The 42,480-nt window shown below is 39.0% G+C and carries 37 protein-coding genes; 15 read left to right on the plus strand and 22 right to left on the minus strand.

Annotated elements, in window-relative coordinates; translation table 11 throughout:
- The first annotated feature begins 297 nt into the window (after positions 1–297).
- Positions 298–870 carry an HD domain-containing protein gene (locus FJR04_RS21030; RefSeq protein WP_168498421.1) on the plus strand — a complete coding sequence of 191 codons (573 nt, stop codon included), beginning with the start codon at positions 298–300 and terminating at the stop codon, positions 868–870.
- A gap of 64 nt (positions 871–934) precedes the next feature.
- Here FJR04_RS21030 and FJR04_RS21035 read toward each other — a convergent pair whose 3' ends face one another.
- Positions 935–1,951: a ribose-phosphate pyrophosphokinase gene (locus FJR04_RS21035; RefSeq protein ID WP_168498423.1), complete on the minus strand. Its 1,017-nt coding sequence runs from the start codon at positions 1,949–1,951 to the stop codon at positions 935–937.
- 699 nt (positions 1,952–2,650) lie between these two features.
- On the opposite strand from FJR04_RS21035, the gene FJR04_RS21040 reads away from it, so the two are divergent.
- The 3 genes from FJR04_RS21040 to FJR04_RS21050 all read left to right on the plus strand — a co-directional run bounded on the left by FJR04_RS21040 (position 2,651) and on the right by FJR04_RS21050 (position 6,454).
- On the plus strand, positions 2,651–4,327 hold the full coding sequence (locus tag FJR04_RS21040; protein ID WP_168498425.1) for a serine/threonine-protein kinase: 1,677 nt from the start codon (positions 2,651–2,653) through the stop codon (positions 4,325–4,327).
- Between the two features lie 177 nt (positions 4,328–4,504).
- Positions 4,505–5,182, plus strand: a complete 678-nt coding sequence (bioD, locus tag FJR04_RS21045; RefSeq protein WP_174763565.1) for a dethiobiotin synthase — start codon at positions 4,505–4,507, stop codon at positions 5,180–5,182.
- A gap of 54 nt (positions 5,183–5,236) precedes the next feature.
- A complete protein-coding gene (locus FJR04_RS21050; protein WP_168498429.1) occupies positions 5,237–6,454 on the plus strand; it encodes a M20 family metallopeptidase in 1,218 nt (405 codons plus the stop codon).
- A 156-nt stretch (positions 6,455–6,610) separates the two neighbouring features.
- Here FJR04_RS21050 and FJR04_RS21055 read toward each other — a convergent pair whose 3' ends face one another.
- The 6 genes from FJR04_RS21055 to petC form a co-directional block, all read right to left on the minus strand.
- Entirely contained in the window at positions 6,611–7,411 is an 801-nt protein-coding gene (locus FJR04_RS21055) for a type 1 glutamine amidotransferase (protein WP_168498432.1), read from the minus strand.
- Between the two features lie 207 nt (positions 7,412–7,618).
- Positions 7,619–8,107, minus strand: a complete 489-nt coding sequence (locus FJR04_RS21060; protein WP_168498433.1) for a rhodanese-like domain-containing protein — start codon at positions 8,105–8,107, stop codon at positions 7,619–7,621.
- 196 nt (positions 8,108–8,303) lie between these two features.
- Positions 8,304–8,672: a DsrE family protein gene (locus FJR04_RS21065; RefSeq protein ID WP_168498435.1), complete on the minus strand. Its 369-nt coding sequence runs from the start codon at positions 8,670–8,672 to the stop codon at positions 8,304–8,306.
- Positions 8,673–8,705: 33 nt separating this feature from the next.
- On the minus strand, positions 8,706–9,404 hold the full coding sequence (locus FJR04_RS21070; RefSeq protein WP_168498437.1) for a class I SAM-dependent methyltransferase: 699 nt from the start codon (positions 9,402–9,404) through the stop codon (positions 8,706–8,708).
- A gap of 28 nt (positions 9,405–9,432) precedes the next feature.
- Positions 9,433–9,810 carry a rhodanese-like domain-containing protein gene (locus FJR04_RS21075; RefSeq protein WP_168498439.1) on the minus strand — a complete coding sequence of 126 codons (378 nt, stop codon included), beginning with the start codon at positions 9,808–9,810 and terminating at the stop codon, positions 9,433–9,435.
- 31 nt (positions 9,811–9,841) lie between these two features.
- The gene (gene petC, locus FJR04_RS21080) at positions 9,842–10,375 is read right to left on the minus strand and encodes a cytochrome b6-f complex iron-sulfur subunit (RefSeq protein WP_168498441.1); all 534 of its coding nucleotides are present in this window, start codon (positions 10,373–10,375) and stop codon (positions 9,842–9,844) included.
- Between the two features lie 321 nt (positions 10,376–10,696).
- On the opposite strand from petC, the gene FJR04_RS21085 reads away from it, so the two are divergent.
- The 6 genes from FJR04_RS21085 to FJR04_RS21110 all read left to right on the plus strand — a co-directional run bounded on the left by FJR04_RS21085 (position 10,697) and on the right by FJR04_RS21110 (position 21,078).
- On the plus strand, positions 10,697–11,998 hold the full coding sequence (locus FJR04_RS21085) for an NAD(P)/FAD-dependent oxidoreductase (protein ID WP_168498442.1): 1,302 nt from the start codon (positions 10,697–10,699) through the stop codon (positions 11,996–11,998).
- A 243-nt stretch (positions 11,999–12,241) separates the two neighbouring features.
- Positions 12,242–13,324, plus strand: coding sequence for a photosystem II q(b) protein (psbA, locus tag FJR04_RS21090; RefSeq protein ID WP_168498445.1), 1,083 nt, complete (start codon positions 12,242–12,244; stop codon positions 13,322–13,324).
- 833 nt (positions 13,325–14,157) lie between these two features.
- Positions 14,158–14,919 (plus strand): COP23 domain-containing protein, encoded by a 762-nt coding sequence (locus FJR04_RS21095; RefSeq protein WP_168498446.1) that lies wholly within the window; start codon positions 14,158–14,160, stop codon positions 14,917–14,919.
- A gap of 696 nt (positions 14,920–15,615) precedes the next feature.
- On the plus strand, positions 15,616–16,326 hold the full coding sequence (locus tag FJR04_RS21100; RefSeq protein ID WP_168498448.1) for a peptidylprolyl isomerase: 711 nt from the start codon (positions 15,616–15,618) through the stop codon (positions 16,324–16,326).
- Positions 16,327–16,381: 55 nt separating this feature from the next.
- Entirely contained in the window at positions 16,382–19,375 is a 2,994-nt protein-coding gene (locus FJR04_RS21105; RefSeq protein WP_168498450.1) for a peptidase domain-containing ABC transporter, read from the plus strand.
- Between the two features lie 113 nt (positions 19,376–19,488).
- Positions 19,489–21,078, plus strand: coding sequence for an HlyD family efflux transporter periplasmic adaptor subunit (locus FJR04_RS21110; RefSeq protein WP_168498452.1), 1,590 nt, complete (start codon positions 19,489–19,491; stop codon positions 21,076–21,078).
- Positions 21,079–21,315: 237 nt separating this feature from the next.
- Here FJR04_RS21110 and dnaN read toward each other — a convergent pair whose 3' ends face one another.
- Both dnaN and FJR04_RS21120 read right to left on the minus strand, forming a co-directional pair.
- On the minus strand, positions 21,316–22,464 hold the full coding sequence (gene dnaN, locus FJR04_RS21115) for a DNA polymerase III subunit beta (protein WP_168498454.1): 1,149 nt from the start codon (positions 22,462–22,464) through the stop codon (positions 21,316–21,318).
- A gap of 86 nt (positions 22,465–22,550) precedes the next feature.
- Positions 22,551–23,285, minus strand: coding sequence for a DUF1995 family protein (locus FJR04_RS21120; protein ID WP_168498456.1), 735 nt, complete (start codon positions 23,283–23,285; stop codon positions 22,551–22,553).
- 405 nt (positions 23,286–23,690) lie between these two features.
- On the opposite strand from FJR04_RS21120, the gene ruvB reads away from it, so the two are divergent.
- Positions 23,691–24,791 carry a Holliday junction branch migration DNA helicase RuvB gene (gene ruvB / locus FJR04_RS21125; RefSeq protein ID WP_168498458.1) on the plus strand — a complete coding sequence of 367 codons (1,101 nt, stop codon included), beginning with the start codon at positions 23,691–23,693 and terminating at the stop codon, positions 24,789–24,791.
- Between the two features lie 192 nt (positions 24,792–24,983).
- Here ruvB and FJR04_RS21130 read toward each other — a convergent pair whose 3' ends face one another.
- From FJR04_RS21130 to FJR04_RS21145, 4 genes are read right to left on the minus strand one after another with little or no spacing between them, the layout of a single operon-like run.
- Positions 24,984–25,349 (minus strand): clan AA aspartic protease, encoded by a 366-nt coding sequence (locus tag FJR04_RS21130; protein ID WP_168498460.1) that lies wholly within the window; start codon positions 25,347–25,349, stop codon positions 24,984–24,986.
- Positions 25,346–25,618, minus strand: a complete 273-nt coding sequence (locus FJR04_RS21135) for a hypothetical protein (RefSeq protein WP_168498462.1) — start codon at positions 25,616–25,618, stop codon at positions 25,346–25,348. The genes FJR04_RS21130 and FJR04_RS21135 overlap by 4 nt, the downstream gene beginning before the upstream one ends.
- Before the next feature lie 55 nt (positions 25,619–25,673).
- Positions 25,674–25,967, minus strand: a complete 294-nt coding sequence (locus tag FJR04_RS21140; RefSeq protein ID WP_168498464.1) for a DUF3349 domain-containing protein — start codon at positions 25,965–25,967, stop codon at positions 25,674–25,676.
- A 2-nt stretch (positions 25,968–25,969) separates the two neighbouring features.
- Entirely contained in the window at positions 25,970–26,374 is a 405-nt protein-coding gene (locus tag FJR04_RS21145; RefSeq protein WP_168498466.1) for a DUF1308 domain-containing protein, read from the minus strand.
- Between the two features lie 519 nt (positions 26,375–26,893).
- Between FJR04_RS21145 and FJR04_RS21150 the strand changes: the two genes are divergently transcribed.
- Complete coding sequence (locus FJR04_RS21150; protein WP_168498469.1) at positions 26,894–28,270, plus strand: helix-turn-helix domain-containing protein; 1,377 nt, start codon at positions 26,894–26,896, stop codon at positions 28,268–28,270.
- Positions 28,271–28,454: 184 nt separating this feature from the next.
- On the opposite strand, the gene FJR04_RS21155 is transcribed toward FJR04_RS21150, so the two are convergent.
- From FJR04_RS21155 to FJR04_RS21195, 9 genes are all read right to left on the minus strand, one after another.
- Complete coding sequence (locus tag FJR04_RS21155) at positions 28,455–28,709, minus strand: hypothetical protein (RefSeq protein ID WP_168498471.1); 255 nt, start codon at positions 28,707–28,709, stop codon at positions 28,455–28,457.
- Positions 28,710–28,722: 13 nt separating this feature from the next.
- Positions 28,723–29,115, minus strand: a complete 393-nt coding sequence (locus tag FJR04_RS21160) for a hypothetical protein (RefSeq protein WP_168498473.1) — start codon at positions 29,113–29,115, stop codon at positions 28,723–28,725.
- A complete protein-coding gene (locus FJR04_RS21165; RefSeq protein WP_168498475.1) occupies positions 29,108–29,665 on the minus strand; it encodes a Panacea domain-containing protein in 558 nt (185 codons plus the stop codon). The genes FJR04_RS21160 and FJR04_RS21165 overlap by 8 nt, the downstream gene beginning before the upstream one ends.
- 218 nt (positions 29,666–29,883) lie before the next feature.
- On the minus strand, positions 29,884–32,355 hold the full coding sequence (locus FJR04_RS21170; RefSeq protein ID WP_168498491.1) for an ATP-dependent Clp protease ATP-binding subunit: 2,472 nt from the start codon (positions 32,353–32,355) through the stop codon (positions 29,884–29,886).
- A 540-nt stretch (positions 32,356–32,895) separates the two neighbouring features.
- A complete protein-coding gene (locus tag FJR04_RS21175) occupies positions 32,896–33,798 on the minus strand; it encodes a peptidoglycan-binding protein (RefSeq protein ID WP_168498477.1) in 903 nt (300 codons plus the stop codon).
- Positions 33,799–33,959: 161 nt separating this feature from the next.
- On the minus strand, positions 33,960–34,667 hold the full coding sequence (locus tag FJR04_RS21180; RefSeq protein ID WP_174763566.1) for a hypothetical protein: 708 nt from the start codon (positions 34,665–34,667) through the stop codon (positions 33,960–33,962).
- A complete protein-coding gene (locus FJR04_RS21185; protein ID WP_168498479.1) occupies positions 34,655–35,965 on the minus strand; it encodes an AAA family ATPase in 1,311 nt (436 codons plus the stop codon). The genes FJR04_RS21180 and FJR04_RS21185 overlap by 13 nt, the downstream gene beginning before the upstream one ends.
- A gap of 111 nt (positions 35,966–36,076) precedes the next feature.
- Positions 36,077–37,027, minus strand: coding sequence for a heme o synthase (locus FJR04_RS21190; RefSeq protein WP_168498481.1), 951 nt, complete (start codon positions 37,025–37,027; stop codon positions 36,077–36,079).
- 190 nt (positions 37,028–37,217) lie between these two features.
- Positions 37,218–38,162, minus strand: coding sequence for a heme A synthase (locus FJR04_RS21195; protein ID WP_168498483.1), 945 nt, complete (start codon positions 38,160–38,162; stop codon positions 37,218–37,220).
- Positions 38,163–38,679: 517 nt separating this feature from the next.
- Here FJR04_RS21195 and FJR04_RS21200 point away from each other — a divergent pair.
- From FJR04_RS21200 to FJR04_RS21210, 3 genes are all read left to right on the plus strand, one after another.
- A complete protein-coding gene (locus FJR04_RS21200; protein ID WP_168498485.1) occupies positions 38,680–39,657 on the plus strand; it encodes a cytochrome c oxidase subunit II in 978 nt (325 codons plus the stop codon).
- 176 nt (positions 39,658–39,833) lie between these two features.
- A complete protein-coding gene (gene ctaD, locus FJR04_RS21205) occupies positions 39,834–41,507 on the plus strand; it encodes a cytochrome c oxidase subunit I (RefSeq protein ID WP_168498487.1) in 1,674 nt (557 codons plus the stop codon).
- A gap of 106 nt (positions 41,508–41,613) precedes the next feature.
- Entirely contained in the window at positions 41,614–42,231 is a 618-nt protein-coding gene (locus FJR04_RS21210; protein ID WP_168498489.1) for a heme-copper oxidase subunit III, read from the plus strand.
- Positions 42,232–42,480: the final 249 nt, after the last annotated feature.

Genomic DNA, 42,480 nt, shown 5'->3' on the forward strand with positions numbered 1-42,480 from the left:
TTTACTCAAAGAATTAATAGAGTTAAAAATTATGCCAGATCCTCGTGCTAAAGAAATGGCAGATGTAGCTTTAGCAGTGATTAAATTAATTCTACTCCTGAAGATATAGTGAAAATTACAGGAGAAAATAATTATTAAGAATTGGATTTTGGAAGGAGAAAGAGAAATCTAAAACTAAAAAAGATACTCAGAATGATCAACAAACTAGAAATAAAAATCAAAATTCAGTAGGTGATAATAAAGACTATTGAAGCTCCCTTTTTTATCTAAAACTAATTTTTCATCCTCAAACTAAAAATGCTATCAGAACGCTTTACCCAAGCCCTTACCTACGCCCACGAACTCCACGCCACCCAAAAACGCAAAGCTAGTGAGATTCCCTATGTCACCCATTTACTAGGAGTAGCCAGCATTGCCTTAGAATATGGTGCAAATGAAGATGAAGCGATCGCTGCCCTCTTACATGATGCCATAGAAGACCAAGGCGGAGCAGCCACTAGAGAAGAAATTCGCCGTCGCTTTGGGAATGCCGTTACAGCCATTGTTGATGGTTGTACAGACTCAGACGCTACACCCAAACCCCCTTGGCAACAACGAAAAGAAGCCTATATTGCCCATATTCTTACCGCTTCCCCGGAAGTATTGCTAGTTTCGGCTGCTGATAAACTCCATAATGTTCGGTCAATTATTAAAGATTATCGCATTATCGGTGACGTAGTTTGGGAACGATTTCAAGGCGGTAAAGAAGGCACACTTTGGTATTATCGTTCCCTAGCAAATGCTTTTCAGAAAAATCAAATTACTCCCTTAGTAGCAGAATTAGAAAGAGTAGTTTCAGAACTAGAAATGTTAGCTGCATACAAAAAATGAAGAACGAAAATTTTCATCCTTCACAATTTATATCTCATCCTTTTGGATGATAGTTATTCGTTACTTAACGGAATAAACTACTAAGTGAGCTATCTTCGTGAATTCGCCAAATCGCTTCTCCGAGTAAATTAGCAACTGAAAGCGTCACTAATTGAGGAAACTGGCTGCTCTGTGGGATAGGAATAGTATTAGTGACTATAACTTCCTCAAACACTCCACTGGATAATCTCTCAATTGCCGGTGGAGAAAATACAGCATGAGTAGCACAGGCATATACCTGACTTGCTCCTTCTTGACGCAGTAGCCTCGCGCCTTCAGCAATAGTACCGCCTGTATCAATCATATCATCTACCAATACAGCGGTTTTGCCTTTCACATCACCAATCACATTTAAAACTTCAGCGACATTATGAGCCTGACGACGTTTATCAATAATTGCTAGAGGTGCATCATTCAACTTCTTCGCAAATGCCCTTGCTCTTGCTACCCCACCCACATCAGGGGAAACAACAACAATATCCTGTAATCCTTTAGTAATGAGATAATCCAGAATAACTGGTGAACCATATACATGATCAAAGGGGATATCGAAATAGCCTTGAATTTGCGCTGCGTGCAAATCCATTGCCAGAATTCGGTTAGCACCTGCTTGAGTGATCAAATTCGCAACTAACTTAGCAGTGATTGACTCTCTTCCTGCTGTTTTTCGGTCAGCACGAGCATAACCATAATAAGGAATTACTGCTGTGATCTGTCGTGCAGAAGCCCGACGACAGGCATCAATCATAATTAGCAATTCCATTAAATGATCGTTGACGGGTTGGCAACAAGGCTGAACTAAATAGACATCACAACCCCGAATTGATTCTTGGATTTGAACATAAAGTTCTCCATCCGCAAATCTTTTCCGAATCATCGGACCTAGATCCATTCCCAGGTAACGAGCGACTTCTTGGGACAGTGTTATATTGGCAGAACCAGAAAACAGCCGCAGGCGATTATTATCAGATAGTCCCGTTGCCACTGACTGGAGTGGTAAAGTTGCAGAACCCAGCACAGCAGATTCTCGAAGTGCATTCATAGCCATATCATCAGAAATTGAGCAGATTTAACCGAAATGGAGGAAACAAAACATCTGTAAGTTTTGTTGAATTTTAAATTAACAGTTCCTAATTTTTAGTCTTTCTGGGAAATAGATCACTATCTAGTTGAACTGACATCTAGGTTGTCAAATAGTTTCAGAGTTCCAAATTTTTGGTTTAGGGTAATATGCCCAACTCTACTTATGCTATCTGGTTTTTTCGACCTAGAGTAAATAACTCACAGATAATAGTAATCTTCAAGTTAGCTCTGGTGTGGTAAAACACCTATGATTAAAGCACTGAATGTGCAAACAATTATTCTAGGATACTAGTGACCAATTTATAAACGATTAAATATTTACGTAATAAATCAAAAACCTGAACCAAATCAACAATACACCAAACTCCCGCATATATTAAGTCTGTAAGCATTAAAAAGTAACATTGACATTGCCAGTGATGCCGCTTTATTTACCTATTCTGGATTATAGCTGCTACCATGTTGGACATATCCTGACTAAAGGCAGAATGTGAGAATAGAATAATGTAAAACTTAATTCTAGTATACACTTCCTTTTAGGCAGGGTGACTGAGAAAAATTACGGAAGTCACAATTAAAACATTTGAATTCATGTTGTGGATGAATGATGCTTTTGCTAAGTTCTAGCTCAGTCGCTATTATATTTAATCAATAGACCATGCAATCACCGATTACAGTTGGTACTATCCTGCAAAATCGCTACCATATAATCCACATTATTGGACAAGGGGGTTTTGGTAGAACTTATCTTGCAGAAGACCAAAGACGCTTTAATGAGCTTTGTGTTCTCAAGGAATTAATTGCTTTAGTCACGGGAACATCTAGTGGGGGGAAGGAACAAGAATTATTTGAGCGAGAGGCGGCTACCTTATATCAGATTGAACATCCACAAGTTCCTAAGTTCCGCGAAAAATTTACCCAAAACGAAAGATTATTTTTGGTACAAGATTTTGTGGCAGGTAAGACTTACCGCAATTTGCTGAAAGAACGCCAAGAAGTGGGAACGACTTTCACTGAAGCAGAAGTATTATATTTTTTACGGGCTTTATTACCTGTTTTAACGTATATTCACGGTTTAGGAATTGTTCACCGAGATATATCCCCAGAAAATATAATTTTACGAGAAAGGGATGCTCTACCTGTATTGATTGATTTTGGGGTGGTGAAGGAATTAGCTACAAAATTACAATCCTCAAGTCCCACACCAGTCACTACTGTTGGTAAATTGGGTTATGCGCCTAGTGAACAAATGCAAACAGGCAGAGTTTATCCTAGTAGTGATTTGTATGCTCTGGCTGTGACGGCGATCGTTTTGTTGACAGGAAAAGAACCAGCAGATTTATTTGATGAACAGCAACTAACTTGGAATTGGCAAAACTGGGCTAAAGTTAATCCACAATTTGCTGGAGTTTTGCAGCGAATGTTGAGTTATATACCGGGGGAAAGATATCAAACGGCTGTTGATGTTACTCAAGCATTATTAAATATTAATCAACTGAATCAACCCAATGTATCTACGTCTCATGTATCTTATCTGCAAACTGTTGCTGTCGGTCATCGTCCTGAATCCATATTAAAGGAATCGGAAAAGTCTCAACCTTCAGCTTCTCCTCACCAAAGTAATTCTATTTTAGATAATCCTTTAGCGTTAGGGGCAATTGGTGGGGCTGTGGTAATTTTAGCAGGATTTGGGTCTTGGACATTGGTGAGTTCACTGAAAAGTCAGTCCCGTCAACCAGCAGAAGAAATAATTACAACTCCACAATCATTTCCTTCTCCAGTTATTCCCAGTGTGACAACAACTCCGACACCAACTCCGACTCCTACAGTTAGTGAACCTGTTGTTAATCGTAAACGTCTCAGATTGGATGCGACTAATACAGGGAATGTGTCAGGAACACTCAGGGAAAACGAATTAGTTCAATATAGTTTGCGAGCTAATGAAGGGCAAAAATTAACTGTATCTGTAAATGAAGGTAGTGGGGTTGTACTGACGATTTTAAATGATGATGGTGAAATCATTAATACTCAAGATCAACAATCTCTATCTTACGAGGGAATATTACAGAATAATGGCAGATATATTATTCAGTTAGGTCTGTCTGGGGGTATATTGGCTGCTGATTATAGTTTGAATGTGGTTTTAGAAGCGCCCACACCAACGGAAACTCCCACACCAACGGAAACTCCCACACCGACGGAAACTCCTACACCAACGGAAACTCCCACACCGACGGAAACTCCCACACCAACGGAAACTCCAATTCCAAATCTAGAAGATAATATTCCTACACCTGAAGTTACACCAACATCAGGGTTCACTGGCACTAATTAAGGCTAAATTAGTTAATAATACTTTGTCCAAATCAAAAAAAGTCTTGATTTGTAGGTTGGGTTGACGTATGTTACCCAACAAATGCGTCGGGTTTCACTTCGTTCTACCCAACCTACAAAAAATGGATAAGGTGCTGAGTTAAAGAACTCAATTAGTTGTCATTTTTAGCAAAAAACGTTGTTGAACACTTTACTGATTACGGGAACTGATACGGAAGCTGGTAAAACGGTTGTCACGACAGCATTAGCAGCTTATTGGCAAAAATATTATCCCCAGCGCAGTTTGGGGATTATGAAGCCAATTCAATCGGGAGTAGGGGATAGGGAACTGTATCAAACTCTGTTTAATCTGGAACAGTCCCCAGAGGAAATTACACCTGTGTATTTTCAAGCACCTTTAGCCCCTCCCATAGCCGCTGCTAAGGAAAATCGTCAGGTTGATTTAGCGATAGTTTGGAAAACTCTGTTAGCGTTGCAAAAACAACGTGATTTTGTGTTGGTGGAATCTTTGGGGGGTTTAGGTTCACCTGTTACTGATGAGTTGACGGTGGCTGATTTGGCTGGTGAATGGCGATTACCGACAGTTTTGGTTGTACCGGTGAGATTGGGAGCGATCGCTCATGCTGTGGCTAATGTAGCATTAGCTAGGCAAACTAAAATCAATCTCCGGGGAATTATTCTTAATTGTACTCAACCCCGTACAGAAGCAGAAATCGCTGATTTAACTCCAGCGGATTTAATTCAATCACTAACAAATATACCCGTTTTAGGTTGTCTACCCTATCTAGAAAATCCCCATGATTTAGAACAACTGGCTAAAGTTGCTGCGGCTTTAGATTTAATTGATGATTGGTAATGGGTGATTGGGAAGAGTTTTTTAATTTTCAATTTTTAATTTTTAATTGATAATATGGTTTCTACTTTTCCTCATGCTTCAACAGTAAGTCTCAAAAATGTGCGGTTAGAAATTCGGGCGCTACAGCCGCAATTAGTAGAATGGAGACGACAAATTCACCAAAAACCAGAATTAGGTTTTCAGGAAAAAATTACCGCTGAGTTTATTTCCCAAAAGTTACAAAATTGGGGAATTGAACATCAAACAGGTATAGCTAAAACCGGAATTGTGGCTATTATCAAAGGAACAAAACCTGGTAATGGCAAAGTATTAGCAATTCGGGCTGATATGGATGCTTTACCAATTCAAGAAGAGAATGAAGTTACTTATTGTTCTCAATATGATGGGGTGATGCACGCTTGTGGACATGATGGACATACAGCGATCGCTCTCGGTACAGCATATTATCTCCATCAACATCGTCAAGACTTTAGGGGTACTGTAAAAATTATTTTCCAACCCGCGGAAGAAGGTCCCGGTGGTGCAGAACCCATGATAGCCGCAGGTGTCCTTAATAACCCTGATGTTGATGCTATTATCGGTTTACACTTATGGAATAATCTGCCTTTGGGGACAGTGGGAGTCCGCGCAGGGGCATTAATGGCCGCTGTAGAATTGTTCCGTTGTACCATTTTTGGTAAAGGTGGACATGGGGCAATTCCCCATCAAACAGTAGATTCTGTGGTTGTAGCTGCCCAAATAGTCACTGCTTTACAAACCATTGTCTCCCGCAACGTTAACCCCATTGATTCGGCTGTGGTGACAGTAGGAGAACTCCATGCAGGAACAACGGTTAATGTAATTGCTGATACAGCCAGAATGGGCGGAACTGTCAGATATTTTAATCCTGATTTAGCCAACTTTTTTAAAGAACGCATTCAACAAATTATTGCGGGAATTTGTCAAAGTCATGGTGCAAAATATGACTTAGATTATATCCATCTTTATCCACCAGTGATTAATGATGCCGAAATAGCCGCATTAGTCCGTTCCGTAGCTGAAGATGTCATAGAAACTCCCATTGGTATAGTTCCCGAATGTCAAACAATGGGTGGGGAAGATATGTCATTTTTCCTAGAAAAAGTTCCCGGTTGTTACTTTTTTCTCGGTTCTGCAAATCCAGAAAAAAAATTAGATTATCCTCATCATCATCCCCGATTTGATTTTGATGAAACTGCTTTACCAATGGGTGTGGAAATATTTGTGCGTTGTACAGAAAAGTTTTTTGAATGAAGGAGTATTAGGGGCGAAGCATTCGGAAAATGGCCTTGGACAAAAATGGATAATTTATCACCCGAATGCTTCGCCCGTACAGGAGAAAGAAGGAGATCAGAATAGTCTTGAATCTGGGTTATTAAACATTGTCAATTATCAATTGTCAATTGTCAATTATTTAACCCTAGCAGCATTTGGTAAATTCACTTTCAGCCGTTTAAACATAGCTTCTCTTCCTTCCATTGCTAAAGTATCATCTAAAGGCGAAAGTTCAATTTCCTGTTGATATTTCAACCTTAACGCCGTTTGAATTAACCAATCAGCAACGAAAGGATTTTTGGGTAATAATGGACCGTGGGAATAGGTAGCGATCGCATTTTGATAAAACGCTCCTTCTGTCCCATCTTCTCCATTATTCCCCAATCCATACACCACACGCCCCAAAGCTTCCACCTTCCCCAATGTCGTCCGGCCACCGTGATTTTCAAACCCAACTAAATAAGGCTTTGTCCCTGTCAATGCTTCTAGTTCTTGCGCTAACCGGGAAGCGGTAACTTCTATAACCAAATTACCAATACACCTTTTAGTATTTTCACCAGGATGAATAGAAACTAAATCTAATATTCCTAAACCTTCAATTCTTTGTCCAAAGGCTGGTTCATAATAATTTCCTAACAGTTGGGGAGAACCACAAGTAAAAACTCCAGGTGTGCCATGTTCGATTTTATCCCGCATTGCCTCAGCTTTTGCCCCCTGTAAATCGCGCATGACAATTTCTTGCTGACGGTCTTGTGCGCCCCCACCAACGATTACATCAACTGATTTGATATCCTCCGCGGTGGAGTCTTGGTCTAAGGGTAATACTATGACATTATATCCCCGCCATTGGGCGCGACGTTGGATAGTGATCACATTGCCGCGATCGCCGTATGTACTCATCAACTTAGGATATAACCAACCGATAATAATTTCCATTGCTGTAAAACTCGTATATATAGGAAATGTGTAACAGCTAATACCAATTTTATATGAGGCTACATAGAATAATTATCATCTGTATTGATCTGCGTTTATCTGCGGTCAATTTTCATTGATATCTTACTTCTATGCAACTACATATTAATTTGGTTTCAACCAATATCACTTAACAACTGTACAAATTTACCATCATTACCAATTATTTTAACTAGCTGCTTTCCAACCATTCATACTGGGAGGAAAACCTCGCACATTATCATAACCCAACAAGTGTAAAGACATAACCGCCATTGCAGAACGATAACCAGAAGAACAATAAACTACTACAGGCTGTTCTTTCGGAATCTGGTCGAGGTTTTGAACCAATGTCCGTAGAGGAATATTGATAGCATCACCAATATGACCGGAAGCATACTCAGAAGGCTCTCTGACATCCACCAGAAAAATATTATCTTGTTTTAACAACTGTTTCAACTCTTCCACTTTCCCTACAGTGTAATAGTTTCCAGGTATGGATTTAAGATAATTATCCACTGTTGTTTGCAGGTCAGTATTAGTAGATGCTACTAAGATATTCTGCTGTGGTGATAAGGGGGATGCTATAGCTGATGAGTTATAGCTAACACCAAAAAAGGCATAAATAAATATGCACAAACTCGATAGAATTACAGTTAAACAAAGTCGAATTTTCATGAGTTATTATTTCTTGAAAGTAATCTACAAAAATACTGAGCGAATAGTTAAAATGAATTGACGCACTTATATCAACAGACAAGGCAGTTAGGACAATTCAAAGGCTGTCATTCCCGCGACGGCGGGAATCCATGTCCTAAGCGTTGTCACTGTTGCTGTATATCATTAATTACAAATTAGCAATTATTCGTTTGTGTTAATAGTTCAAAGACAAAATGCGTCCTTGAGTAAAATTAAAGAAAGCTTCTTTTTGAGCTAACTTTGCCCCTTCAATCAAATCTTCTGGTTGATGATTAGCTGCTTTTAAACACATCGGACAGACGTAGATTGAAATCCCTTTTTTAATCAGCTTGTTTAACAAAACTTGTGCTGATTCAAACTCCCTAAATTCAATTATCTTCTCATTTTTAAGAGCAACTTCTACACCTTGAATATCAAAAAACACTAGCACATCTTTATCTTCAGACATTTTTTCAGCTAGGGTCAATGCCATCAATACCCGGTGAGGGTCTTCTGTTCCTCGACTAATGTGAATAAAGACTCCATCCTTAACTGTAGTTTCCATTTTTTCTCTCCTGCAAGTCTGAACTTTTCAGTATTAATTAAACTGTTTGATTGCAACAGTTGTCTTCCTAGCTGCTCCGGCAATATGAGGACTGACAATAGGAAAAGAAAGATCAAACTGTTGATAATCAATGCTCTCAAAACCGACATTTTCTAAAATTTCCCCAGTTTCACGGTTGGGGTGACAATTATCAAAGATTGTCTTCCAGACTGGTTCAATTCCATCTTGAATTCTGCGTGTCCAAGTACCGCATTCAGCCGCAACGTGTTCAATAAATAGGAAACGACCATCAGGTTTGAGTACCCGCACGATTTCTTGTAAAGTAGTGGCAACGTCCGTTACAGAACAAAGGACATGGGTACTGACAACAACATCAATACTGTTATCTTCAACATCTAACTTTTCCGCTGAACCTAACCGTAATTCAATATTATCCAAACCGAGGCGTTCAGCTTCTTCCCGGAGATAAGAATGCATGAAAGGATTTGGTTCAATACCAATCCAGTGGATATCAGGGGGATAATAACAGAGATTTGCCCCTGCCCCCGGTCCAATTTCTAAAACTCGTCCGTCTAAATCTGTAAAGAAAGCCTGTTTGAGTTGTGCCATAGTTTCATAGCTGCTGTCACCATGCAACTTGATGGCACTGTTATCTGTGGTATTTGCTTTAGCCATTCCCCAAGCAAACAGACTTTTTAACCAGTCTGGAGTTGTTTGTCTGTCTGATGTCATGAAAAAACTCCTGGGAAAATCTAAATTATTATTTACCCTCGCAAGTTGCTAGTCCTAATTGTCGCCACTCCATCATTCCACCACTAATATTGAAGACTTTGGTAAAACCTGCTTTGACCAAATATTCAGCAGCAATGGGGCTGCGGTGGGAAGTTAAACAAATCACAACAACAGCTTCATCCTTGGGTAAATCCCGAAACCATTGAGGATAAAGCCAGCGACGAAAACCTGGTATCATCCCTATCAGCAGCCGTGGCAAACTCAGGTTTATTGCCCCTGGGGCGTGAAACATCCCATACTCAAAGTTGCTACGGACATCTATCAGTAAGGGAGGTTCAGGTAAGTTAGCAAATTCAGAAGGAGAAATATTAATCACCAATGGTTGAATAGAAGATGTAGATGCCATATTAATTGCAACCTGTTATAAAATTAAGTTACTAAACCCACCAAGGTTTTTCACCAGTCCGGGGGTCTATTTCTGTCCAGGGAGAAATGCGGATATACTCACCTTCCAAGTTAACGCCAACAAGCTTGAGAGGAAGAGGTGCAGGACCACGTATTACTTTGCCATCAGGATCATAGCGAGAACCATGACAGGGACATTGAAATTGGCTGTCATTGGGATTCCAAGGAAATGTACAACCCAAATGGGTACAGATATCAACAATTCCCCAAGGGTGCAGAGTCCCATCTGATTGGATTGTGAGGTAAGTAGGTTCTGCTGCTAAACCTGCAACTAAGGCACGAGTGCCAACGGGTTCAGCTAAAATCTGGCTAGAAGGAATGAGATTTCCATGAATATCCTTGGCGAGGACAGAACCATCTTCACCCACTTCTGTGGGGGCAACAAAGAATTTAGCCGCAGGATAAAGTAAGCTGCTGGCTGTAGTGGCGACAACTGCACCTGTAAGAAAGTTGAGTAATTGTCGTCTCGACATTGAGGGGCTTTCTAAAGGAAGACTCTCTGACATAAATTTACACTAAGTATTGAGTGCGTTGGTTAATATTTTGATTGAGTAACCATTGTTTACATTTTCATTATACTACTATTTCGTTATATAATCATTAATCCAAATAAATATTTTTTCTTTAACCGTGATGGGTATAAATACACTCACGCTATCTGGGGCGATCGCTTTTGGAAATTCCTTGAACTAAAAACATGATTGTCTTACTATCTAGTTAAGTAGTGTCATGGCGAATTTCTAAAAAAGCGTAGGAATAGAAAGCAGTTTTGTCTTGGCACTTTTCCATCGTTTCTGCGCCAATTTGTAGCAATCGGAGCATTTAACATGGTTCACGTTGTCATACTGGGTGCAGGAATAGGAGGTTTACCAACAGCTTACGAACTGCGGCATTTGTTGCCAAAATGTCATCGCATCACACTTATTTCTGACCACCCAAAATTTACTTTTATTCCGTCCCTACCCTGGGTAGCCTTCGATTTAACCCCACTCGAAAATATTCAATTAGATATAGAAAATTTGCTTTTAGGACGAGGTATTGATTGGATAGAAGGAAAAGTTACAGCCCTTGATCCTCAAGCACAAACCCTAAATATTGCCGGAAAAACCATTAATTACGACTACGCGGTAATTGCGACGGGGGCATCCTTAGCACTGGATGCCGTACCGGGATTAGGTCCAGAGCAAGGTTATACCCAATCTGTATGTAATCCCCATCACGCTTTATTGGCGCGGGAAGCTTGGCAAAAGTTTCTGGATCATCCAGGACCCCTAGTAGTGGGAGCAGTTCCCGGAGTCAGTTGTTTTGGTCCGCTGTATGAGTTTGCTTTACTGGCAGATTATGTTTTGCGACAACGGGGTTTGCGTGATCAAGTACCCATTACTCTAGTTACACCAGAACCTTATGCAGGTCATTTAGGGATTGGCGGAATGGCAAACTCTTCCGAGTTGGTGACTCAACTGCTACAGCAACGAGATATTGAATTAATTGAAAATACGGAAATTACTGGGATTAATCCGGAAAAGATGACCTTAGCAGATGGTCGTATTTTACCTTTTCAATACTCAATGGTATTGCCACCTTTTCAAGGAGCAGAATTTTTGCAGTTAGCAAAGGGATTAACTGATGAGAAGGGGTTTGTGCCAATTTTACCGACATATCAACATCCAGACTTTCCCTCAATTTATAGTTTGGGTGTGGTGGTACAGTTAACTCTTCCAGAACAGACATCTATCCCAATTGGTGTACCGAAAACTGGACAAATGACAGAAGCTATGGGAATGGCTGTTGCTCATAATATTGCTAGGGAATTGGGAGTGATCAAAACAGCAGCAGTAACACCAACCCTAGAAGCAATTTGTATGGCAGATTTTGGCGATACGGGGATTATTTTTATTGCTGCTCCGGTATTACCTGATTGCGTAACGGGAAAACGCCGGAGTTCTGTCGCTAAAAGAGGTTTTTGGGTGAGTTGGATGAAGGTAGCTTTTGAGAAATTTTTCTTAATGAAGATGCGGTTGGGGATGTCTGTTCCCTGGTTTGAGCGTTGGGGTTTACGGATTTTGGGTTTATCTTTAGTCGCACCAATTCCAGATTCACAATTACCGACAACTGCCAGTAAGAATTAGCACAAAAATTAACTTATATACCCAAGAACTCACTTTAGCATTTTGGCGATCGCTAAAATTAAATCCTTTTTTTTCAGGAGTCATGAAACTGGAAATCCAGTCACACCAAGGTTGTCCTCACTGTCAGAAAAATAATTACAAAATAATATGAGAATTTACTTGACAGAATATATAACTATATAGTTAAATAAAGGAATAAGGTTAACTTGCCTTGAACAACGATTAACCTCGGAATTAAAAATTATGGCTATTTCTCTGCAACAACGCCAAAGTAACAATCTTTGGGATAACTTCTGCAATTGGATTACCAGCACTAACAACCGGATGTACATTGGTTGGTTTGGTGTACTAATGATTCCTACACTTTTAACAGCAATTATTTGTTTCACCATCGCTTTTATTGCCGCACCACCTGTAGATATAGATGGTATTCGTGAACCTGTGAGTGGTTCTTTACTCTATGGCAATAACATCATTTCTGCTGCGGTTGTGCCTAGTTCCAATGCTATTGGTTTACACTTTTATCCCATTTGGGAAGCCGCTACTTTAGATGAGTGGCTATATAATGGTGGTCCTTACCAATTAATTATTTTCCACTTCCTGATAGGTATTTTCTGCTATATGGGTCGTCAGTGGGAATTATCCTACCGCTTAGGGATGCGTCCTTGGATTGCGATCGCCTACAGCGCACCTGTTTCTGCTGCCACTGCGGTACTATTAGTCTACTCTGTCGGTCAAGGTTCTTTCTCCGACGGGCTACCTTTAGGGATTAGTGGTACTTTCAACTTCATGATTGTACTGCAAGCAGAACACAACGTTCTCATGCACCCATTCCATATGTTGGGAGTAGCTGGTGTCTTTGGTGGTGCTTTATTTTCTGCTATGCACGGTTCTCTCGTCACTTCGTCTTTAATTCGAGAAACCACTGAAATTGAATCCCAAAACCACGGTTACAAATTCGGTCAAGAAGAAGAAACCTATAATATTGTTGCGGCTCACGGTTATTTCGGTAGATTAATCTTTCAATACGCATCTTTTAACAATAGTCGCGCTTTACACTTCCTTTTAGGTGCTTGGCCAGTAATTGGTATCTGGTTTGCAGCTTTGGGTGTATCCTCTTTTGCTTTTAACCTCAACGGTTTGAATTTTAATAATTCTGTTCTTGATGCTCAAGGTCATGTAATTAATACTTGGGCTGATGTAATAAATCGCGCTAACTTGGGAATTGAAACAATGCACGAACGCAACGTTCACAACTTCCCCTTAGATTTAGCTTCTGGGGATATTCAACCCATAGCTTTAGCTGCTCCTGCTATTAACGGTTAATTAACAGGACTTACGCACAAGTCACGAAGAAACGAACCACGAAGGAACGAAGAACACGAAGAAAAGAGGGTTTCAGAGATATTTTGCGTAAGTCCTAATTAATTCTGAATTCATTTCTCCTACCCTCAAAAACAGTCTCAGCAACCCAAGTTAAAAATGCTTCGGGTTGCTTCTTTTTGATAATTGACAATTGACAACGCTTAATCAAGTGAAAACCTCGATAAATCAAGGACACTTCCTCGGTGACTGGGCGCAAGCCCTGCGCCCCTACCTTCTCCTAGCCCTGACAAAAAGACTTTTCCACAAACCCTAATTATTGCAATATATTAATGAATTTCAAGTTTAGTAAATATACAACACAGATGAAAAAACTCATGCTAGATTAAGGGCATGGTACAAAAAGGTTAAAAGTTCAACCTTAAATCAAAACTTTCTCATTAGAGTTTGTACCTCCGGCTCTAGTGTATTGGCAATCAATGTTAGGTTTTTGCTTCCTGTTAAAGTGTTTTCGCCTGAATCTCACCAAGTTGTTATTGGAGGTGTTGAAATTAACAGCCAGAAGTGCCTGCCGTTTGGAAATTGGGAAGCGCAATTTAGATCGGATTTATATTGATTGCCTGTCAAGTTCACCTTAGTTTGGATTTTCTAGTTTTTGCTGAATTACAATCTAATCAAGAAACCGCTGTAAGCTGCTGATGTATCCTTCGTAGCTTGTGGCGGTTTCTGCTATGGATACGAAAACCCAAAAAATATGTTTTTTCATGAATCAAAAACATATATTCTCCGTCAATAGATATATCAGTTATCTACCTGTCTCCAGCGGGGATTATATTATGTCATTACAATCGCTTCGGTTTTTATTGTTGAGTAGTCTTGGTTGTTCTTTATTTTTTGGTAATGCTGTAGCTGTTGCTCAAGTTGTTGTTCCTACAGTCCCATCTGGTTCATCAACTCCAGTTCCAACTGGTTCATCAACCAATATACCAACTTCTACTCCAGTAGACAGTAGTACAAGATTTAGTTGTCAATTCTACAATGGGCTACATACAGTCATGTATCAGCCCCAAAGTCAACCAGGACAGTATTTTGCTTGGGCTGCACCTCAAAATTTAGGAGGGGGTTGGGATGCTCAAAAACGTTGTCAAGCGATCGCCAGCCGCTTAGAATTATATCGCCCCGATGGTTTACAAGAACTACAAATAGCTGTAGAAAACAACGAAAATATTATTTGTGTCACTACTGAAGCCCAACCCAGTTGTCGAATTGTCTTAACAGTACCTCGCGGCAAAGATCCCTATGCTATTCGTAATAGTGTATTTCAAAACCTAGCTACCGCTGATAGTGGACAACAAACTATTGCCGTTAATACTTACGCTAATCGTAACAGAAGTAATGGAGATAGCTTATACAATTTAGGAAGAACGCTTCTAGGTGGTAATAATCAAGTTAATTCTTCTAAAAACGGTATTAATTTGAAACCATATCTTGATCCCAGAGATGGTGGAACTGGCAGCAATTTGACAAATGGAGTAGGAATTGGACGCAATACCCAACCCAAATCTCCTGTTCGTCTAAATCCTGGTAGATTTCGTTGATTAAGCTGATTTTAGGAGTTAGGGGATTAAGAGAATAAGTCCAGAAATTGTCTTTTTTCCTTTTTCTGATCGCGTAGCGTCATAGAAGCTATGCTGCTAACTCCTCAACTCGGCTGTATTTTTGTGACTATATTTACTTTTTTAGGGAAATTAAATTTACCCTTGATATAATTTTTGTCCTGTATTTAGCTATTAGGTGTTGTAAATATTTCTCAGGTTAGATTGACTTTTCCAGATCAGTTATTACATCAATAATATGCAATAACCTCAGTTTTTGGTTATCTATTTCCTGGTGGTAATTCGTAATTCCGCCCGATTTCCTGTGATCTATTCCCTCACAAGTAACTTAGCTGATGGATAAATATGCAATAGTTAAGCTTGATAAAGCTTTTCAGATTAATAGTAAGTTTGATATTACAAAATTAGCAATTCATGGTATTTTGGTACGATAATATCCAAAATACCGACACACTCACTACTTACAGCTATTTTCAGGGAAATGAACCACATCTTGATTTCTGCATTAAATATGAGAAACCGTGTAATTCCCAGGATATTTACAAAATCAGGGTTTTGGACAAACCGTGAACTCACCTCAGATAAGTAACCTTAACCAAAAGATAACTTGGCTAAAATCTGAGTCTACTATTTTATAGAAAGAAGTTAACAATGGTGACAAATCAGATCACAAGCAAAATGAATCAATTTTTACAATTGGGCGATCGCATCCTAGAGTCTGGAGAGGTTTTATCATTATTGTCGGAATACCAGATATTACCGCTACTGATCAAAGAAATTATCATTGATCAAGCGATCGCCGCAGCCGAAATTGTCTGTACCCCAGAAGAAGAAAAACTAGTCTGTGAACAATTAGCCCAACAATATCAAGGACTAGAACCACAACAAGAAAGTTTCCAGAAATTAAAACTCATGGGTATACGCTCTTGGAAATTAGAAAAGTTCAAAGATGCAACCTGGGGAGGGGATTTAAACTCTTACTTCTTTCAACGTAAAACCAACTTGGATAGGGTGATCTATTCCCTCATTACTACCCCAGAAATTGGTATCGCTCAAGAAATTTACTTTCGTATCCAAGAGGGTGAACAGTCTTTTGCTGAATTAGCACGAGAATACGCTCAAGGACCAGAAGCCCAAACGGATGGTTTAGTAGGACCCATAGACTTACAATCCCTCCATCCCACATTGGCGAATATCCTATCTAAAAGCCAACCACAGCAACTATCACCACCAATTCAAATTGGGAATTTAATTTTAATTGTCAGATTAGAAAAATTACTACCAGCCCAACTAGATCGCCCTATGCGACAACGGTTATTAAATGAAAAATTTAATCAGTGGTTACAAGCACAAATGACAGAACAGAAATGGCAAATTCAGACATCATAAATCATCAAATTGAGACATTAGCAAAAATCAATTGAAATAACTCACCTCAATAAATATGACTTATATTAAGAATACCTTTGAAGACTTCATCACCACTATTGAAGGGTTTGAGCAACTATCAACTGAAGAAATTACCAAACTTTCATCACCACAACTATTACAGCCTTTACGCTATCGTATTGGTCAAAAAATTATCAGCAAAGAACAATTACCAGAAAGGATAGCAATTCTTTATCAAGGTAATGTCAGACTATTGGGATATCATCCCCAAACCCAATTACCCATAACTTTAAAACTACTCAAACCAGGGGCGATAATTGGCGAAATTTCCTGGTTACGTCAGATTCCTTGCGAAACTGCGATCGCTTCTACAGAAGTAGTCTGTTTAACCTGGAATGCAGCCGATTATTTACAATTATTGTCTCAAAATTCAGCCTTTACTAACACTCGTCAAAACCAAAGTCAACTAATTGAAGTATTTGATGTTTTGAGTTTCCAGATAGCACAACGAGCCTTAATTAATCACAACCTCAAAGACATAGCTCAACAAGCTATATCAGATGCAAAAATTCATTATTTATCACCAGGAAAAACTCCCTTACAGACATTAGAAAGTAATCGGATCTGGTTTGTAAGTGGTGGTAATTCTCACCCTGATTTAACCCCTGGAACTCGCTTAGAAAAAGAAGTAATTGAAGTTTCCGGAAACCTTCCTCTCCGGTTGTTGGGAATTAATCCTACAGATTTATCATTACTTGATCAATTTCCCACAGAATCAGAAATATTAGAAAATATATCAGATAGCACAGTAGCTGGAGAAATTCCCTATGCAGAAGAACCGGAATTTATTCCTCCAGATACATCAAAAAATCCACCCAAAAATCAAAAATATCCATTTTTCCGGGGACAAGGAGAACTAGATTCCAGTCTTGCTTGTTTTCAAATGCTATGCAAGCATTTAGAAATTCCCTTTCGTAAAGAAGTAGTCCGACGCATTTTAAATGATCAAATTAAGCGTCAAGGAAATGTATCTTTTCAACTTTGCGCTTATTTATCAGAATTAATTGGTCTGAAATCCCAACTAGTTGATATTCCCGTTGTTTCCATTAACCGTATTCCTACCCCAGCATTAATTCGTTATCGTGACAGTTTTGCAGTCCTCTATGCAGTAGATGGGAAAAAAGTAGTTTTAGGTTTGCCATCTCAAGGTATTATCAACTGTCAAATTAATCAATTTGTAGAAGAATTAGAAACCGATGAAACTAACTTACAACCACAAGTTAGATTATTATTACTAAGTCCCACAAAAGAAACCCCTAAAGAACGCTTTGGTTTAGCTTGGTTTGTTCCTTATTTATCGCGTTATCGCCGCGTTTTAATAGAAGTCTTTATAGCTTCCTTTTTTGTGCAATTAGCGGCTCTAGCTAATCCCCTAGTAATTCAGCTAATTATTGATAAAGTCATAGTTCAAAATAGTATTAGCACCTTAAATATTTTAGGGGTATTACTATTAGCAGTTGGCATATTTGAAGCAGTATTAACCACATTGCGGACATACTTATTTGTAGATACCACCAACCGCATTGATATGAGTTTAGGGTCACAAATTATTGACCACTTACTCCGCTTACCACTCCGCTATTTTGATAAAAGACCAGTCGGGGAACTATCAACAAGAATTAACGAATTAGAAAATATTCGCCAGTTCCTCACCGGGACGGCTTTAACAGTAGTCTTAGATGCCCTATTTTCAGTAGTTTATATAGTTGTGATGCTGTTCTACAGTTGGCAACTAACTCTAGTCGGTTTAGGGACAATTCCTCTGTTTGTGTTGGTGACATTAATTGCTGCCCCCACGGTGAGCAGACAATTACGAAGCAAAGCTGAACGTAACGCCGAAACTCAATCTTATTTAGTTGAGGTGATGTCAGGTATTCAAACAGTAAAAGCCCAAAACATTGAATTAAGATCCCGTTTTTCTTGGCAAAAGAAATATTCTAAGTTTGTAGCCGCAGGGTTTAAAACCGTTCTTACTTCCACATTAGCTAATTCTACTAGTCAGTTTCTGAGCAAACTTAGCAGCTTATTAGTTTTGTGGGTGGGAGCTTATTTAGTATTACAAGGAGACTTAACATTAGGGGAATTAATCGCCTTTCGGATTATTTCTAGTTACGTGACTACCCCTATCTTACGTTTGGCACAAATCTGGCAAAACTTCCAAGAAACTGGCTTATCTTTAGAACGATTAAGTGATATTGTTGATACCCCCCAAGAAGCAGAAATAGATCGGAATAATATACCACTTCCGGCCATTAAGGGTGCAATCAAATATGAAAATGTTTCTTTCCGATTTGCAGCCAGTGGACCACTACAACTCAGCAATGTTAGCGTCGAATTTCCCGCAGGTAAATTTGTGGGCATTGTCGGACAAAGTGGTTCTGGAAAAAGTACAATGATGAAATTACTGCTCAGACTGTATGATACAGAATCTGGCAGAATTTTAGTTGATGGTTACGACATTGCTAAAGTCGAACTTTATTCTCTACGGCGACAAATTGGCGTAGTTCCTCAAGATACTCTTTTATTTGATGGTACAGTTCAGGAAAACATTGCTTTAACGAATCCTGATGCCACAACTGAGGAAATTATTGAAGCTGCACAAATTGCCGTCGCTCATGAATTTATTATGACTTTACCTAATGGTTATAATACGCGAGTTGGGGAACGAGGATCATCCCTTTCTGGTGGACAAAGACAGAGAATTGCGATCGCTCGTTCTGTCTTACAAAGACCTCAATTATTAGTTCTAGATGAAGCCACCAGCGCCCTAGATTATCCTACAGAAAGACAAATTTGTCTGAACTTAGCTCGCGCTTTTAAAGGTAGTACAGTCTTCTTTATTACCCATCGTTTGAATACAGTTAGTAATGCCGATACTATCGTTGTTATGGACAACAGTAGGGTAATAGAACAAGGTAGTCATCAAGAACTCATGGCGACTAAAGGCCATTATTTCTATCTTTATCAACAACAAGAAGTTAATTTGTAATTCGTCGGTTGTTAGTTGTCAGTTGTTTCCATAAAATTCAACTGATAACTAAATTAAAGATAAAATTAGACCCCACTAAATATTCAATCTAAAATCCAAAATCCAAAATTATTATGACTCAACTTAATGGTAATCACACCAACGGTAATGGAAATGGCAACGGTAATGGTAAAGCATTGTCCAGAGATACACAAGTATTAACATCTCCTAAACCCAAACCAAAACAGCCAAACAATGATTTCAATTTCGATAACTTTGAGCAATCTGTAGTTTTACGACAATCCCCAATTTGGTCAAGAACCATCATGATTACCCTGATGGGATTAGCTTGTTTTGGGATTATTTGGGCTTGTTTAGCAAAAATTGAACAAGTAGTACCTGCAACAGGTCAATTAAAACCAGAAGGAACAGTTAAAGACGTGCAAGCTCCCATTAATGGAGTTGTGAAATCAGTTTATGTCAAAGATGGACAAGAGGTAAAAACAGGGGATTTATTATTAACATTTGATTCTATCGCTACCCTAGCAGAATTAAATTCATTAAATAAAATCCGTGTAGCTTTAATTCAAGAAAATAACATCTATCGCCGCTTAATGGGAGCTAGTACAGGCATAGATTCGGAAATAGAATTTTTACGCAGTAGACTACCAGGAGAATCAGCTTTCTTGCTGAAAAGTCGCGCTTCTTTAGTAGCAGACAATAATTTATTACGTTCTCAATTAAGAAATTTACCGGGAACAGCAGGGATAGGAATTGATGAAAAACAACTACTGGACGTTGCTAGAACAGAATTAGCATCTCGTTCCAAAGCCGCAGATTTAGAAGTTGAAAAAACTAGAAAACAACTTTCTCAAACTAAATTTAGATTACAAGATACTCGCAATGGGTTAGCAATTCAAAGTCAGATTTTAGCTAGTCTCAAAACCTTAGCTGAAGAAGGTGGTATTTCTAAACTGCAATATCTTAATCAACAACAACAGGTACAAACTCTCCAAGCCGAAATATCACAATTGCAAGAAGAAATAAAACGTCTCCAATTCGATATTGATAAAAGAAAAGAAGAATCAATCAATACAGTTGCTAGTTCTGATAAAGGGATTTTAGAAAAAATAGGTAATAACAAACAACGCATTGCTGACATTGATAGTCAATTTATGAAGATTATCTTAGACAATGAACAGCGTTTAGCAGATATCAATAGCAAAATATCCCAAACACAATTAAACGTTAAATATCAAGAACTCCGCGCACCTGTCGCCGGTGTAGTTTTTGATCTCCAGGCTAAAAATGCTGGTTTTGTTGCTAACACTACACAAAAATTACTACAAATCGTTCCCAAAGAAAACCTCACAGCAGAAGTTTTTATCACTAATAAAGACATTGGTTTTGTTAAAAAAGATATGAACGTAGATGTGAGAATTGATTCCTTTCCTTTTAGTCAATTTGGTGATATTAAAGGTAAGGTAATTGATATTGGTTCAGATGCGTTACCTCCAGATCAAAACTATCAATTTTATAGATTTCCAGCCAGAATCAAGTTAGATAGTCAATATCTAAATCTTGTTAATCAAGATCAAAAGATATCTTTACAGTCTGGGATGTCTATTACTGCTAATATTAAAGTTCGTGAAGAACGCACGGTTATGAGTTTGTTTACAGAGATGTTTACGAAGCAAATTGAGAGTTTAAATGAGGTGCGTTAAGGATTGTTAAAATCTAGTATTTAGTACCTATATTTTGCATATTAGGTACTGAAAAACGGCGTTGCTGATTAAGGGTATGAATTTTAGTCTCACGCAAAGGCGCAAAGGTAAGAGTTTTAACGGTTCAATTTGGGAATTTCATACCTCAATATGGCTATCAGCAACGCCTGAAAAACCAAACAACTGAAGTTAGGGAACGCACCTATAGTGAGAATGCGTCCCTGGTTGCATCAAAAATTAATTTCTCAGTTGTACAGGCATTGCTAAATAAGTCATTTTTAAACCACCCAAGGGAGTAAAAATGACTGGAGTTAAACTTTGATTTAGGTGCATTTGAATTTCTGAAGATGGTAATTCTTTTAAACCTTCCATGAGATATTTGACATTAAAAGCAATGTCTATATCTTCTCCAGATATTTGCGCGGGCATTGATTCTGTACCACTACCAACATCTTGCGCTTCACAAGATAGAGTAATTTCTTGATTGGCGTTATCAATGCTAACTTTGACAATATTATTTTTCTGATCTGCTAATACAGCAATTCTTTCTAAAGTGCTGATAAATTGCTTTCTTTCTAATGTGACTTGGCGTTCAAATTGCCGAGGAATTAATTGCCGATAAGCGGGATATTGTCCTTCTAAAGTGCGGCTGGTTAACCGTTGATTTTGCCAAGCAAAGACAACTTGACCTTGATCAAGATATACGGCTACAGTTTCTTCTGAAGTGGCATTATGCCCTAACATCCGTTGTAGTTCTCGTAATGCTCTGGCGGGTACTGTCACCTCTACTTGTTCACTACCTTCAACAGGACGCTCATTAGTGGTTTCTAGGACTGCTAAACGGTGTCCGTCGGTAGCTGCAAATTCTAATGTGTCTTGTTTTAGAGTCAAATGTACACCTGTGAGAACTTGCTTCGTTTCATCTGAACTAGTAGCAAACAAAGAACCTTTCAGTCCTTCAATTAGTGCCGCTGTGGTGAGATGAATGGCTTCGGCGTTTTCAATAACTGGTAATTCGGGAAATTCTTCTGCTCCCATGGCGCGAACTTGGTAACGTCCGCTTTTGGGTTTGAGAGTAACGATTATACCTTCTCCACCTGCATCTACTGAATCATCGAGGGTGATTTCCCCTTCTGGTAGGCGAGAAGTGATATCTACAAGGAGTTTGGCAGGGAGAGCGATCGCCCCACTTTCTAATACCTCAGCACTAAAACTAGTACGGATACCTAGACTGAGGTCAAAGGCGGTTAAACTCACTTGATTAGTTTCGGCATCTGCTTGTAATAAGATGTTAGCAAGTACAGGGTGAGTTGGTCTAGATGGGACTGCACGACTGACGAGGGAAAGATTGCTGCTGAGATCACCTTGAGAACAAATTAATTTCATCTTTAAAATCAAAAATGGGGGAATTGGTAATTGTAATTGGTAATGGGTAATTAGGTATTTACCGATTTCCCCATTACTGTGTGATTCTAACTGCTCAAAGCTTTGATAAATCGTTGTAAACTCTTAAATACACCGGGTTTTCTGGCGGGTGTAGCGTCGGTAGTATTTTCCGTTTGTCCCCCCATAAGAATCCCATCTAATTCGTCACCTGATGGTTTTTTGGGGAGTTCGGCAACTTTTTGATATTCGCCTGCTGTTTCTAACCATACTTCCCATAGTCCAGGGTAGCAACGGAAAAGGGCAGATTCATCATCTACGGGACGGATATAGTAACAAGATTCGATGGTGCTGATAAAGCGACGACGGGTTTCTCTGGCTGTGTAACCGATACCGACTACACTGGAATCTTCTAGCCGGGGTGTGAGCATAATTACGGGGCGTTCCCCGATGATTTCACACAACTTTTCTAATTGTGGTACTTCTACGGATGTGGGAGCGATAAATAGGAAAATTTCATCTTCTGGTTGAATTTTTGCTTCTAAAGATGCAGCCCTACCTGTACCAATATCTAAAATTTTGAATTGTGTGTCTTGCCAGTCACGACGGGCTAAAGCAGCCGCACCAGCATCAGCAAAGAAGACTTTGAGACGGGATTCATATTCAGTAAACTGGGGAAGAAACTGTTCTGCAACTGTCATGAATTTGAGTTCTGGGAATAATAACTCAACTTGAATGCGACTCACACCATCAGCTAAAGCTGATTTTACCGCTTCACAAGATTGAGCGATCGCATCTTCTAGGGTTTTTGGTAGTTCAGCCATAGTTTACAAAGTCTCTATATCAATCTTTAATCTTTAATTATCGCCAATAACGTCATTTATGACCAATTTTCCGAATAAGTGTCAGTTCTAGTTGCTTAAACATGAATTTTTGTAAATTCTTAATGAGTAGTATTATCTTTTTTGCTAATAATTTGTATCCTGGTTTTATTATAGATATTTTTTTGTTTTGTTATTGGCACTCGAAAACAATCAGTGTTTGACTTTGTGACCTGGACAATAGTATTATATGCCAGTATTAGTGTATACATAAAACCCTAAAATCGCTAAATACTCAACTTTCCCTTCTTCTGTTTTTGTAATCCAAAAATTTAGACCTCACCCGATAGAGGTATGGGATATTACGGTGTTTAAGATAAAAACCCTACTTTTGAATTACTGAAAATTATGGCGATTATCTCCTCAAAAAAACAGCCTCCAGAACCCAACGGAGAACCAAAACAGCAACAGAAATCAGTCAAAGTCCCCCCTGCTGAAAATATTTTGCAGTCTGAAGCGGCTCTTAATGAACAAGGTAAACCAGAGGAGAGTATTCGTCCCCAGCGATTTGCTGATTATATAGGACAAAAGGATTTAAAGGATGTTTTAGATATCGCTATTAAGGCGGCTAAATCTAGAGAGGAAGTGCTGGATCATTTGTTGTTGTATGGACCACCAGGTTTAGGGAAAACCACAATGGCGATGATTTTAGCATCAGAAATGGGAGTAAGTTGTAAAATTACCAGCGCCCCAGCTTTAGAACGTCCACGAGATATCGTAGGTTTATTGGTAAACCTGAAACCAGGAGATGTACTATTCATAGATGAAATCCATCGGTTATCACGGATGACAGAGGAGATCCTGTATCCAGCGATGGAGGATTACCGCTTAGATATTACGGTGGGGAAAGGTTCTAGTGCCAGAATTAGAAGTATACCTTTGTCTAAGTTCACCTTAGTCGGGGCGACAACTCGCGTCGGAGCTTTAACTTCTCCATTGCGCGATCGCTTCGGTTTAATTCAAAAGTTGCGTTTTTATGAAATTGAAGAACTAACTAAGATTGTTCTTCGTACCGCTGAATTATTGCAAACTCCAGTTAACCCAGATGGAGCGACAGAAATAGCCAAACGTTCACGGGGAACACCCAGAATTGCGAATAGATTACTAAAGCGAGTCCGTGATTATGCGGAAGTGAAATCTTTTACAGAAATTACGGCAATTGTTGCAGCGGAAGCATTACAACTATTCCAGGTTGATCCTTGCGGTTTAGATTGGACTGATAGAAAAATGCTCAGTGTGATAATTGAAAACTTTAATGGTGGTCCAGTGGGGTTAGAAACTATCGCTGCTACCACTGGGGAAGATACTCAAACCATTGAAGAAGTTTATGAACCGTATTTAATGCAAATAGGTTATCTGAGTCGGACACCCAGAGGAAGAATAGCAACTAAAGCGGCATATCAACACATGGGTTTTAAACCACCTAATGAACAGTTATCCTTGCTGTGAATATAGCCCCCTGACTTCTTAGAGAAGTCGGGGATCTATGTTCATGAGCGATTCCTCTGGTAAGCTATCTCTTTTCTTTGATACACGAGAGCGATTCCTACGGAGCGCTTCGCTATCGCACTTCCTTCACCATTAATAAGAAGCGATACCTTCGATAAACTACCGCTAACGCACTTAATAAAAACCATTTAACTATAACTCTTCAATTGTCACTAAACCACCTTCTGTAAATTGGATAGATAACTCATATCCATCAAGTAAACCAGTGCCTAATAATGGCAGTCTTCCTGTAGCTAAAACATTAACTTCTCTTTCCTCACCATTCCAAATAATAGTCGCTTGATGTACTGGTAAAAGCACACGACTATTATCTGCTAAATTTGCATACATATCATAAACGAAAGGAAACCCCAGAAGATTAACTGCTGCTGGCGGTAAGGAAAGAAACTCTGTAAAACCTGTATCAACTACAAATTCAATGGTAAAATCTGGTTGCTCTGGCAATCGAAATATGACATTTACAGTTGCACGTCCATTTTTAATAATACCAGTTATCACCGATAATCACGCTCCATTTCTCCACTAAAGGATGCAGCGACTTTGTAACCAATGCGAATCCCAAAAAGTCGAGCAAATCTGTTTTTATTCCGTAAATAATGCGCTGATTCTATGCCTGTTTTATCAACAGCATATTCACCCGTTTCTATATCAATAATGATCATTTTACCGATATTTTCTTCGGTTTCGACTTGTTGACGAATACCATTGTCATATAATTCTTTTGCACGTTTAGCAACTTCTTCGCTGCTGAGTAGAATGGCTTGCATTTTGTTAATCCTTTTTCGTGATTATGTATTTATTGTACTTGATTAGCAGTACAGTTTATCCTTCTTCAAGCCACTGTTCATAACCACATAGCAGTAATCTTTCCTTTAAATGAGCGATCGCTTCTGGTGCGGGTATATCAATTGACTGTACCCGATATACATCATTAAGGACAACACTATAATCTTTACCGCTATAGTAAGCTACAACTTCAGCTAAATTTCTATCTGACATTTCTTCACTAAGTAATGCTAAAAGCGGTAAATAAGATTGTGATTCTATTCCCTTGGGGAAAGCATTTTGAATTAATTTATATGTACTTTGTAGATGTGGTGAAATAGTGATTTGCATGATTAATTACCAGTTAAAGGAAAAGGTGGATGAATATATACATGAAAATCCACACCTTGAGCAGAAGCGGCTCTCACAGCTTTTGCATCTGCTGTGGTGGTGACAATATTTAGTTGATCACCTGTGCCTAATATAATAATATCGTTTATTCCTAATTTTCGTGTTGGTTGCAGGTTTAAAGCTCTAGGTGATGGGTTATCCGGGATGATAGTTACTCTTTGTAAAAAGCGATTAGCTCTAGTTTGTTCTGATAGTCTAGCAATAGTTTTCACTATGTTAGTGAACTCAGCAAAAGCAGTTTGAGTCATTACCATTTTTTGTCCATTTACATATTGTAGCAATCCATAACGAATAGAGGAATTTTCGGCTATAAAAGCTATAGCAGTGCCAGTATCTAAATTAATCATTCAAACATTTTTCTAAAAATAATCGTAAATAGGTTGCACCTCTCCACTATTATCTAACAAAGAGCGATCGCACGCTGTAGTAATTCTGTCATGATTGAAGAATGTGAATGGCTTTTTACTATTTATGATATCAAGTCTTTGAGTTAATCACGCCATCGCTACGGTAAGCTTTACTAACGCATTACCTTCACCGTTAACTAGGAGTGATCGCACTCCCTCCACTATGATCTAACTCAGAGCGATACCTTTCCTACGGAACACTACGTGAACGGTTAGCTTCGCTAAATAACCATCTCATCTCCACCATAAGCAATACTTTTAGTAAGCTTCACTAAAAAATGTTAACTTTTTTCAGGAAAAATAATATACTAAACCCCATCCATCTTGAAAACTTGAGTTTTCGCCATAGAAAAAACTATAGATTTCTACTTGGAAGGGGTTTATATTTGTTTGGGCAGATGATTTAAGTTTGTTATATAATCACAATACACTATTTTTTAACTCACAAAAATGTCAGCCATGAAAAAAGAAGTTTTAGAAATTTTAAAACATCCCGAAAAAGAAAATTTAAAATATGAGCTAAAACAGTCAGATATATTGAAAACATCGGAAGGACAAAGAAAGTTAACTTTTGCGATTGTAGCATTTGCTAATAGACAAGGTGGAAGAATAATAATAGGTGTTAAAAACGATGGAGAACTTGAAGGTAAAAATATTTTTAATATTGATAAAGATAAGGGCATAATAGATAATATCTGTCATGCTAAGATTAGCCCTATTATTGACTATAATATCAATCTTTTAGAATTAGAAGAAGCAGATTTATTAATCATTGATATTCCTAAAAGAGGAAAAATACCTCATGCTTACATAGATTCAAAAAATGGAGCAGAGATTAAAACTAGAATTTATTATATTAGAACTAGACATGGTAAAAGACTTGTGGGTGATTATCAATTACAATGGTTATTTACTCATCAAGAAGATGCAGATTTTACTTATAATTGTAGGACTATTATTACCTATGATAAAGTTTCTCTGAATGTATCTGCGCCAATAGAACAACCGCTGTGCCATTACAACTATAATGCAGTAACAAGTCCTCTTTCATCAAAAATTTTTCAAACACCAAGTTTTACTAACGATATGTTTAATAAATCAAGACAATCTTTCTTTTTAGGAATCACTCCCTATGTGTTGATACACAACTTATCTTTTTATTTTCAGAACTATTGGTTAATAAATATTCAAAGAAGACCTCCTGTTTATCAAAAAAATGTTTCTGTTAAATCTAACTATCAAGAAACTACTTTTAAAGAAAATCTTAAAAAAATCTCTATAAATGATATACCAAGTTTATATGGAAATGTAATTTTATATGGAAATTTGCGAGAAGAAGTGAAGAATTTAGCAATTGATGGTATTGACCGAGATGGCAATCCATCTTTCACTGTACCGTTAGATACAGAGTTGCTGATTCGATATGAAGATAATCTTTTTCCAAAAGCAAAACTCATATTAAGTCATAAAGATTTTAAATTCGAGTTTATTTTTACTTGTTCACCTTCAGCAGTACAACCAGGTATTTCACATGGTCATCCAGCTTGGTCAATAATTGAAAATAGATTAAAAACAGGCGCAGCCATTTACGAAGATAAATTATATAAGTCATTTCAATCTATAGAAATAGACTGTACATTTAATGCTTCATTCACGTTCCCAGAAGAAGATATTAAATTATTTGAAAAATATTATTCTTATGCAGAAACAATAAGAGAGATTTTAGATAATGATTGGAACTATGACCAATTTATAAGCAAGCTTCCTCCTAATAAACTATATTCTATTGAGAATAAAATAGATACGTTATTAAATACTCTTAAAAGCACAGATTAATAACAACTGTATTTGCATCTTACAGCAAATTGTTATCAACCGTGCCACAGACAAAAATAATCGAACTCAGTTCTAGACTTAATTCTGCAACTTATTTGTGTGGCGGGTTTGATCGCAAACTGCTGTAATTAAATAATTCATTTTCCCTCTTTGCGCCTTTGCTCCTTAGCGTCTTTGCGCGAAATTAAAAATTTACTAATTCCCCAACTAAAAGCCTACCTTCAACGCGTTTATACTCATCTTCCAATAACCATAACTGAGCAGTTTCATAACTATTACTAGAAAAAACAACCTTATCACCCTGTTTAGGATCATAAATTTGACAATTTTCCTCACCATCACAAAGTAATAACAAAATATATGGAGGTGATAGCATCGGATCTATCCATACTTCTGCAAATTTCCAGTTATTCTTGATTTTCAAGTAAACCCTTCCCATTACTAAGTTGAATTTAATCAACTCCTAAAAATTTCTTCAATGCAGTTTTATATTTATTCTTCAACTTCTTAGAAATTAATCCTCCCTGTTGAATTTGTGATACAAGATCAGCAGATAAACAATCTTTGGGAATAGGACTACCAGAAGTTATACAAATAGCAAGATCATTTGCATCCATTTCACGAGCAAAATAGTAAGCTATAACAGATTCCTTTTTAATAAAACTTGGTAAACTCGGATCTGGTGCTAAAACACAAACTCTTTCAGAGTTATTTTTCTTGTCGGTTAAATTAACAAATAAATATTTATTACCAGAAGTTTTTGCAATTGCGACGTAAAAATGTTGGCCATTAGGAGGTGTATCAATTAAAAATACATCTCCTATGTTAATAGGAACACTAGACACTTAGCACCTCATCTAAATATGCTTCCCTCAGTGCTATTTGTCTAATTTCCTCAATTTCTTCCTCACTTTTACCAACATTTTTCAGAATATCTTCTACTAAAATGGGAATAGCAGAACCATGAGGATCTTTCCACTCTGGTAAATCATGAGTCCATTCAGCAACATGAAATGGATCAAGATGTCCAAAGCTTTGATATACCTCTTGAAGAATCTCCTCTTCTTCTTCGCATAGTTCATCATTTCCTGGATCTTTGACTAAGTAAATAAAGTTCTTATCACCAGGAGAAATGTACTCAGACCACAAAGGTAGAGCATCATCAATAGGTTTACCTTTAATTAGATCATAAACACCACTAAGAACAGGACCATATTTCATTGATACATAATGATCACCTGTAATTGGTTGTTCTATTCTTTCTAAGGCAATACGATCAGCTATATAGAGCATTTTTAGCAAGCCTAAATACTTCATAGGCTTACCATGCAGCTTTATCAGTATAGCTGCTGCTTCTACAGCTTTTTCTGGGTGAAACCGAAACTGGATAGACATAATTATCCTTGAGAAGCAGTGTAGTACATCTATATTATAAATCTTGATCTGAAAACGCGAAAATTTATTATACAAATCTCAGACTATATCATTACTCAGTTTATTTCAACTTTGATCTTTTCCCTTCCCCTCTCTGCGCCTCTGCGTGAGAAAAAAACAAAAAAAACGGCAGAGAAACAAAGTCCTCCACCGTTCAATTAACAATTAAAAAATCCTAATTACAACTCAACACCAGGGGTTGATAACTCCCGTGTTTGTTGAGAACTAACTTGAACAATGCCATTTTCATCAACATCAACAAGAGCAGTATCGCCATCTTTGATGCGTCCAGACAGAATTTCTTCCGCTAAACTATCTTCCAACAAGCGCATAATTGCCCGACGTAACGGCCTTGCACCGTAGCTAGGACTGTAACCCTCCGTGATCAAGCGATCCTTGAAGCGGTCTGTGACTTCTAAGACAATGCCTTTTTCCGTCAACCTACCAAACACTTCCTTGAGCATGATTTCGGCGATTTGGGTAACTTCCAGCTTGTTCAATTGACGGAAGACGATGATTTCATCTAACCGGTTCAGGAACTCAGGACGGAAGTATTGTTTCAGTTCCTCATTCACCAAAGAGCGAATTCTGTTGTATTGTGTCTCAGTCGCATCTTCAGAGAACTCAAAGCCGATACCGCTACCACCTTTTTCAATTACCTTAGAACCAATGTTGGAAGTCAAAATCAGCAAGGTGTTCTTAAAGTCCACCGTGCGACCTTTTGCGTCGGTTAACCGACCATCTTCCAAAATTTGCAATAGCATATTGAACACATCGGGGTGTGCTTTTTCGATTTCGTCAAACAGCACCACAGTGTAAGGACGACGACGGACAGCTTCTGTTAACTGACCACCTTCGTTGTAGCCGACATAACCAGGAGGTGAACCAATCAGTTTACTGACGGTGTGACGCTCCATGTATTCGGACATATCCAAGCGAATCATTGCTTCTTCTGAACCGAAGAAGTAGGAAGCCAAAGATTTCGCTAATTCAGTTTTACCTACCCCAGTCGGACCTGAGAAGACAAAACTAGCGATCGGCCGATTAGGATTTTTCAATCCCACACGAGCGCGACGAATAGCACGGGAAACAGCCTTCACAGCGTCTTCTTGTCCAATCAGGCGCTGATGTAAGGTGTCCTCCATGTGCAGCAATTTCTCGGACTCAGATTCGGTGAGTTTGTTCACCGGTACACCAGTCCAGGAAGCGACAATGTGAGCGATGTCTTCTTCTGTAACTACAGGTTCAATACCGTCACCACTAGCACCGTTACTCTTAGTTTGAGCAATAGTGCGGATTTCGGCTTTGATTTCCATTTCCCGATCGCGCAATTCTCCAGCCCGATCAAAGTCCTGGGAACGCACTGCATCATCTTTTTCTTTTAAGATTTGCCGTAGTTCCTTGTCTAATTCCTTCGCTGCTGGGGGCAGTTGGGAGTTAATCAAGCGCACCCGTGAGCCGGCTTCATCAACCAAGTCAATGGCTTTATCTGGCAAATAGCGATCGCTAATGTAACGATCAGACAACTTGGCCGCTGCCACCAATGCTTCATCGGATATCTTCAGCTTGTGGTGTGCTTCGTAGCGATCGCGCAAACCATATAAAATTTCTATTGTTTCATCAACAGAAGGTTCACCCACCATCACAGGCTGAAAGCGTCTTTCCAACGCTGCATCCCGTTCAATGTGCTTCCGGTACTCATCTAAAGTAGTCGCACCAATACATTGCAATTCACCCCGCGCCAAAGCTGGCTTGAGGATATTTGCCGCATCAATTGCCCCTTCAGCCGCACCTGCACCAATTAAGGTGTGAACTTCGTCAATGACGAGGATGACATTACCCGCAGAGCGGATTTCATCCATAATTTTTTTCAGGCGTTCTTCAAATTCACCTCGATATTTAGTTCCTGCTACCAGCAACCCAATATCCAAAGTCACTACACGCTTATCTTCCAAGATATCGGGGATATCCTTGTTAGCAATACGTGAAGCTAAACCTTCAGCAATGGCTGTTTTACCAACACCTGGTTCACCAATCAACACGGGATTGTTTTTAGTCCGGCGACCCAAAATTTGAATCACTCGCTCAATTTCCTTGGCGCGTCCCACCACAGGATCGAGCTTATTATCCATCGCCATTTGGGTCAGGTTTGAACCAAACTCATCTAGAGTTGGGGTTTTAGTGCGACCAGAGGGGCCACCCGGCGTAACTTCCGCCGTTTCTCCCAACATCCGAATCACTTGGGTTCGCACCTTGGTCAAATCTACACCGAGGTTTTCTAGCACTCTGGCTGCGACACCTTCCCCTTCGCGGATCAGTCCCAACAGCAGATGCTCGGTACCAATGTAGTTATGCCCCAATTGGCGTGCTTCTTCCAAGGATAGTTCTAAAACCCGCTTTGCCCGTGGCGTAAACGGAATTTCCACAGCAACAAAGCCAGAACCCCGTCCTATGATTTTCTCAACTTCAATGCGAGCATCTTTAAGATTAACTCCCATTGATTTCAGCACCTTGGCGGCTACTCCTGTGCCTTCGCCAATCAGACCCAAGAGGATCTGCTCAGTTCCGACAAAGTTGTGACCTAAACGGCGGGCCTCTTCTTGGGCCAGCATGATTACCTTAATGGCTTTTTCTGTGAAGCGTTCAAACATGGCATTTTTCCCATCACCTGCGTCGTGCCGGTATGCTGATTTTAGCACAGGCTAAAATTTTGGATATCTATATAAACAATTTTAGATATCCAATTACGATGACACAAGTTAATGGGTTAATGAGTAGCTATTAGTTGATTTCTATGTGGTTAGTGTACTGAGGAGAGTGATATTACTAGCATTTTGGGGACTAAATCCAAACTATAGACTATTGATGTAGAGATTTTGGTTAGTCTTCCCAAATACACCTTAGTATCATAAAATGTGTATTAATGTCAATCAATTTTCACAAAAGATAAGATATCCTTATTAGGAAGAATAAGAACAAAGAATATTCTGATATAAGATCAGGATAAAAACTTTATTTTATATTCACAACTATGATTTAGAGTCAGTCAAATTTGCGAAATTTTGTCTTGAATTGTACAGAAGTTGGAGACAAACTTCTGTACAGACTCCTTGAAATTTTAACTATTACGCTGTCGTTCTAAGCGAAGCTATGCCCGCAAAGGCTTTATACATCCTACTGAATATGAGGTTTTAGGTTGACTTTAATAAATCATCACCGGGAATGATGGTGGTATAAAAGGTGTAACTGTTGTTCTGAAGATAGCGCCGATCTTTCTTAATGATAGCCATGAACTCACGGTGTCCATCCGTGAGACGACCGACTAAACAACCTGCACTAGCCCCTTTGATGTCGTTGGTGGGGAAATCATAGCCCCAATGTTGATTAACGGCAAAATAATCACCTGTATCCAATTCATCACCAGTTCGTTTGAAATCTTTGTTAAAATCTCGACAAACAGTGATGTTTCCACATTGAACTAATGCTTCATGGGGATTGGAAGTACCGTGTCTTCCCACTCTCCAAGCTTTGTATTGTCCAAATTGGATTCTTGCTGCTCCTTTGGGATTCATGGGATTATGAGTATATTTACTACCTGGTTCAGTAGTTGCTTGCCAATGATCAACGATTTTGGGGACACCATCTATGATTTCGATCACAATACGGCGGTCATTAAAGGCGTTAGCAGCATCACTATTGAGTGTCCAGTCTCCATTCATACCCTCAACATAAACAATGTTGTATTCTTTGGGATTGGTGAATACTTCATAATTTTTTGCCAACATATATTTAATAATTTTGCTGGCAATATCAGTTCCTAGATTTAAAGGTGGTTTTGGCAGGTCTTCTGTTTTAGTTTCAATCAATTTTTTGGCTGTGACTGCACCTAAAAAGTCGGTTTCTTCTGCATTTGTTAAGGTTTGAAATGTTTTCAGTGCGGCTGTGGAAACTGGTCCAAATAGTCCGTCTGCGGGGGGTTCTAGGAGTTTTAAATCAATTAATCTGACTTGGATTTGCCGAGACAATTCCCGATCTTCAGCGATCGCTTCGTAACCCCATTTTAGCTCTGTATTTAGGAAATTTTGCAGTTTCATGTTATACGCCTATTAACTCAAGTGTTTTGTTTGCACTACGTTAAATAAGCTACCTTAAATTTTCAATCTATAAATAACCTTTATTATTTTTTAACAAGGAATAGGCGAAATGCAGATCCCCGACTTCTTTGAGAAGTCGGGGATCTATGTCCTGAGCATGATTACAAGTTGATAAGATAATTGTACATTTCCCGAAATAAAGGGCATTTTTTTTGCACTTCATCACACCTTATTGCTAATAGGAGTAAAGGAGTGTGTGAACCTTTAGAAAATCGTGCATCACTACTATCAAATTCTTTCAGGATACTTGACTCGATTAACGCTTCTGATAGCTTTTCTTGACAACAATCTCTTGTTGGGTCATATTCACTAAATGATTCAGGACTATCAAAAGGAATATTCCTTTGTGTACTTAACCACCAACGCATCCGTTCATGTCTACTACGAAAATCTGGATGTTTAGCTATGGTATTATTCCAATCTGCAATAATCCATGATTCAATTTCAGGTGCAGCAAAACCAATAAATTTTTCTATATCAGCACATTCAGGTACTTTTGATATAACTGCTAAAAATTTTTCTCTTTCTGCAATTGGATCTCGACAATCTAAATCGTCAAACACTAAAATTAAGCCACATTTATTTGGTTCATTTTTTAAAGCAATAGGTAGTTCTTTACTAATTTGATTAATTAAACTTTTACCTGTTTTACCATAACCACTTGCTTTCCCAGGTTTGGGTCCTGGTTTTTGAAGCACAGGTGTTTTGCGTTCAAATTTGCAACTGGGAAAATTCTTTTCTAAAAAAGGAATTAGTCCTCTAACTTCAGCTTCACCACCACCGGCAAAAACCCATACTACCAAGGCCATCCTCCAATAGTAGGATCACCAACGCGGTACAAATCACCTAATTGCCATCCTTCTTTTAGTTTTTCATCCAGCATTTCTTGAGAAAGTGTTTTCATGGAGAAATGGGTTTTATCTTCCGAGTAAAAACAATAAACATTCTGTAAACAATCTGTAAAATGATCTAATAAATCAGGACTATGTGTAGTAATAATTATTTGGGTTTTTCTTGATGCTTGTTTTATCCATGCTGCTAAAATTGGCATCCATGAGACGTGCAACCCTAATTCTGGTTCATCAATGACTAATAATGAAGGTAATAAAGGTGAATGTAATATAGTTGCCCAACATAACATTCTTACAGTTCCATCTGACATTTCACTTAAATAAAATGGTTCTTTAGTATCTTCAAAATACCACTCTACAGTTAATGATAAGCGACCTGAACGGATAGGACGAAGACGACGAGTTTTAGGTAAAATAGATTTCATCGCTTGGTTAATGCTATCTTCAAAATCTATATCTTCCTGAATTAAATTTTCTAAAACTAAAGGTAAGTTATCTCCTGATGTAGATAAATAAACATCACTTCCGCCTATTTTAGGTTCTGAGTTTCTAATTTGATTTAATTCCATATTATTGGCATTATAAAATTGCCACTTGGAAATAAATTCTACTAAATCTCTTCTCGTTCTGTAAGCAGGTGTATTTTCAGGTGAATATTTGCTATCTTCTAGTAACCTGGGCAGTATAGTCAAACCTAAAGCATTAGTGGGTATATTATTTACTCCTTGATATTGTATATCTGTCTCTTGTTCAGGTGTATTATAAACTGATGATACAAACCCTTTGCCAACTTCTTTAGAGTGAAATTTATAATAGTAAAAAGGTGGTGATTCCAATTCATTTAAATCTTGTCCACTAAATAAAAACTCCTGAGAAATAATTACTTTATTTTTCTTCCTATCAACAAATAGGCTTAAAGTCAGCATTGTGCTAAATTTTTCGGGAAATTGTTCATGTGATAATAGTTGGGAAAAACAATATGAAAAATTGAGAAAAGCAGGACTTTCTACAGTATTATCTAAAATTCTATCAGCCCCCATTTTACTAACTGCATCTTCAAAACTACTTATTCCACGACTTTCATCAGGGATTGTAGTTAAACAGTCTTTCAAGAATTTCAAACAACTGATAAAGTTGCTTTTGCCTGAACCATTAGAACCGATAAAGATATTGAGTTTTTCTAACTCTACTGGCTCAGATAAAGATAAGTTTTTATAATTTCGACTTTCTATAAATTGCAAAATAGGTTGATTCATATTTTTTCAAAAATATAATTTCTTAGGGGTAATTAATGAATTACCCCTATTTTGGTCATGTTCTCAGTTTTGACCATAGCACACTTGTAAACAAGTTTAGATCAAATGTCTCTACAAGTGTAAGTAATGCAGCACTGTAGTTAGCAAACGATGAGTGATGGGTAAACTGTCCACTACCATTGCTAAACACAACAGCATCATGTAGGAAATGGAGTATAAAAACAACTCCCGCGCGATGGTTTTGTCTTCAGGATTTGCCAATAAGCGCCAAGATTTATGGACAAATACACCGCCTAAAGTCAAGGCAACAACAGCATAAACAATGCCACTGGCGTGTAGGGGATAGAATAGCAAGATGGTAGCCGTGACGGTAATTACGGTATAAAACCAAATTTGTCGTACTGTTGCTTCATCACCTGCTACTACGGGTAACATTGGTATGCCGACCTTAGCGTAATCATCACGAATCATTAAAGCCAAAGCCCAGAAATGGGGCGGAGTCCAGAGGAAGACAATGGCAAAAATCAGCCAAGCAGCCCAGCTTAAAGTATCTGTTACCGCCGCCCAACCAACTAAAGCGGGAATTGCCCCGGCTGCACCACCAATGACGATATTTTGAGTGCTATGACGTTTAAGCCAGTGAGTATAGACTAAAATATAGAAGATGATGCCAGAAAAGGCTAAAAATGCGGCTAGGAGATTGGCGAAGACGGTGAGGAGAGTGAAAGAAAGGATAGCTAGAGCGATCGCAAAAATTAGGGCATCACGGGTTTGTACCTTACCCGAAGGCATAGGACGGTGGCGGGTTCGCTCCATTTCATAATCTATATCTCGGTCATAGATACAGTTAATAGTTTGGGCGCTGGCTGCTGCTAAAGTTCCGCCAATCATCGTAATAATTAATAACCAGGGATCTACCTCACCCTTAGCGGCTATCCACATACTTCCAGCCGTAGTAATTAAAAGTAGGGGAATAATCCGGGGTTTGGTTAGCTGGTAGTAACTTTGAACGACTTGGAGAAATGTGTCGTGGTGACGACGAGAGACATTAGTCTCAATCATGTTAGGTCTTTTTCCTTATTTTTCAAGAACTGGTCAATGGATTTTGGATTTTGGATTTACAATTTTGGATTGTGAGGATTGTAGATTGGCATTAACGAAGCGTACGCAGCGAGTATTTTGGATTAGTTCCACCGTGAAGGGGCGGGGCTTGTACCAAAAATTCTAGAGTCCAAAATCTAAAATCTAAAATCTAAAATTTTTCGGTCAAAGAAGACTGTACTTCCCGACTAGTTAAGCCATCTCGCAGTGATAAAACTGTAAATACCACCAAAGTACCGAGTAAAGTCGCACCAATAGCTTGGTGAGAAACGGTGAGGGGTTCAACTTGTAGATGTAAACGGAAGGTAGCGACACCCAAAAGGAGTTGTAAAATCAACAAGCCACCAGCCAGATTTGCTAGTTTCCGCAAAGCCGGATGTAGTGCTGGTGTGCGCCAAGAAATCAAGACTACTGCTAGAGTAGCGATGGTTGGCGGTACTAAGCCAAAAATATGGCTGTACATAACATTACATAATTGATTACCTGAGAAGCATTGGTGCAAAGCCCAACGAGAACCAACTAAAGCACCCAGTAAACTTTGTAGGTAGACGAAAATGGCCGCAGTCAAACCCACCCAAGGCAACTTTCCGACTGTTCCTGTGCCTTGATAGGGGATAAGACTCGTACCGATAATTAACAATGTGGTGAAAAATAGTAAAGCCATGCCTAAATGGGCTGTAACGATATCAAACCGCAACAATTGAGTTACAGTCAGTCCTCCCAAAATACCTTGGAAGACAATTAAAAACAGCGCAAATGTAGATGCCCAAGGCAGCCATTTGGGTAAGGAACGACGATACCACCAAGATGAACCGCAAAGAGCGATCGCACTAAAGCCTATTAAAGCTGCATCTAGGCGATGAAACCACTCCAAAAACACTTGGAGATTCATTTGCTTGGCTGGAACTAACTCCCCATAGCACAAAGGCCAATCAGGGCAAGCTAGTCCAGCATTCATCACCCTGGTGGCACTGCCTATAGCCATCAAAATTAAGGTGGCTACGCATATTTTCCACACTAAGCGACGAATCATATCCTTTGGCTGTAGTGCAACTGAAGCCGCTTCATTTTGTTGTTCTAGGACAAATTCGCTCATTAACAATACCTTCTTGCCCGCTTGTGCTTGAACTTGAAAATTTTCTATTTTGATTCAGCGTCAACCTATCATCACCCTAACGTATCCGTCAGAATGTAGAAATTAGCTTTCCCCTATACTTTGGATCACTTTAGCTAGTTTTAGCTGTAAGATTTTGTGCTTTTTGCAGATGGGAATAATTGATAAATGGCAATTCATGGGAATTTCCGCAAATTTCCCGGAAATTTTTTTACTAATTGTCATCTGCTCACTCGCAATACAACTTATCTCTCTTGTACTCAAAATTGTGATCTTAATCAAAAAAATTAATAAAGATTTCAGACCAACGGATACTATATCCTATAGCCTGCACTACCTTAGTAAGTGGAGTCACTTTAGTAATTAGACCTCTTTCACAAGTAATTTTTGTCAGAATAGGGAAAGGCTAACAGAAAAATACTCCCCCTTTGCCCAACTTCTACAAGAAGTCTAGTGAAGTAACTTTAAGATCAAGTAGTCAATTCATAAGAAAAAAGCCGTGAAAATTCCAAGTGCAATCTGGACATTACTCATTGGCATTGTCCTCACCCTCACCAGTCTCTGGTATGGTCAAAATCACGGTCTGTTACCTGTAGCGGCTTCTGATGAAGCCTCCTTGGTAGATGGTTTATTCAACACAATGATGACTGTTTCTACAGGCATATTTTTGATTGTTGAATGTGTTTTGATTTACTCTGTTGTCAAATATCGTCGCCGGGCTGGTGACAACGAAGATGGACCACCAATTGAAGGTAATATACCTCTAGAGATACTCTGGACGGCGATCCCCGCAATTATCGTGATCGGTATTTCTGTCTACAGTTTTGATGTATACAACAACATGGGCGGCTTTGATCCCCATTCTGCTCATGCTGCTCCGATGATGGAAGATGCTATGAGTATGCCAGGAACGGCAATGGCTGCCACTCTAGATGATGCACCTGCTACTCAGCGATCGCCTATACAAATATCACAGTTAGATCCTGGTTCTGAAGCAGTTGTCAATCCCAACGAATTAATCATCAATGTCGCTGGACTCCAATATGCTTGGTTATTCACTTATCCAGACACAGGCGTAACCACTGGTGAACTTCATCTCCCCATTGGGAAAACAGTAGAAATCAACTTGACAGCCAACGATGTCATCCACGCCTTTTGGATACCCGAATTTCGGCTGAAACAGGATGCCATTCCTGGTAGAGAAACCAGTCTACGTTTCACCCCCAGAAAACCGGGTGATTATCAACTAATTTGTGCTGAATTGTGTGGACCCTATCATGGGGTGATGAAAAGTCAAGTAGTTGTAGAGACGCAGGAAGCTTTTGATCAATGGATGCAAGAACAACTAGTTGCTAGTAAAGATGTTCCAAATCAAGCGGTGGCAATGAATTCTCAGGAAATGACTGCCGATGAATTTCTCGCTCCTTACACCAAGGATATGGGAATTCACTCAGAAATTCTGCATCAAATTAAGTAATTTAGGAATTGCAGAAGTTACAGCAGTTACAAAATAAACTGTTAAACCTTTTAGTTACACATTCAAGCAGGAGCAAGAGGAGCAGCGGCAGCAGGGGAATAATTTTCCTTGTTGATCCTGACTGGGCGCAGGCCCTGCGCCCCTACTTCCTGACTCGATGACTCCTTTTTTAAAATATGACACAAACACAGTTACAAGAAACTGCTAATCTTCCCAACCCTGTGGAAGAACATGGGGAAAGGCATTGGCGAGACTTTTTTGGTTTTAGTACCGACCATAAGGTGATTGGGATTCAATACCTCGTCACTTCGTTTATTTTCTACTGCATTGGCGGCGTAATGGCTGATTTGGTGCGAACAGAATTACGCACTCCTGAAGTGGATTTTGTCACGCCAGAAGTCTACAACAGCCTATTTACACTCCATGCCACAATCATGATTTTCCTCTGGATTGTGCCAACAGGGGCGGGATTTGCCAACTATTTGATCCCGCTGATGATTGGGGCGAGAGATATGGCATTTCCGCGCCTGAATGCAGTGGCATTTTGGATGGTTCCCCCAGCAGGTGTATTACTGGTTGCTAGTTTAGCTGTAGGTGATGCCCCCGATGCTGGTTGGACTTCTTACCCTCCTCTGAGTTTGGTGACAGGCCAGGTGGGAGAGGGGATTTGGATTATGAGTGTGCTGCTATTGGGGACTTCTTCGATTTTGGGGGGGATTAATTTTATCGTCACCATTTTGAAGATGCGTGTTCCTAGTATGGGCATCTATCAAATGCCGTTGTTTTGTTGGGCAATGTTGGCAACTTCGGCTTTGGTACTGGTATCTACACCTGTATTAGCTGCGGCTTTGATTCTGCTGGGTTTTGATTTGTTGGCAGGAACAACATTTTTTAATCCGACTGGTGGAGGAGATCCGGTGGTGTACCAGCATATGTTCTGGTTCTATTCCCACCCAGCGGTTTACATCATGATTTTGCCTTTCTTTGGGGCAATTTCAGAAATTCTGCCAGTTCATGCCCGCAAACCGATTTTTGGCTATAAAGCGATCGCCTATTCATCTCTAGCTATCAGCTTTTTAGGTTTAATCGTCTGGGCGCACCATATGTTTACTAGCGGTGTCCCCGGTTGGTTGCGGATGTTTTTCATGATCACTACTATGATCATTGCTGTCCCTACGGGCATTAAAATTTTTGGTTGGTTGGCAACTATTTGGGGTGGTAAAATCCGCCTTAATAGTCCCATGTTGTTTGCAATGGGCTTTTTAGCAACTTTTGTGATTGGTGGGATTAGTGGCGTAATGTTGGCCGCAGTTCCTTTTGATATTCACGTTCACGATACTTACTTTGTGGTGGCACATCTCCACTACGTTTTATTTGGTGGTAGTGTGTTAGGGATTTTTGCCGCTATTTACCACTGGTTTCCGAAAATGACGGGACGGAAAATGAACGAGTTTTGGGGTCAGGTGCATTTTGCTTTGACTATGGTTGGTCTAAATATGACCTTCTTGCCCATGCACAAACTCGGACTCATGGGTATGAACCGCCGGATTGCTGAATATGATCCTAAATTCACTTCTCTGAATGAAATCTGTACCTACGGATCTTATATATTGGCGGTTTCTACATTACCCTTTATGATCAATGCCATTTGGTCTTGGTTCTATGGGGAAAAAGCCGGCAATAATCCTTGGCAAGCACTGACTTTGGAATGGATAACTACTTCTCCACCAAGTATTGAGAATTTTGAACAACTCCCAGTTTTGACTCATGGACCTTATGATTACGGCGTAAGTAAGGAACAAATTGAAACTGAACCTGTATTAACTCCCCAAACGGAATCAGCACTTTAGAAGAGGCAGGGGGAAAGGAGGCAGGGGAGCCGAGGGGCAGAGGAGCAGGGGAGAAATATATTATTCTTTTGCCTCTTATCAATCACCAATCACCAATTACCAATTTATGCAAAGTCAAACTATTGACACCGCGAATACTGAATTAGATCATAGCCACACAGCCATTTCTCATCACGAAGCACATCCAGATCATCGTTTGTTTGGTCTATTTATGTTCTTGGTGGCTGAAGGAATGATTTTTATGGGTTTGTTTGGTGCATACCTAACTTACCGTTCTAGTATTCCTGTATGGCCACCAGCCGGAACACCAGATTTAGAATTGTTGTTACCTACTGTGAATACATCTATTTTGATAGCCAGCAGTTTTGTCATGCACAATGCTGATACTGCTATTAAAAAAAATGATGCCAAGGGAATGCGGATTTGGTTAGCAATTACCGCAGTTATGGGGGCGATTTTTTTGGTAGGTCAGGTTTATGAATATACTCATTTAGAGTTCGGTCTGACTACCAATTTATTCGCTAGTGCATTTTACGTTTTGACTGGATTTCACGGTTTGCACGTTACTATCGGTGTTTTAGCGATTTTAGCAGTTTTGTGGCGATCGCGTACTCCCGGACACTACAGCAATGAACAGCGTTTCGGTATTGAAGCTGCGGAAATTTACTGGCACTTTGTAGACGTAATTTGGATTATTTTGTTCGGATTACTCTATTTACTCTAGGTATTTATTACTTAGTTGTTCACTCCACTCGAATAACCTTCAGTCCCCCTCTTGGGGGTTTTTTTTGTTTATATTGGTGAATAAAATGTGTTGCATTTATACTACAAGTATGTATATGAGTAGGTTGGGTTAAGCCTAAAACTCTTTTTTTTAAACGATAGCGAAGCGTGGCGTTAGCTATACCACTCCAGGCACAGAGGACACGGAGGGAAGAAATCTTGGTATATTTATATTAGACATTGTTTCAAT

The sequence above is a fragment of the Anabaena sp. UHCC 0204 genome, from assembly GCF_009711975.1.
In the GTDB taxonomy this organism is placed as follows: Bacteria; Cyanobacteriota; Cyanobacteriia; order Cyanobacteriales; family Nostocaceae; genus Dolichospermum.

Bases quoted from the DNA above. Each gene is read 5' to 3' on its own strand.
- FJR04_RS21030 (WP_168498421.1), top strand. From the start codon at position 298: ATGCTATCAGAACGCTTTACCCAAGCCCTTACCTACGCCCACGAACTC.
- FJR04_RS21035 (WP_168498423.1), bottom strand. From the start codon at position 1,951: ATGAATGCACTTCGAGAATCTGCTGTGCTGGGTTCTGCAACTTTACCA.
- FJR04_RS21040 (WP_168498425.1), top strand. From the start codon at position 2,651: ATGCAATCACCGATTACAGTTGGTACTATCCTGCAAAATCGCTACCAT.
- FJR04_RS21050 (WP_168498429.1), top strand. From the start codon at position 5,237: ATGGTTTCTACTTTTCCTCATGCTTCAACAGTAAGTCTCAAAAATGTG.
- FJR04_RS21055 (WP_168498432.1), bottom strand. From the start codon at position 7,411: ATGGAAATTATTATCGGTTGGTTATATCCTAAGTTGATGAGTACATAC.
- FJR04_RS21060 (WP_168498433.1), bottom strand. From the start codon at position 8,107: ATGAAAATTCGACTTTGTTTAACTGTAATTCTATCGAGTTTGTGCATA.
- FJR04_RS21065 (WP_168498435.1), bottom strand. From the start codon at position 8,672: ATGGAAACTACAGTTAAGGATGGAGTCTTTATTCACATTAGTCGAGGA.
- FJR04_RS21070 (WP_168498437.1), bottom strand. From the start codon at position 9,404: ATGACATCAGACAGACAAACAACTCCAGACTGGTTAAAAAGTCTGTTT.
- FJR04_RS21075 (WP_168498439.1), bottom strand. From the start codon at position 9,810: ATGGCATCTACATCTTCTATTCAACCATTGGTGATTAATATTTCTCCT.
- petC (WP_168498441.1), bottom strand. From the start codon at position 10,375: ATGTCAGAGAGTCTTCCTTTAGAAAGCCCCTCAATGTCGAGACGACAA.
- FJR04_RS21085 (WP_168498442.1), top strand. From the start codon at position 10,697: ATGGTTCACGTTGTCATACTGGGTGCAGGAATAGGAGGTTTACCAACA.
- psbA (WP_168498445.1), top strand. From the start codon at position 12,242: ATGGCTATTTCTCTGCAACAACGCCAAAGTAACAATCTTTGGGATAAC.
- FJR04_RS21095 (WP_168498446.1), top strand. From the start codon at position 14,158: ATGTCATTACAATCGCTTCGGTTTTTATTGTTGAGTAGTCTTGGTTGT.
- FJR04_RS21100 (WP_168498448.1), top strand. From the start codon at position 15,616: ATGAATCAATTTTTACAATTGGGCGATCGCATCCTAGAGTCTGGAGAG.
- FJR04_RS21105 (WP_168498450.1), top strand. From the start codon at position 16,382: ATGACTTATATTAAGAATACCTTTGAAGACTTCATCACCACTATTGAA.
- FJR04_RS21110 (WP_168498452.1), top strand. From the start codon at position 19,489: ATGACTCAACTTAATGGTAATCACACCAACGGTAATGGAAATGGCAAC.
- dnaN (WP_168498454.1), bottom strand. From the start codon at position 22,464: ATGAAATTAATTTGTTCTCAAGGTGATCTCAGCAGCAATCTTTCCCTC.
- FJR04_RS21120 (WP_168498456.1), bottom strand. From the start codon at position 23,285: ATGGCTGAACTACCAAAAACCCTAGAAGATGCGATCGCTCAATCTTGT.
- ruvB (WP_168498458.1), top strand. From the start codon at position 23,691: ATGGCGATTATCTCCTCAAAAAAACAGCCTCCAGAACCCAACGGAGAA.
- FJR04_RS21135 (WP_168498462.1), bottom strand. From the start codon at position 25,618: ATGCAAGCCATTCTACTCAGCAGCGAAGAAGTTGCTAAACGTGCAAAA.
- FJR04_RS21140 (WP_168498464.1), bottom strand. From the start codon at position 25,967: ATGCAAATCACTATTTCACCACATCTACAAAGTACATATAAATTAATT.
- FJR04_RS21145 (WP_168498466.1), bottom strand. From the start codon at position 26,374: ATGATTAATTTAGATACTGGCACTGCTATAGCTTTTATAGCCGAAAAT.
- FJR04_RS21150 (WP_168498469.1), top strand. From the start codon at position 26,894: ATGAAAAAAGAAGTTTTAGAAATTTTAAAACATCCCGAAAAAGAAAAT.
- FJR04_RS21155 (WP_168498471.1), bottom strand. From the start codon at position 28,709: ATGGGAAGGGTTTACTTGAAAATCAAGAATAACTGGAAATTTGCAGAA.
- FJR04_RS21165 (WP_168498475.1), bottom strand. From the start codon at position 29,665: ATGTCTATCCAGTTTCGGTTTCACCCAGAAAAAGCTGTAGAAGCAGCA.
- FJR04_RS21170 (WP_168498491.1), bottom strand. From the start codon at position 32,355: ATGTTTGAACGCTTCACAGAAAAAGCCATTAAGGTAATCATGCTGGCC.
- FJR04_RS21175 (WP_168498477.1), bottom strand. From the start codon at position 33,798: ATGAAACTGCAAAATTTCCTAAATACAGAGCTAAAATGGGGTTACGAA.
- FJR04_RS21180 (WP_174763566.1), bottom strand. From the start codon at position 34,667: ATGGCCTTGGTAGTATGGGTTTTTGCCGGTGGTGGTGAAGCTGAAGTT.
- FJR04_RS21185 (WP_168498479.1), bottom strand. From the start codon at position 35,965: ATGAATCAACCTATTTTGCAATTTATAGAAAGTCGAAATTATAAAAAC.
- FJR04_RS21190 (WP_168498481.1), bottom strand. From the start codon at position 37,027: ATGATTGAGACTAATGTCTCTCGTCGTCACCACGACACATTTCTCCAA.
- FJR04_RS21195 (WP_168498483.1), bottom strand. From the start codon at position 38,162: ATGAGCGAATTTGTCCTAGAACAACAAAATGAAGCGGCTTCAGTTGCA.
- ctaD (WP_168498487.1), top strand. From the start codon at position 39,834: ATGACACAAACACAGTTACAAGAAACTGCTAATCTTCCCAACCCTGTG.
- FJR04_RS21210 (WP_168498489.1), top strand. From the start codon at position 41,614: ATGCAAAGTCAAACTATTGACACCGCGAATACTGAATTAGATCATAGC.